The organism is Paenibacillus antri (assembly GCF_005765165.1).
GTDB lineage: Bacteria > Bacillota > Bacilli > Paenibacillales > YIM-B00363 > Paenibacillus_AE > Paenibacillus_AE antri.
In genome coordinates, this window is record NZ_VCIW01000020.1 from 57,672 (window position 1) to 114,693 (window position 57,022).

General features: G+C 62.2%; 55 protein-coding genes and 1 pseudogene (2 of these 56 only partly in view). 17 read left to right on the plus strand and 39 right to left on the minus strand.

The window, feature by feature from the left end; translation table 11 throughout:
• Positions 1 to 185, minus strand: partial view of a hypothetical protein gene (locus FE782_RS24510; RefSeq protein WP_138196999.1) — the 5' portion only. It extends 799 nt beyond the left edge of the window; 185 of the gene's 984 nt are visible here — the first part of the coding sequence; the start codon lies at positions 183 to 185; the stop codon falls past the left edge of the window.
• 181 nt (positions 186 to 366) lie between these two features.
• On the opposite strand from FE782_RS24510, the gene FE782_RS24515 reads away from it, so the two are divergent.
• Both FE782_RS24515 and FE782_RS24520 read left to right on the plus strand, forming a co-directional pair.
• On the plus strand, positions 367 to 1,008 hold the full coding sequence (locus FE782_RS24515; protein WP_138197000.1) for a YsnF/AvaK domain-containing protein: 642 nt from the start codon (positions 367 to 369) through the stop codon (positions 1,006 to 1,008).
• A 31-nt stretch (positions 1,009 to 1,039) separates the two neighbouring features.
• Positions 1,040 to 1,441: a YsnF/AvaK domain-containing protein gene (locus FE782_RS24520; RefSeq protein WP_138197001.1), complete on the plus strand. Its 402-nt coding sequence runs from the start codon at positions 1,040 to 1,042 to the stop codon at positions 1,439 to 1,441.
• Positions 1,442 to 1,486: 45 nt separating this feature from the next.
• Here FE782_RS24520 and FE782_RS24525 read toward each other — a convergent pair whose 3' ends face one another.
• The 4 genes from FE782_RS24525 to FE782_RS24540 form a co-directional block, all read right to left on the minus strand.
• Positions 1,487 to 3,646, minus strand: a complete 2,160-nt coding sequence (locus tag FE782_RS24525; protein ID WP_158299525.1) for a PAS domain-containing sensor histidine kinase — start codon at positions 3,644 to 3,646, stop codon at positions 1,487 to 1,489.
• 53 nt (positions 3,647 to 3,699) lie between these two features.
• Positions 3,700 to 4,572: a DMT family transporter gene (locus FE782_RS24530; protein WP_138197003.1), complete on the minus strand. Its 873-nt coding sequence runs from the start codon at positions 4,570 to 4,572 to the stop codon at positions 3,700 to 3,702.
• 3 nt (positions 4,573 to 4,575) lie between these two features.
• Positions 4,576 to 5,487: a DMT family transporter gene (locus FE782_RS24535; RefSeq protein WP_238392648.1), complete on the minus strand. Its 912-nt coding sequence runs from the start codon at positions 5,485 to 5,487 to the stop codon at positions 4,576 to 4,578.
• A 90-nt stretch (positions 5,488 to 5,577) separates the two neighbouring features.
• Entirely contained in the window at positions 5,578 to 6,450 is an 873-nt protein-coding gene (locus tag FE782_RS24540; protein ID WP_138197004.1) for an AraC family transcriptional regulator, read from the minus strand.
• Positions 6,451 to 6,580: 130 nt separating this feature from the next.
• Between FE782_RS24540 and FE782_RS24545 the strand changes: the two genes are divergently transcribed.
• The gene (locus tag FE782_RS24545) at positions 6,581 to 7,693 is read left to right on the plus strand and encodes a glycoside hydrolase family 88 protein (protein WP_138197078.1); all 1,113 of its coding nucleotides are present in this window, start codon (positions 6,581 to 6,583) and stop codon (positions 7,691 to 7,693) included.
• 56 nt (positions 7,694 to 7,749) lie between these two features.
• Here FE782_RS24545 and trhA read toward each other — a convergent pair whose 3' ends face one another.
• A complete protein-coding gene (gene trhA, locus FE782_RS24550; RefSeq protein ID WP_138197005.1) occupies positions 7,750 to 8,388 on the minus strand; it encodes a PAQR family membrane homeostasis protein TrhA in 639 nt (212 codons plus the stop codon).
• A gap of 156 nt (positions 8,389 to 8,544) precedes the next feature.
• Here trhA and FE782_RS24555 point away from each other — a divergent pair, with 156 nt between their 5' ends.
• From FE782_RS24555 to chrA, 4 genes are all read left to right on the plus strand, one after another.
• Positions 8,545 to 9,771 carry a SulP family inorganic anion transporter gene (locus FE782_RS24555; RefSeq protein ID WP_138197006.1) on the plus strand — a complete coding sequence of 409 codons (1,227 nt, stop codon included), beginning with the start codon at positions 8,545 to 8,547 and terminating at the stop codon, positions 9,769 to 9,771.
• A 101-nt stretch (positions 9,772 to 9,872) separates the two neighbouring features.
• Entirely contained in the window at positions 9,873 to 10,328 is a 456-nt protein-coding gene (chrS, locus tag FE782_RS24560; RefSeq protein WP_238392649.1) for a chromate efflux transcriptional regulator ChrS, read from the plus strand.
• 33 nt (positions 10,329 to 10,361) lie between these two features.
• Complete coding sequence (chrB, locus tag FE782_RS24565; RefSeq protein ID WP_138197008.1) at positions 10,362 to 10,943, plus strand: chromate efflux transporter ChrB; 582 nt, start codon at positions 10,362 to 10,364, stop codon at positions 10,941 to 10,943.
• Between the two features lie 3 nt (positions 10,944 to 10,946).
• Positions 10,947 to 11,480, plus strand: a complete 534-nt coding sequence (gene chrA, locus FE782_RS24570; protein ID WP_138197009.1) for a chromate efflux transporter ChrA — start codon at positions 10,947 to 10,949, stop codon at positions 11,478 to 11,480.
• 46 nt (positions 11,481 to 11,526) lie between these two features.
• Here the strand turns inward: chrA and FE782_RS24575 are convergent, their stop codons facing one another.
• On the minus strand, positions 11,527 to 12,147 hold the full coding sequence (locus FE782_RS24575) for a nitroreductase family protein (RefSeq protein ID WP_138197010.1): 621 nt from the start codon (positions 12,145 to 12,147) through the stop codon (positions 11,527 to 11,529).
• Positions 12,148 to 12,308: 161 nt separating this feature from the next.
• Here FE782_RS24575 and FE782_RS24580 point away from each other — a divergent pair, with 161 nt between their 5' ends.
• Positions 12,309 to 13,766, plus strand: a complete 1,458-nt coding sequence (locus FE782_RS24580; RefSeq protein ID WP_238392650.1) for an amidase family protein — start codon at positions 12,309 to 12,311, stop codon at positions 13,764 to 13,766.
• Positions 13,767 to 13,824: 58 nt separating this feature from the next.
• Here the strand turns inward: FE782_RS24580 and FE782_RS24585 are convergent, their stop codons facing one another.
• A complete protein-coding gene (locus FE782_RS24585; protein ID WP_138197012.1) occupies positions 13,825 to 14,553 on the minus strand; it encodes a phosphonate ABC transporter ATP-binding protein in 729 nt (242 codons plus the stop codon).
• A 150-nt stretch (positions 14,554 to 14,703) separates the two neighbouring features.
• Here FE782_RS24585 and FE782_RS24590 point away from each other — a divergent pair, with 150 nt between their 5' ends.
• Together FE782_RS24590 and FE782_RS24595 are read left to right on the plus strand one after the other, a co-directional pair.
• Complete coding sequence (locus FE782_RS24590; protein WP_138197013.1) at positions 14,704 to 14,988, plus strand: hypothetical protein; 285 nt, start codon at positions 14,704 to 14,706, stop codon at positions 14,986 to 14,988.
• Positions 14,989 to 15,080: 92 nt separating this feature from the next.
• Complete coding sequence (locus FE782_RS24595; RefSeq protein WP_138197014.1) at positions 15,081 to 15,467, plus strand: VOC family protein; 387 nt, start codon at positions 15,081 to 15,083, stop codon at positions 15,465 to 15,467.
• Positions 15,468 to 15,555: 88 nt separating this feature from the next.
• Here the strand turns inward: FE782_RS24595 and FE782_RS24600 are convergent, their stop codons facing one another.
• Entirely contained in the window at positions 15,556 to 16,098 is a 543-nt protein-coding gene (locus FE782_RS24600) for a GNAT family N-acetyltransferase (RefSeq protein WP_138197015.1), read from the minus strand.
• Between the two features lie 494 nt (positions 16,099 to 16,592).
• On the opposite strand from FE782_RS24600, the gene FE782_RS24605 reads away from it, so the two are divergent.
• On the plus strand, positions 16,593 to 18,083 hold the full coding sequence (locus FE782_RS24605; RefSeq protein ID WP_138197016.1) for a stalk domain-containing protein: 1,491 nt from the start codon (positions 16,593 to 16,595) through the stop codon (positions 18,081 to 18,083).
• 312 nt (positions 18,084 to 18,395) lie between these two features.
• Here FE782_RS24605 and FE782_RS24610 read toward each other — a convergent pair whose 3' ends face one another.
• From FE782_RS24610 to FE782_RS24650, 9 genes are all read right to left on the minus strand, one after another.
• Entirely contained in the window at positions 18,396 to 19,370 is a 975-nt protein-coding gene (locus FE782_RS24610; RefSeq protein WP_138197017.1) for a phosphotriesterase family protein, read from the minus strand.
• Positions 19,367 to 21,139: an L-fucose isomerase gene (locus FE782_RS24615; RefSeq protein ID WP_138197018.1), complete on the minus strand. Its 1,773-nt coding sequence runs from the start codon at positions 21,137 to 21,139 to the stop codon at positions 19,367 to 19,369. Before FE782_RS24615 ends, FE782_RS24610 begins: the two co-directional genes overlap by 4 nt.
• A gap of 18 nt (positions 21,140 to 21,157) precedes the next feature.
• Positions 21,158 to 22,006: a sugar phosphate isomerase/epimerase family protein gene (locus FE782_RS24620; RefSeq protein ID WP_138197019.1), complete on the minus strand. Its 849-nt coding sequence runs from the start codon at positions 22,004 to 22,006 to the stop codon at positions 21,158 to 21,160.
• Positions 22,003 to 22,956, minus strand: coding sequence for a phosphoglycerate dehydrogenase (locus tag FE782_RS24625; protein ID WP_138197020.1), 954 nt, complete (start codon positions 22,954 to 22,956; stop codon positions 22,003 to 22,005). Before FE782_RS24625 ends, FE782_RS24620 begins: the two co-directional genes overlap by 4 nt.
• An 8-nt stretch (positions 22,957 to 22,964) precedes the next feature.
• On the minus strand, positions 22,965 to 23,579 hold the full coding sequence (locus FE782_RS24630) for a glucose-6-phosphate isomerase (protein WP_138197021.1): 615 nt from the start codon (positions 23,577 to 23,579) through the stop codon (positions 22,965 to 22,967).
• A 24-nt stretch (positions 23,580 to 23,603) separates the two neighbouring features.
• On the minus strand, positions 23,604 to 24,545 hold the full coding sequence (locus tag FE782_RS24635; protein WP_138197022.1) for a shikimate dehydrogenase family protein: 942 nt from the start codon (positions 24,543 to 24,545) through the stop codon (positions 23,604 to 23,606).
• 130 nt (positions 24,546 to 24,675) lie between these two features.
• Entirely contained in the window at positions 24,676 to 26,214 is a 1,539-nt protein-coding gene (locus FE782_RS24640) for a xylulokinase (RefSeq protein ID WP_158299526.1), read from the minus strand.
• Between the two features lie 41 nt (positions 26,215 to 26,255).
• Positions 26,256 to 27,299 (minus strand): alcohol dehydrogenase catalytic domain-containing protein, encoded by a 1,044-nt coding sequence (locus tag FE782_RS24645; protein ID WP_138197024.1) that lies wholly within the window; start codon positions 27,297 to 27,299, stop codon positions 26,256 to 26,258.
• 32 nt (positions 27,300 to 27,331) lie between these two features.
• Complete coding sequence (locus FE782_RS24650) at positions 27,332 to 28,354, minus strand: Gfo/Idh/MocA family oxidoreductase (protein ID WP_138197025.1); 1,023 nt, start codon at positions 28,352 to 28,354, stop codon at positions 27,332 to 27,334.
• A gap of 207 nt (positions 28,355 to 28,561) precedes the next feature.
• Here FE782_RS24650 and FE782_RS24655 point away from each other — a divergent pair, with 207 nt between their 5' ends.
• Entirely contained in the window at positions 28,562 to 29,371 is an 810-nt protein-coding gene (locus FE782_RS24655) for a DeoR/GlpR family DNA-binding transcription regulator (protein ID WP_238392651.1), read from the plus strand.
• Between the two features lie 82 nt (positions 29,372 to 29,453).
• Here FE782_RS24655 and FE782_RS24660 read toward each other — a convergent pair whose 3' ends face one another.
• Together FE782_RS24660 and FE782_RS24665 are read right to left on the minus strand one after the other, a co-directional pair.
• Positions 29,454 to 30,062, minus strand: a complete 609-nt coding sequence (locus tag FE782_RS24660; protein WP_138197026.1) for a hypothetical protein — start codon at positions 30,060 to 30,062, stop codon at positions 29,454 to 29,456.
• Positions 30,063 to 30,182: 120 nt separating this feature from the next.
• Complete coding sequence (locus tag FE782_RS24665; protein ID WP_202914599.1) at positions 30,183 to 33,752, minus strand: family 10 glycosylhydrolase; 3,570 nt, start codon at positions 33,750 to 33,752, stop codon at positions 30,183 to 30,185.
• A 199-nt stretch (positions 33,753 to 33,951) separates the two neighbouring features.
• Between FE782_RS24665 and FE782_RS32410 the strand changes: the two genes are divergently transcribed.
• A complete protein-coding gene (locus FE782_RS32410; protein WP_158299527.1) occupies positions 33,952 to 34,368 on the plus strand; it encodes a hypothetical protein in 417 nt (138 codons plus the stop codon).
• Between the two features lie 14 nt (positions 34,369 to 34,382).
• Positions 34,383 to 35,213 carry a flagellin gene (locus tag FE782_RS24670; protein ID WP_158299528.1) on the plus strand — a complete coding sequence of 277 codons (831 nt, stop codon included), beginning with the start codon at positions 34,383 to 34,385 and terminating at the stop codon, positions 35,211 to 35,213.
• Positions 35,214 to 35,568: 355 nt separating this feature from the next.
• On the opposite strand, the gene FE782_RS24675 is transcribed toward FE782_RS24670, so the two are convergent.
• Positions 35,569 to 36,504: a cation diffusion facilitator family transporter gene (locus FE782_RS24675; RefSeq protein WP_138197028.1), complete on the minus strand. Its 936-nt coding sequence runs from the start codon at positions 36,502 to 36,504 to the stop codon at positions 35,569 to 35,571.
• Between the two features lie 95 nt (positions 36,505 to 36,599).
• Positions 36,600 to 37,589, minus strand: coding sequence for a ketopantoate reductase family protein (locus FE782_RS24680; protein WP_158299529.1), 990 nt, complete (start codon positions 37,587 to 37,589; stop codon positions 36,600 to 36,602).
• 73 nt (positions 37,590 to 37,662) lie between these two features.
• Here FE782_RS24680 and FE782_RS24685 point away from each other — a divergent pair, with 73 nt between their 5' ends.
• Entirely contained in the window at positions 37,663 to 38,190 is a 528-nt protein-coding gene (locus tag FE782_RS24685) for a hypothetical protein (RefSeq protein WP_158299530.1), read from the plus strand.
• On the opposite strand, the gene FE782_RS24690 is transcribed toward FE782_RS24685, so the two are convergent.
• Positions 38,187 to 39,083 (minus strand): arginase, encoded by an 897-nt coding sequence (locus tag FE782_RS24690; protein WP_238392652.1) that lies wholly within the window; start codon positions 39,081 to 39,083, stop codon positions 38,187 to 38,189. The two genes, FE782_RS24685 and FE782_RS24690, sit on opposite strands and share 4 nt — an antisense overlap.
• 57 nt (positions 39,084 to 39,140) lie before the next feature.
• Positions 39,141 to 39,914: a phytanoyl-CoA dioxygenase family protein gene (locus FE782_RS24695; protein WP_202914600.1), complete on the minus strand. Its 774-nt coding sequence runs from the start codon at positions 39,912 to 39,914 to the stop codon at positions 39,141 to 39,143.
• Between the two features lie 121 nt (positions 39,915 to 40,035).
• Here FE782_RS24695 and FE782_RS24700 point away from each other — a divergent pair, with 121 nt between their 5' ends.
• Both FE782_RS24700 and FE782_RS24705 read left to right on the plus strand, forming a co-directional pair.
• Positions 40,036 to 40,875: a helix-turn-helix transcriptional regulator gene (locus FE782_RS24700; protein ID WP_138197032.1), complete on the plus strand. Its 840-nt coding sequence runs from the start codon at positions 40,036 to 40,038 to the stop codon at positions 40,873 to 40,875.
• 30 nt (positions 40,876 to 40,905) lie between these two features.
• Complete coding sequence (locus FE782_RS24705) at positions 40,906 to 41,631, plus strand: DsbA family oxidoreductase (RefSeq protein ID WP_138197033.1); 726 nt, start codon at positions 40,906 to 40,908, stop codon at positions 41,629 to 41,631.
• Between the two features lie 524 nt (positions 41,632 to 42,155).
• Here the strand turns inward: FE782_RS24705 and FE782_RS24710 are convergent.
• The 15 genes and pseudogenes from FE782_RS24710 to rbsK all read right to left on the minus strand — a co-directional run.
• Complete coding sequence (locus FE782_RS24710; RefSeq protein WP_138197034.1) at positions 42,156 to 42,650, minus strand: hypothetical protein; 495 nt, start codon at positions 42,648 to 42,650, stop codon at positions 42,156 to 42,158.
• A gap of 86 nt (positions 42,651 to 42,736) precedes the next feature.
• Positions 42,737 to 43,537: an endonuclease/exonuclease/phosphatase family protein gene (locus FE782_RS24715; protein ID WP_238392653.1), complete on the minus strand. Its 801-nt coding sequence runs from the start codon at positions 43,535 to 43,537 to the stop codon at positions 42,737 to 42,739.
• 75 nt (positions 43,538 to 43,612) lie between these two features.
• On the minus strand, positions 43,613 to 43,747 hold the full coding sequence (locus FE782_RS33150) for a hypothetical protein (RefSeq protein ID WP_274388755.1): 135 nt from the start codon (positions 43,745 to 43,747) through the stop codon (positions 43,613 to 43,615).
• A 60-nt stretch (positions 43,748 to 43,807) separates the two neighbouring features.
• Positions 43,808 to 45,073, minus strand: coding sequence for a CehA/McbA family metallohydrolase (locus tag FE782_RS24720; RefSeq protein ID WP_238392654.1), 1,266 nt, complete (start codon positions 45,071 to 45,073; stop codon positions 43,808 to 43,810).
• A 186-nt stretch (positions 45,074 to 45,259) separates the two neighbouring features.
• Positions 45,260 to 46,276, minus strand: coding sequence for a LacI family DNA-binding transcriptional regulator (locus tag FE782_RS24725; protein WP_138197036.1), 1,017 nt, complete (start codon positions 46,274 to 46,276; stop codon positions 45,260 to 45,262).
• 72 nt (positions 46,277 to 46,348) lie between these two features.
• Complete coding sequence (locus FE782_RS24730) at positions 46,349 to 47,800, minus strand: CoA-acylating methylmalonate-semialdehyde dehydrogenase (RefSeq protein ID WP_138197037.1); 1,452 nt, start codon at positions 47,798 to 47,800, stop codon at positions 46,349 to 46,351.
• Positions 47,801 to 47,804: 4 nt separating this feature from the next.
• Positions 47,805 to 48,647: a class II fructose-bisphosphate aldolase gene (locus FE782_RS24735; protein ID WP_138197038.1), complete on the minus strand. Its 843-nt coding sequence runs from the start codon at positions 48,645 to 48,647 to the stop codon at positions 47,805 to 47,807.
• Positions 48,648 to 48,652: 5 nt separating this feature from the next.
• The gene (gene iolC, locus FE782_RS24740) at positions 48,653 to 49,654 is read right to left on the minus strand and encodes a 5-dehydro-2-deoxygluconokinase (protein WP_138197039.1); all 1,002 of its coding nucleotides are present in this window, start codon (positions 49,652 to 49,654) and stop codon (positions 48,653 to 48,655) included.
• A gap of 26 nt (positions 49,655 to 49,680) precedes the next feature.
• Complete coding sequence (iolB, locus tag FE782_RS24745; RefSeq protein ID WP_138197040.1) at positions 49,681 to 50,499, minus strand: 5-deoxy-glucuronate isomerase; 819 nt, start codon at positions 50,497 to 50,499, stop codon at positions 49,681 to 49,683.
• Positions 50,496 to 51,428: a myo-inosose-2 dehydratase gene (gene iolE, locus FE782_RS24750; protein WP_439116456.1), complete on the minus strand. Its 933-nt coding sequence runs from the start codon at positions 51,426 to 51,428 to the stop codon at positions 50,496 to 50,498. Before iolE ends, iolB begins: the two co-directional genes overlap by 4 nt.
• Positions 51,429 to 51,466: 38 nt before the next feature.
• Positions 51,467 to 53,335: a 3D-(3,5/4)-trihydroxycyclohexane-1,2-dione acylhydrolase (decyclizing) gene (gene iolD / locus FE782_RS24755; RefSeq protein WP_138197041.1), complete on the minus strand. Its 1,869-nt coding sequence runs from the start codon at positions 53,333 to 53,335 to the stop codon at positions 51,467 to 51,469.
• Between the two features lie 70 nt (positions 53,336 to 53,405).
• Positions 53,406 to 54,416, minus strand: a complete 1,011-nt coding sequence (gene iolG, locus FE782_RS24760) for an inositol 2-dehydrogenase (protein ID WP_138197042.1) — start codon at positions 54,414 to 54,416, stop codon at positions 53,406 to 53,408.
• Between the two features lie 880 nt (positions 54,417 to 55,296).
• Positions 55,297 to 55,545, minus strand: a pseudogene (locus FE782_RS24765) (CD3324 family protein); the annotation flags it as partial.
• Between the two features lie 268 nt (positions 55,546 to 55,813).
• Positions 55,814 to 56,143 carry a CHY zinc finger protein gene (locus FE782_RS24770; protein WP_138197044.1) on the minus strand — a complete coding sequence of 110 codons (330 nt, stop codon included), beginning with the start codon at positions 56,141 to 56,143 and terminating at the stop codon, positions 55,814 to 55,816.
• Positions 56,140 to 57,022, minus strand: partial view of a ribokinase gene (gene rbsK / locus FE782_RS24775; protein WP_138197045.1) — the 3' portion only. Its footprint extends 68 nt past the window's final position; only the last 883 of its 951 coding nucleotides appear in the window; its start codon lies off the right edge, out of view — the gene reads right to left on this strand; the stop codon is at positions 56,140 to 56,142. The genes FE782_RS24770 and rbsK overlap by 4 nt, the downstream gene beginning before the upstream one ends.

Below are 57,022 nucleotides of genomic sequence, written 5' to 3' on the forward strand. Positions count from 1 at the left end.
GCCCACCCCTTTTCAAAAAAATAACTTGCTTTTTGCATTAGATTTTCGCTAATGCCCGATAGAGACATGATTTCATTTACAATCTCCTGCGCTGCTAATAAATAACCGATGAAACCACGTTCTTTATAAATTAATGCGTATTCTTTTTCGATTCCGAACTCAAACCTGTTGGGAACAATCTTCATCGTTTCCTCCTTATCTTAACAAACTGACTCCCACTCCATGGAAATATTCTCGCCTCATTATACCAGAACCTACGTTCGTTAACGCACTCCGGATTTTTTAATCGCCCCGCGGATAGCTTCCCTTCCCGGGGGGATCATAACAGGGTAAGCATTCATCAATACTTTTCCGGGAGGAATCCTCTTGGCCTTTTTCAACTTATTCAGCGACGATGAAGAGGAAGAAAATAACGAACCGAAAGCGAAAAGAGGCAAGAACGACGTGAAGAGGGCCGAGGATCGGGACGCGGATGTCGAAATCGCCGAGGAGATCCGCCCTGTTTCATGCGGGGCGGAATGCGACGTAACGATGGAGGCGGCCGAAAACCTGGATACGGACATGCTGGACGATGCGGAATTCGGCGAGGAAACGGGAACGGCCGTTGCGGAAGTCCCGGCGAAAGCCGCAACGCTGCGGTTGAAAGCCGAGGAACTCGAAGTTACTAAAAACATGACGCAAGCGGGCGAAGTCATCCTGCATAAGGACATCGTCGAGGAACAAAAGACGGTCAGCGTCCCCGTCGTTCATGAGCAAGTCGTTATCGAGCGGAAGACGATTCATCGCGAACCGACCTCGGAAACGATCGGGAAGGAAGAGACGATTCATATCCCGGTGAACGAGGAGAAGGTCGACGTCCGTAAGCGCACCGTCGTCATCGGAGAAGTGTCGACTCGCAAGCGCGAAGTGACGGAAACCGAGAGCGTCAGCGAAAAGCTGCGCCGCGAAGAAGTCCGCGTGGATGTGAAGGGCGATACGACGGTCATCGACGATCAGGTGCAGGGGTAAAGGTGTCTTTTCTTAAAGGAGAGGGCATTTCATGAGTTCCGAGGAACGAAACGGAGGCTCCCTGCCGCGAACTTGGAAGCTTCGCGAAGAGGAACTGTCCATCGAAAAGACGAAGGTGACTGTTGGAGAGGTTATCGTTCGCAAGGAAATCGTAAAGGAAGTAAAAACCGTTACGGTACCCGTCGCTCGGGAAGAGCTTGTCATTGAAGAAACGCGTTATAACGAAAACGGGGAAAAAGGCGACCCTCGGATCAAACGAATTCCCATTTGGGAGGAACGCATCGAAATCGCGAAGAAACCGGTCATCGTCTCGGAGGTTTCGATTTATAAGCAGGTCGTATCGCAAACGGAAACGATCAGCGAACCGGTAAAGAAGGAAATCCTTCGCATCGAGGAAAACGGAGATCCAGATCTGTTGCGATTATTCGAGTAAAGAAAGTCCGCGCCTCGACATCAAAGGCACGGACTTTTCCTCGTGTCACGAAATCGCGAGAGGCAGCGCGATCGTGAACGACGTTCCTTCGCCGACGACGCTGGACACGGACACCGTCCCGCGATGCGCCTCGACGATTTTATAGCTGACGCTGAGGCCGAGCCCCGTGCCGTATTCCTTCGTCGTGAAGAACGGTCGTCCGACGAACGGAAGCTTCTCTTCCGGGATACCGCGGCCTTCGTCGACGAACCGGATAACCGCCCGTTCTCCCTCCGCTCGCGCTCGGATGACGATCGTCCCCCCGTCCGGCATCGCTTCGATCCCGTTCTTGATCAGGTTGATGAACACCTGCTTCAGCTGATTGTCGTCGCCGCGGACGAGCAGCGGTTCGGCCGGCAGATCGAGGAACAGCTCGATGCCGCGAAGGTTCGCCTGGGTCTCGAGCAAACTCGCGACGCTTCGAAGCAGAGCGGTCGTATCTCGATTCGCCATTACGGTGCTGGTGGGCTTGGCTAGGATAAGCAGCTCGCTCAGGATCGTCTCGACCCGCGACAGCTCGTCGTTCATGATACGGAAGTAATACGGCTTCTGCGCGGTCCCGGACTGCATCAGATGCAGGAACCCCTTCAACGAAGTCAACGGGTTGCGAATTTCGTGCGCGATGCCGGCGGCCAATTGTCCGGCGGCCGACAGCTTCTCGGATTGTTGAAGCAGCGCTTCCGTCTTCTTCCGCTCCGTCACGTCCCTAACGATCGTATGTACGGCTTCCTTATTGTTGTAGATCGTCGGGATCGATTTCACTTCCACATCGATCGTCTTCCCGTCCAAGCCGACGAAGACGGACTGCGCCAGCTCCGCGACGCGTTTGTCCTGCTCCACCATTCTCCGGCGCGCGGCCGAAGCGTCGCGGTACGCCGGATGGATCAACGTCATCGGGTCGATCTCGTACAGCTGCTCCTTATTTTTCGCGCCGAGGAGCGCGACCGCCGTGTCGTTCACGTACGCGAATCGGCCCCCGACTCCGACGAAGATCGCGTCCGGCGAATGCTCGACGAGCTCGCGGTACTGTTCTTCGGCTTCCCGCAGCCGCCGACGCTCGGCTTCACGCTCGCTCACGTCCCGCAGCACCGCGATATACTCCGTCGCTTTGCCCGTTTGTTTTCCCCGAATGCGCTTCGTCCGGCTCTCGATCCAGACGTAATCGCCATACTTCGTACGGCAGCGGAACGTGGACAGCCGTTCGTCCGCGAACGACTCGCGGAGCGGCTCGACGTCCTCCGGGTGCACCAACGACATCGCGTCGACGCCGACCAGCTCCTCCGGTAAGTACCCGAGCATCGACGCCGACGAAGGCGACACGTACGTGAGGATGCCGAACGGATTATAGCGGACGATGACGTCCAGCGAGTTTTCGGCGAGAAGGCGATATTTCCGCTCGCTCTCCTTCAGCTGCCGAATGAGCCGAGCCTGCGGCGTGACGTCCTTGGCGATGCCGTATACGCCCACCGCTTCTCCGTCCACGATGATCGGCGCATGGGTGACGCTGAGATGCACCTTGCTCCCGTCGGCATGCGGCACCTCCGTTTCGAACCGGAACGTATCGAGCGAGCCTTCGTGCGCATGTTCGAGCGCGTGCCGGATGCCATCCTCCAGCGGCTTCGGAAACGCGGAGCGCCATGCGTCCGGCGTATACCCCGTAATGCGCTCGACGGAATGGTTCAAGCTCGTGAGCTCGCCGTCCATACTAACGGCGTACACGAGATCCGGATGCTCGTCGAACAACGACTTGTATTGCTGCATATGCCGCTGAAGCAGATGCTCCGCCTTCTTGCGCGCCGAGATATCCTGCAGCTGCGACACGAACACCTGGGGCACGCCGTCCGCGTTCCGAACGACGGAGAGGGTATGCTGCACCCACACATGCACGCCGTCCTTGCGGATGTACCGCTTCTCGTTCTGATAATCGTCCATCGTACCTTCGATCAGCTTGGCGCGCATCCGCTCGCCTACGCCTGCATCGTCCGGGTGCGTAATATCGAGGTACGTCATGGTGAGCAGTTCGGCTTCCGAATAGCCGGTCAACTTGCAAATCGAAGGATTCACCTTCTGAAATCTTCCGTTCAACGCGACGACGGCCATGCCGATCTTGGCGTGAAAGAACGCGTGTTGGAACAGCGAATCGGTCTCCATCTGCGGAAGCGTCAAGGCGGTTCCCCCTCCGGGAAAAAAGGTTGTGGATTCTAGCGGCGCAATCGGAATCAGGAAGGTTCGACGGACGGCTTCGGCTTGCCCGGCCAGTTCAACATCGTCATGCCGGCGACGACCGTGAAGGCGCCGATCACGATGTACATTGTAATCGGCTCTCGCAGAAAGACGCCGGACCATAAGACCGTAAATAAAGCGGCCATATTCGAAACGATGACCGCGACGGAAAACTTCACCGTCCGAAGCGCTTTGGACAACATCAGGAAGCTGAAGCCGGTAATCAGGCCGAGTCCCGCGGCGCTGAGCCATGCGCCAGGCACGAACGACGGCTGCCAATCCGCCGCGAACGGCAGCGGGACCGCGGAGACGAACGACGCCCAGAAGAAGATGCTGTAGTTCATCGATACGTCGTTCATCGAATCGAGCAGCATCTTCTGACTGAGGAAGTGCAGCGCAGCGCCGATGCCCGAGAGCGCGAACAACGCCGTGATCCAGCCCTGCTCTGCGATCGCGTCCCCGAGCGAACGGCCGTTCAACGTGATCAGCAGGACGCCCCCCAAGACGACGGCCCCGGAGAGCCAGCTCTTCGCTGTCAGCCTTTCTTTGAAGAGGAATATGCCGGCGACGAGCAGCACGATCGTCTGAATCGGCTGAACGAGCATATTGCCGTACGCGTGACCGATCGTTATCGCGACGTTCTCGAATAAGTAATTGGCGCTCTTGCCGATCGCCCCGATCCAAATCCATTTATAAAACGTGGCGGGGCGAAGCGAATGACGCGAAAAATAAACGACTCCGGCCAACGCGACGACGCCGATCGAAAATCGGGCGAACGTAATCGTATAGGAATCGAATTGCAGGCCGGCGATCTTCACGAGGACGCCGACGATGCTCCACGACAACGAAGCGAGAACGAGATAAATCATCCGTTATACCGTCTTGACGGCCGGCGCGGACGGCTTCCGCTCGGAGCCGATCCAGACGAGCCCCAACGCCATGAATACGGCGCCGACGATTTGGAACGGCGAGATGCTCTCGTCGAACATCGCGTATCCCGCGACGACCGCCGCGGCGGGCACCGCGTATCGGAAGAAATTCGACCGGGTCGCGCCGACGCGGAACATGCTGGCGTTCCATGCGACGAACGCGATCACGGTGCAGAACAGCACGTTATACGCTAGGGCGGTCCACTCGACGGCGCCGAGCGTTGCCCACGCCACCTCGCCCCACGAGCCGAACGTGAACGGCGTCATGAGCAGCGCGCCGAAGAAAATCGTCCATGTGCTGACCCGGAGCGCAGAGTATTGCCTAAGCAGCGGCATCGTCGCGAGGTTATAACAAGCGCCGATGAAGCTGACGCCGAGCGCCATCGCGTTGCCGAGCATATGCTTCGAGGAAGGGTCGAAGCCGCCGCCGCCGAGGACGACGAGCGCGACGCCGATCATCGCGATGGCGCCGCCCGTCGCGAGACGCGACGTCATCCGCTCCTTCGTAACGAGAGGCGCCAGCAGCGCCGCGAAGATCGGCCAAGGCGCGACGTTCAACAGCGAGGCGTTCGCGAGCGTCGTGTATTGAATGGAATACATCACCAGTATCTCTAATAGCGTAACGCCGAATACGCCCAGGATGAACGTATGCAGCAGCGCGCGGAACGGAAGTCCGACCGAGCCCTCCTTCCACTTCAAGAGCAAGAAGAAGCACGGCACGGCGAGGCCGAACCGCAAAAACGTAAACAGCGCGGGGTCGAACGTCTCCATCGCGAATCGCGACACCCCGAAATTCGCCCCCCAAATGACGGCGACGGCAATCAATGCCGCATATGATCCCAACTTGTTCCCCACAGTCGCATTCTCTCCGATTCCGATCGTTATAGGTTCTCTGTATTAATTCTTAATATTACCTTCGATCTTGCGGGAGGAACAACTGTTATTTTAGAACTGCGCGTTAGATTGCGACCGCTTCCGGTACTGCAGCGGCGAGACGCCGACGACTCGCTTGAACAGATGGCAGAAGTACGACGCGTTCGGCAATCCGACTTCGATGCCGACCCGCTCTACCGGAACGTCGGACGATCGGAGCAGTCTGGAAGCCTCTTTGATTCGCCGGGCCGTCAAATAGTCCGTGATGCTGCTGCCGGTTTCCTGACGGAAGACCCGGGAGACGTAGTTCTTCGAGAGGTGCAGCGATTCCGACAACGCGTCCAAGGCGAAGTCGTTCGCGAAGTTGAGCTCGATCCATTGCATCACGCTTTCCGAATATCGCAGCGATCTCTCCTCGCCTTCGCCTTCGAGCGGCACGCGCCCGCCGAGCTCGCTGCGCAAGCAGGCGATGACCTGAAGCAGCAGCAGCATGTTCGACTGCTCGCTCCCCTCGTCCTTCTTCGGTTCGAAGGCGGAGAGAATCGTCTCGAGGAACGGGGTGCGCCCCGATACGTCGAATCGCTGTTCCGACAACCGCCGCTTCCATAACGATCGGAAGAACCGTTGAAGGTCCGGGAACGCCGCGGCGTACCGATCGACTTCGACCGGATCGAAGCTCATGACCGTGCGGACGTACGGCGTCGACGCGGCGGCGTCCGGGCGAACGGCATGAAGCTGGAACGGCTGAAACCAATATAAGCTTCCGGGTTCGATCTCGTACGTGCGTCGGTTGACGACGATCTTGCCGGTTCCTGCGCTGACGTACAGCAGCTCGCAGCCTTGATGGTAATGATAATATCCTTTGATCGGCGCGTCCGAACGGTGGCGGTTCATATGGAGCGCATGATCTCGATCGAACGGCACGAGATCGAATAAGGTGTCCATTGCGTCCCTTCAGTCTCCTCGAAAAGATAGATTAACGACATTTTCGCATAACTGACCTGCACTTTGGAAGCCGTTCAAGCCTTATGATCAATAAAAAGGAAGCTATCTTCGAAGGAGAGATAAGAATATGATGAATCGGGAGACGATCGCGGACGTTATGGGGCGCCTCGAACCGAAGGTCGATCATATGATCGACGCCATCGGCAAGAGGTCTCCGCACTTCGCCGACGCTTCGGGCGCGTACGACGATCGGAAGACGGACTGGTGGACGTCGGGGTTTTGGCCCGGCATCTTATGGCTGATGTACGACGTGACGGGGAAGGAGCATTATAAGGAAGCCGCTTGGCCCTGGGACGAGACGCTCGAATATTGGCTGTCGCACCCGACCGAGGATACGCACCACGACGTCGGATTTCAATACTTGCAGACGGCCGTCGTCAAATTTATGATCACCGGCGACTCGAACGCGAAGCGTATCGGCCTGAACGCGGCCAATTACCTCGCGGGCCGCTACAACCCGGCGGGACGGTTCATCCGGGCTTGGAACGGGGACAAGAACGGCTGGGCGATCATCGATTGTATGATGAACGTCTCTCTCTTGTTCTGGGCGTCCGAGACGACCGGCGATCCGCGGTATAAGCATATCGCGATGTCGCATGCCGATACCGCCGCCCGCGTCTTCATTCGCGAGGACGGATCGGCGAATCATATCGCCGTCTTCGACGCGGAGACCGGCGAATTCCGCGAAGCGCTCGGCGGACAAGGCTACGCGGCCGAATCCGCCTGGAGCCGCGGCGCGGCCTGGGCGCTGAACGGCTTCGCCAATACGTACCGCCGTACGGGCGAACGCCGATACTTGGACACCGCGAAGCGCGTCGCCCACTTCTTCTTATCCGCCCTGCCGGAAGATAAGGTGCCGTATTGGGACTTCCGCCTGCCGACGCTCGAAGGGGAGCCGCGGGATACGTCCGCCGCGGCGATCGCCGCGTCCGGGCTGCTCGAAATCGCGGACGCGGTTCCGGCGGGCGAGAGACGCCTCTACTTGCAGGGCGCTCACGACATCCTGCAATCGCTGACGGAGCGTTATGCGACATGGGATCGGCCGGAAGCGCAAGCCATTCTCACCGGCGCGACCGGCCATAAGCCGGCGGGTCAATACGTCGACGGCTCGCTCATCTACGGCGATTATTATTACATCGAAGCGATCGCCAAGCTGTACGGCTGGGAGCGACGCGTCTATTAACGCAGCGAAGCCGCGGGGAGCCCCGCGGCTTCTTCTTTTTTCGACGTCTCGATGTCTTATGGCAGCATGAACAGGATCGCCGCGAAATGGGTGACGGATCCGCCCAGCACGAACAGATGCCAAACCGCATGATGATGCGGGAACGCCCGCCAGACGTAAAACACGGATCCCAACGTATAACATAACCCGCCGATCACGAGCAGCCGAATGCTCTCCGGGCTGGCGGCCATGACGAGCGGCTTCCACATAAAGACGATCAACCATCCCATCGCGATATAGCCGAACGTCGAGAAAAACACGAACCGCTTCGTATAGAACGCCTTAAACACGACGCCGCCCACCGCCATCCCCCACACGACGCCGAACAGCGTCCAGCCGAGCGGGCTTCGAAGCAGCGTAAGCAAGATCGGGGTGTACGTTCCCGCGATAAACAAATAGATCGAGGAATGATCGAACGTCTCGAACAAATCCTTCAGCTTCCCCTCGGGGAACGCATGCACGAGCGTCGACGACGTATACAAAATCAGCATCGTCGCCCCATAGATCGAATAACTGACGATATGCCACGCCGTCCCCTTCAAGCTGGCGAAGACGACGAGCAGAACGAGGGCGACGAGGCTGAAGATCGCGCCGAGGCCGTGCGTGATCGCATTGACGAGCTCTTCCCTTCGCGAATAGACGTACGTATTGACCATCCCGCTCCACCTCCTAATATCCAAGTTCCCCTATTATACTATATCCCGTTCCATTTTCTCCCCTGCGGACGGAAATCATCCCCTCCCCGCCGGCTTGTCATGATTCGGACGAACCTTCGATATGAATAATTATCGGTCGAAGGAGGTTGTTGCACTGTGACCAAAGTATCGCCGCTTCGGACGTTCCTGCGGGACGCGACGGCCGGCGCGATCGTAGCCGTCCTGCTCGTGCCTCAGAGCATGGCGTATGCGATGCTCGCCGGCGCCCCGCCCGAGGCCGGATTATATGCGGCCGCCCTGCCGCTCCTGGTGTATGCCGCTCTCGGAACGTCCAAGCACTTATCGGTAGGTCCCGCTTCCATCGTGTCGCTCCTGGCGTTCGCCGGGGTCGGCGCGCTGACCGGCCCGGGTTCGCCCTCCCACGCCTCGCTGCTGACCGCGTTATCGCTGAGCGTCGGCGCCCTGCTGCTCCTGTTCGGCGTGCTCCGCGTCGGGCGCTGGGTCGATCGAGTCGACCGCTCCGTCATCCACGGCTTTATTTCCGCCGCCGGGATCGTCATCTGCATACAGCAGATCGGCCCGCTCGCCGGCGTGTCGATTCCCCGCGAGGAGCGGTTCATGTCGCTATTCCCGGCGATCGTTCGCTCGCTGGACGGCGCGCATCTCTTGACGGCCGCGGTCGGCCTGCTCTGTCTGGCGGCGTTATATGGGCTGCACAAGGCGCTTCCGATCGCGATCGGTCCGCTCGCCGCGCTTCTGGTCGCCGCCGCGGCGACGAAGCGGTTCGGTCTGCACGGCCTCGGCGTAGACATCGTCGGCGCCGTCCCTGCCGGCCTGCCCGACCTGCGCTTCGCTCTTCCTTCCGCCGGCACGGCGCTCGACCTGTTGCCCACGGCGCTCGCGATCTCGCTCATCGTCTGCTTCGAGTCGTACGCCGTGGCCGCGTCGATCGCCGCGAAAGCCGGCTATCCGCTGCGCGCGAATCGCGAGCTGATCGCGCTCGGCGCCGCGAACGTCGCGAGCTCCGTCGTCGGCTCGGTCCCGGTCGCCGGGGCGATGTCGCGCTCGGCCGTCAACTACGCGTCCGGCGCGCGAACGAAGCTGGCCGGCGCGATCTCGGCCGCGTTCGCGACGGCGGCGGTCCTCTATGCGACCGAGCTCCTCTACTTCATTCCGAAAGCCGCGATGGCGGCGGTGATCGTCTTCTCCGTCGCGCGCCTGATCGACGGCGCTTCGCTCGTATCGCGCGGCGAACGATCTCCCCGCGCGTATACGATCCTCTTGCTTACGTTCGCCGCGACGCTCGCCGTCGGCGTGTTCGAAGGGCTGTTGATCGGGATCGCCGCCTCTCTCGTGCCGACGGCCTTGCGAAAAAAACGTTGAAGATTCCCATAAATCGGAGTATATTCTTACGTAACGAAACAAAAACTATTGTTTTCATTACGTATCGAATGAATATTTCGAGAATGGAGATCGTTTCGAAAATGGACCCGACGATTGACGAGATCGATCGCAAGCTGATTTCCCTTCTTTCGCAGGATGGAAGGGCCTCCTACACCGACCTGGCGAAAGAGGTCGGACTGTCCCGCGTAGCGGTGCAAACCCGGTTGAACGCATTGACGGAGAACGGCGTCATCGAGCGCTTCGCCTGCATCCTCAACCCTGAACGCCTGGGCTTAACCGTCTCCGCCTTCTTCAACGTCGACGTCGAGCCGCGGCATCTGATGGCGATCGCGGATCGACTGGCCGAAGAACCGGAGGTAACGAGCCTGTACCATATGTCGGGGCCGAGCAAGCTGCACATGCACGGACTGTTCGCCTCGCATCGGGAGATGGAGACGTTCCTGCAGCGTAAGCTGTACCCGCTGGAAGGCGTCGTCAGCGTCGACTGCCAAGTGTTGATCAAGCGTTATAAGAGCCGCATGGGAATTCGTCTGTAAGACGACGCGCCGGCGGAAGAAGGAGAGGACATCATGGGCAACGCATACTTGCAGCTCGGCGCGGCGATGTGCCGAACGGGAATTTTGGGATACGGCGGCGGGCCTTCGATCGTGCCGTTGATCCGCTACGAAGCGGTGACGAGATACCGTTGGATGAGCGACGAGGAATTCGGGGAGGTGCTCGCGATCGCGAACGCGCTGCCGGGTCCGATCGCGACGAAGCTGGCCGCGTACTTGGGCTATCGGCAAAAAGGGGCGTTAGGCGCGCTCGTCGGGCTGCTGAGCCACATCGTGCCGACGTGCGTCGCGATGGTCGTCTTGTATGCCTTCATTACATTCTTCAGCACGTCGCCCGTCATACGGGGCATGATCGCCGCCGTCGTACCGGTCGTCGCCGTCATGCTCGGCGTCATGGCGTACGAATTCGGAGAGAAAGCGGTGAAAGGGCTCGGCCTCCCGCTCGGCATCGGGTCGTTCGTCTTGACGTTCGTCCTGCTGCAGCTCGTCGGGCTGCATCCGGCGATCGTCATCGCCCTCTTCCTCGGGTACGGCGCCTTCCATCATAAGCTAACGCAGCGCTGGAACGCTCGGCGTCTCCGGAAGGAGGAGGGCTGAGCGATGTCGGAATGGTGGGAGTTATTCCTCGCGTTTTTCCTGGCGAACGTGTTCGGTTACGGCGGCGGTCCGGCCTCCATCCCGCTCATGTATCAAGAGGTCGTGCCGAACCACGGCTGGCTGACGAGCGCCGAATTTACGAACGTGCTCGCGCTCGGCAACTCGCTGCCCGGTCCGATCGCCACGAAGATCGCATCGTACGTCGGGTACGACGTATCCGGCTGGGTCGGCGTCATCGTCGCGGTGACCGCGACCGTCCTGCCGTCCGCGGTCGCGCTCATCGTCCTGCTTCGCCTGCTTCAACGCTATAAGCAATCGCCGGCCGTGAAAGGCATGACGTTATTGGTTCAGCCGGTCATCGCCGTCATGATGCTGATCGTCACGTGGGAGAGCTCGGTCGAATCCGTCCTCGCCATCGGCCTGCTGCAATTCGCGGGCATCGCCGCGGTCGCCTTCTACTTGATGCAGCGGCGCAAGATTCACCCGGCGTTCGTCATCCTCGGCGCGTTCGTTTACGGCGGCGTGTTTCTATCGTAAATTGCGAAAACGCCCGGTCTCCAAGGGAGAAACCGGGCGTTTCTTTTCACTGATGCACCTTCATCCGCTTCTCCAGCGGCTCGAACGACTTGTCGCCCGGCTGCTGCGTCGGATTGCCGAACGGCATCTGCGCGATCAGCTTCCACTCCTTCGGCACGTTCCACGCGGACCGCACTTCGTCGTCGATCAACGGATTGTAATGCTGCAAGGAGCAGCCGAGCCCTTCCAGCTCGAGCGCCGTCCAGACGACGTATTGAAGCATCCCGTTCGATTGCAGCGACCACAGCGGAAAGTTGTCCTTATAGGTCGGGAACTTCTGCTGCAGCCCTTCGACGACCGATTCGTCCTCGAAGAACAGAATCGTGCCGTACCCCGCCGCGAAGCCGTTCATTCGCTGCTGCGTGGCATCGAACTGATCCGCCGGCACGATCTTGCGAAGCGTCTCCGTCGTGATGCTCCACAGCTTATCATGATGCTGTCCGAACAGTACCAAGACCCGGGCGCTCTGCGAGTTGAACGACGACGGCGTGTGCAGGACCGCCTCGCCGACGATCTCTTGAATCCGCTCCTCCGAGACGACTTTCTTGTTCCCGATCCCGTAATACGATCGTCTATGCTTGACGGCGGTCAAAAATTCGGAGCTTTGAATGGTCGTCGCTTGCGACATTACGGTTCCTCCTTCGAATGACAATCGAGTTTAGTTTGATTGTTCCAAGGGGGGACTATGTGTCGAAAGCTCCCGATTTCCAAGGAAATGACTGGGGAATACGGACGAACGGATTGCGGTACACTGAGAACCGACGAAGGCTTGGCAGAGGAGGAGATCCGTTGATCGATTTCGAGGAAACGACGATTCTCGAGATGCAGCGAGGAATGGAGAACGGATCGTTCCGAGCGAAGGAACTGACGCTGTATTACATGGAGAGAATCTCCGAGCTCGATAAGAACGGTCCGCGGCTCAACGCCGTGCTGGAATGGAATCCCGATGCGCTCGCGATCGCGGAAGCGATGGATCGGGAACGGGAGGTTCGCGGAGCCCGCGGCCCGCTGCATGGAATTCCGGTCCTGCTTAAGGACAATATCGAAACCGCGGACCGGCTGCACACGAGCGCCGGCGCGATGGCGCTCGCGGACTCGTACGCGGCGAAAGACGCCTTCGTCGTAAGGCGTCTGCGGCAAGCGGGCGCCATCGTGCTTGGCAAAGCAAATATGAGCGAGATGGCGAAGTTCGTATCGGAATCGATGCCGAACGCTTACAGCTCCCGAGGCGGCATCGTGCGCAATCCGTACGGACCGGGCGAGTTCGACGTCGGCGGGTCCAGCTGCGGATCGGCCGTCGCGGTAGCCGCCAACCTGACGACGGTGTCGCTCGGAACGGAGACGCTCGGCTCGATCATCAATCCCGCAGTGGAAAATTCGATCGTCGGCCTCGATCCCACGATCGGACTCGTCAGCCGGACCGGCTTGATTCCGCTCGCGCCGACCCACGATACGATCGGACCGATGACGAGAACCGTAGCCGACGCCGCGGTCGTGCTGAGCGCGATCGCCGGGTTCGACGAGGAGGACGTCTCCACGCGAATGGGCATGGGCCACGCGCTGGACGACTACCTGCCCTGCTTGGACGAAGGGGGACTGCGAGGGGCTCGCATCGGCATTCCCAAAGACGCCGACTACCCCGATCTCGAGCGGGAGGATCGCCGCCTGCTGGAGCGCGAGCTCGAGACGCTGCGGCGGCTCGGAGCGGACCTCGTGGAGATCGACGACCTGAACAAGCTGCAGCGGCAAAAATGGGATGTAACCGTCTTAATGTACGAATTCAAACCGGCGTTCAACCATTACCTCAGTCTGCTCGGCCCCCACGTTCCGATCCACTCCCTTAAGGACTTGATCGCGTACAACCGGCTCCATAATCCCGGCGTCGCGTTGTACGGTCAGCAGCTGCTGTTGGCCGCGGAGCGGACGAGCGGCACGCTGACGGAGGCGGAGTATATTCGGGCCAAGCTGCGCGACCTGCGCCTCTCTCAGCGCGAAGGGATCGACGCCTTCATCGACCGGTACCGGTTGGACGCGATTCTCTCCCCCGGTCATACGGGCGTCGCCGCTCCGGCGAAGGCGGGATATCCGTCCATCACCGTGCCCGCCGGATACCACGATTCCGGCAAGCCGTTCGGGCTGACGTGGACGAGCGGAGCGTTTACCGAACCGAAATTATTGTCGTTCGCATACGCTTACGAACAAGCGACGAAGCATCGGAAATCGCCGGCGTTCAATATCAAAGGATAGGTACAACGACGACAGGGGCGACTCCTCGACGAGGAGCGCCCCTGTGCCATTTTCCAAACTATAACAACTTATTGCGCTCCGCCGCCGTCAGCCGACGAGCCCGAATATCGAGCGCGACGCGCCCGTCCGCGATGCCGACGATGCGGGAGGCGTACTTCTCGGCCATCTCGATGTTCTGCAGCGCGCAGACGACGGTCACGGTCTCGCGGCGGTACAGCTCCTTGAAGCTCTCCATGATCTTCTCCGCGTTAATCGGATCGAGGCCTACGACGGGATCGTCCGCGACGATCAGCTTCGCCCCTTGCGACAGCGCCCGCGCGATCAACACGCGCTGCTTCTCCCCGCCGCTCAGCTTCTCAACCTTCTGGAGCGCCTTATCGAGCAGACCGACCTGCTCGAGATAGTCCATCGCGCGAACATGCTCCTCCTCGGACGGCTTGCCTCCGATCAGCTGCCGCCAAAAGGAAAACTGACGGAAGCGCCCCGTCACCACGTTGCGGAACGCCGTCCGGCGCCCGTTCAGCTGATCCGTCGAGCCGATCACCGACCAATCCTTGCTGGCTTCCCACCGCGTCCACCAGTTGCTCTGCGTCAGGTTGACCCCGTTCATCACGACGTCTCCCCCGTCCGGACGTTCCTTGCCGACCATGCACCGAAGAAGCGTGCTCTTCCCGCTGCCGCTGCCGCCGATGATCGCGACGAAATCGCCGCGGTTCACCTCCAGATCGACTCCCTTCAACACCGGCGTGTCGCCGTAGCTTTTGACCAAGTTGTTCACGATGAGCATAAGATGACTCCTTGTCCGTAATCGTAATGTCTCGTCGTTCGTAAGTAATGCGCTTTCTTAGATTATACCTCAATTCGGGACGAGCCGCGCACATAATTCCGGCCGGGGTCGAACATTTTATAGTAAGAATAGGAAGAGGAGGGAATTCGCATGTACGAAAAGGGCGACGAAACGCTCATCCAACGCTTGAAACGGTATTACGAAGACTACCGACTGTCGGAGGATCCCGACGCGAGCTTCCGCGACGCCTGCGCGGCGTTATCGCTGTCGGTCATCGACACCGTGGGCGAGCTCGCGGACCGCGACGACTGCTCCGCGATTCGCAACGTGCTGCGGGAATACCGGGAAATCCGGTCCTCGATCGGCGGCAGCAACGACTCCGTGAAGGAACGGCTCGAGCGGGAGCTGCGCGAGCGCGCCTCGCAGCCGGTATAAGGAGAGGACGGATACGGGCGTCCGGACGACCATTGACAGTTCGTGGAAGGTTGCCTATGATGGTATCATTTCTCATACCTCGGGAGGGTACTATGGCAAGCAATCGCATGGATCATGTCGGCATCATGGTAACGAATATGGACGCTTCGATTCGGTTTTACACGGAGGTCGTCGGTCTACGATTGAAGGACCGGTTGACGCATACGAACGGCGTCATCGAACTTGCCTTCCTCGGCTACGGCCGCGAGGGCGAAACCGAGCTCGAGCTCATTCAAGGCTACAACGACAAGCTGCCCGCCGAAGGCAAAGTGCATCACGCCGCGTTCGCCGTAGACGACGTCGAAGCGGAATTCGGCCGGCTTCAAGCGTCCGAGGTTCGGCTGATCGATACCGAAATCACGACGCTGCCGAACGGATACCGGTATTTCTTCTTCTACGGACCGGACGGCGAGTGGATCGAGTTTTTCCAACGCAGCTAAAACGTAAATTGAGGCGGAGAGGAGCGGGAATCGGTTTCCCGCTCCTTTCTTACCTGATTTCATTTGCTCAGGCGAACCTGTCGCTCGATTACCCCTTCTCTAACGCAAACCATTCCTTGGCTAAAATGGAATATTGATAAGAATCATGCCACTTCCCTTTTGCAAAGAGATGCTCGCGCAAATGCCCTTCATAGGTCATACCGATTTTTTTCATCACGCTTGCGGATCCTACATTTTCCGGCCTGCAGGTAGCATACATTCGGTGCAACCCCAAATCGGAAAAGCCGAAGCGCAATATTTCGCGCGCGGCTTCGCTCGCGAATCCCTTACGCCAATATTGCGGATTCAAACAATACCCTATCTCCCCCACCCCAACGGCCTCCACATGAAGACCCACTCCGCCGATCAGTTCTCCGCCGGAGGAAAGCGTAACGGCTAACTCGTAGTCTTTACGCGGGGTTTGATTTTGCATTTCGAACGTCCGTTCGATGAACGACTGCGTTTCGGCTTCCGTATTCGGCCCCCAGATCATATGGGTCGCGACCAATGAGCTAGAGGCATAGGCATGAACCTCCTTCCAGTCATCGAAAACAAAATCCCTAATCGTTAATCGTTCCGTTATCAGTTTCATTACCATGCCTCCCCCGCGAAGATCCGATTAATGCCGTTCGAATGATCTTACAGAACCCAGTTATTGGATTATACTCGATGTGTTTAACAATTCATAGGGTATTGCTTGATTGCTTCTGAGACAAACATACTTGCATAAGAGTCCCAGTCTGTTTCATCTGTGTTTATCTCTAGAGTCGGAATTTGCGATTGTGTTGCACATATGCGAAGGTTCTCCTGGTCCGCTAAGAACTTTTGACATGCCTCCGTTACCGTGGAGTGGCTTTTCGTCGCCTATGATTTCCAAGCTTCGACATGGCCATTTAATAGCCGAATATGCGAATCCTTATCCATCGCTCTTAAGACTAACCTTCCGATAGTTCCTCGTTAATCCAAGTGAAGTTTGTGTTTTCCCTCCATCTTTTCCTTCTAGATTTGAGCCACGGAAACTTTTAGACTTATTGCGCGTTTAGTAAATATCACCATAAATTGCTATTGGGCAGGAGGAGAAATGATTTGAAGCGGTGGATTGCAAGATTGTTATTCGCGGTTTTCCTAACAGTACCATTCGTCTGTACACCTGTTGCGGATGCATCCAACATCAGTTCATTCGGAACCTCTCATTTAATCAAACCGGACGGGTCCTATTGGATGTGGGGGGATCGCAGGACCGTACCTACGCAGCTCGTCGAACTATCTGACGTGAAGAAAGCCGTGCAGGATTATGTCGTCACTGAAGAAGGGAAAGTATACTTAGTTTCAAAGCAATTCTACTCCTTAGAGTATGAAGTGTACCCGGTCAAGGCATTGCATCACCTGGAAGAAGTGTATTACGGCTATGGCAGATCGCTGTTCCTGGATCGGGAAGGGAAGGTTTATGCGGCTCCGAAGGAGCCAGAGCAAGATCTCTCTATTCCCGATCGGTTAGACCGTATTCAGCCCATGGCCGCTATGGATGACGTCAAGGATATTGGCGGCTACGTTGTTGAGAGTCATCGGCACCCGTGGGTCTATCAACCGATGTGGCTGTTTCTAAAGAATGACGGGACCGTGTGGAGAGGACAGGCGGACGCAGATGCTTGGGAACGAGTCCCTCTACTAGATGGCACGGTTGACATCGATCGCAATCTTGCATTAAAGGAAGACGGGAGCGTCTGGACGCTGCCTACCGCTTGGTCGGAAGATGGCCCCGGCGAACCTGAACAGGTCGCAGCGTTGCAAGGGATCGAATCCATCCATACGAACGGGAGATCTAGCGTGGCTGTCGACAATCAAGGCCAGGTGTGGTTTTGGGGAGCGACCGTCACCGGGTTCTCGGACGGCACCACCCCTCACGATCATAAGACACCGATTTTGCTCGAACAGATCGATCTAGCGACCCATGCCTATGTCGTCGATCGCTCGCTTATCGTTCATACTCTTGACGACCGCGTCCTCGAGGCTTCGATCAACGTGGAGAAGTTGGACGGTTCTCTGAGCTTCCGTCTGCTTGCCTCTAACATCCAACATCTGGAGGCTGCATGGTCCCACATCATCATGCAGCAGGAGGATGGGACGTTATTCGGTTGGGGGGCAAACGACCGCGCTCAGCTCGGAACCGGGAATTATGAATCCGCCTTCGAAAGACCCGTTGCGTTACAACGACCGATCAGCTTACGCCTCAATGAGAAACCGGTACAATTAGCCAACGGCATTATGTTGCAAGGAGGTCAAGCCTTCATCCCGCTTCGTTCCGTCTTCGAACAGTTGGGTGCAACGATATCTTGGGACCATCCGACGCAGACGGTGACGATCCAACGAACCGGAATGGACCATCCGGACTTAATGATCGAAATTCATTATGCCAACGGGGAAGTATTGCTCAATGGCCAATTGGTTGAATTGGAAAACGAACCGTTCATTATTAACGGAAGCGCGTACTTGCCCCTTCGATTCATCAGCGAGACGCTCGGCGCACAGGTTGACTGGAACCAACCGGAGGAAAGCATTCATATCATTGCAGAGTAACCCGATAACACCGGCGGAGCGATGGACAAATCCCATGCTCCGCCCCCTTCAACGGGAAAAGGCTGTCGATCGGGGGTCTGTCCGGCTGCCGCAGCTCACTTCTGGCATTAAGGGACTGAGCTAACCGAGACGATAGTACCCTCGTCTTTCGTAAAACTTGTGAACATTCACTCGACTGGGGTGAGATAGCAGTTTCATTCCGAAATATCCATTGTTGCGGCCCCATTCTCCAGAAAACTTATCAACCAATTCCCTATGCCCTGATTTCTATGACTTTCCTTAACCACGACGACGGCGACCGGGCTGCGATGCTCATGGCTTGAACGCGAACGCCTCGGCGGGATTGTCGACCATCCATCGCCGAATCGCTTCGTCAGAGGCGCCGAACCGCGCAAGCAGCGGGAGAAACGTCTCGATCAAATACGTCCAGCCGATAGCTCCGCCGTAATGCTTCAGCCTGGCGCGCGTCGTGTCGAGACCGAGCAGGATGCGATTCTCCAGCCCCCACTCAAGCAGCTGCAAAAGCAAACGAGCTTCATCCTCGTCCGAGTGATACTTGAAACGGCCGATCGTGTCGTACTCGAGGTACACGCCGAGCTTCGCAAGCTCTCGATGCGTCTCCGGCCGCGCCGTCGTCCGGTCGAGATGGCATAACACGACGTTGTCCGGCCGCACGCCGCGCTCCAAATAATAATAGGCGAGCCAGATCGCTTCCTCGTGCGTCTCGGTGTGGCAGACGATCGGCGCGCCCGTCGCGATCGACGCGGCCGCGGCGGCTGCGAACCAACGCTTGTCCGGATCCGCCATCCGGTCGCGGTCGACCGCCGTCTTGATGACCCCGGCTCGCGCTTCCAGGAATGCCGCCGCAAGCTCGGCCGCGTCGGTCCCCTCGTACATCCCGACCGCGACCTCGTGGACGAAGACGTCCCGCAGCCGCTCCTCCGAATACGTCCGTACCCAATGAGCGTCCGGATAAAACGCGAGCTTATGAAACCCCGTCGACGCGACGAGATGCACATCCGTCTCCATTGACGCGGCGACGAGCGCTCGCTCCATCCGCCCGCAGCCGAGCGGCTGGCAGTCGATCATCGCCCGGCCGCCCGCCGCGCGAAAATCCCGCAGCTCGGCGACCGTCGCCGCGTAATCGTCGATGCGCAGCGCGGGGTTCAACGTCGCGGGATGACCGTCCGCTAAGAACGCGTGCTCATGGCTGTGGCAGAAGCCGAGCGCCGCCTTCGGAATGTCCCCCCGCACCGTCCGGACGAAGCCGCCTGCCCCGCCCGTCACTTGTACAGCGGACCGTACGCCGCGCAGGCGCGGTAGTCGGCGCCCTCCGGATCCTTCGTGCCGAACGCGCTCCAAGCGCTCGGACGGAGCACGCGCGACCGCGGCACGTTATGCATGTTGACCGGAATGCGGAGCATCGACGCGAGGGTGATCAGCTCGCCGCCGATATGTCCGTAGCTGATCGCGCAATGGTTGGAGCCCCAGTTTTCCATCACGTCGTAGACGTCGGAAAATACCGGATCGCCCGGCACGAGGTTCGGCGCGAACCACGTCGTCGGCCATGTCGGCGTCGTGCGCAAATCGAGCTTGTCGTGCACATGCGCCGGTAGCTCGACGGTGACGCCCTCGGCGATCTGCAGCACCGGGCCGAGCCCTTCGACGAGATTGATGCGGCTCATCGTGACCGGCATGCCGCCCTTCGTCAGGAAATCGGTCGAGTATCCGCCGCCGGCGAATTGATCCATATACGTCGGGCGCCAGGACGTCGCCTTCAGACACGCGTCGACCTCATCCGGCGTAATGTCCCAGAACGGCTTCATCGCCGGCCGGCCGTCGACCGTCTGCTCGCCGGTGCCGTCCAGCGCCGCCGGACCGGAATTGATCAGGTGCAGGATGCCGTTCGCGGCGTCTCCTTGCAGCGTCTCCCCGGTCACGCGCTTCACCGCTTCCGGGCTCCAATACGCGCGGACGTCGGCGAAAATTTGCGCCGTGTGCGAGATCAAGTGGTTGAACAGCATGGTGACCGCGTTCAGGTTGTCGTTTTCCGTAGCTACGATGTAGGGCGGCCGCGTGCCGTTCCAATCGAACGACGAGTTCAGAATCGCCTCGAGGAAGTCGGCGCTGGGGAAGTGATCCGTCCACTCGCGCTGGCCTTGGAAGCCCGCCGCGATCGCATGGTACCCGTACGCTTCTTCTTCGTAGCCCATCTCCGCCAGCTTCGGGTTGCCGACCATCAAGTCCCGTACGATCAGCGCCATCTTGACGACGGTTTCCCAATTCCGGTCTTTGGCGTCCCGCGCGATCTGCAGCTCCGCCGGATTCGGATCCTCGCCCTCGGCGCAGTTATCCTTCACCCACCGCAGCGCGCGCTCGTATTCCGCCGGATCGTAGATCCCGTTATCGATGCGCCGCGTCACCTCGGTCATGTCGACGTAAGCGTTCTTCATGCCGAGGTACCGCTGATAGAACGAATCGTCGACGATGCAGCCCGCGATGCCCATCGAGACGGAGCCGATCGACAAATACGCCTTATCGCGCAGCGTCGCGACGGCCAAACCCGCCTTCGCGAACTGCAGCAGCTTCGCGCGGACGTCCTCCGGAACGCTGTCGTCGTCCATGTCCTGCACTTCGCGGCCGTAAATTTTGAAGGCGGGCAAGCCTTTCTGGTTATGCGCGGCATGCAGCGCGGCGAGATAGACGGCGCCCGGCCGCTCCGTGCCGTTGAAGCCCCAGATCGCGTGAGGCCATTCCGCGTTCATCTCCATCGTCTCGAGCGGGTAACACCAGCCCGACGCGACCGTGACGACGAGGCCGACGCCCTCGCGGCGGAACTTCTCCGTCGCCCGCGCCGCCTCCGGCATACCGGAGATGCAATCGTCCGCAAGAACGCAGACGACCGGCTCTCCGTTCGGATAGCGCAGGTTCGCGCTCAGGAACGAAGCGACCTCGTTCGCGAGGCCCAGCGTCACGTGGCGGGTCGCCGCCTTGACGAGCTTGCGTCGGTCGATGATCGGGCGGATGCCGATTTTCGGATACGTCGTATGCGTCATGTGCTTCGTTCCCCTCTCTTATTCCAGGCCGTATTGAGCCATCTTGCCCTTGATGAACGCGACGCCTTCGCGAACGAGCGCGTCGCCGTTCGGCGCCAGCTGCCGCCATACCCACGTATTCATATTGTCGGTCACGTCGACGAACGATTCGAGCGCCGCATAGCCGTCATACTTCAATTCGCCGAGCGCCCGGAAGATGCCGTCCCAATCGACGAGGCCGGTGCCGGGGATGCCGCGGTCGTTTTCGCAAAGATGGTAATGAATGAGATCCTCGCCCGCGCGCTTCGTCGCCTCGTAGAAGCTCTTCTCCTCGATGTTCATATGGTACGTGTCGAGATGCACCCGGATGTTCGGCTCGCCGATCATCTCCTTGAGACGCAGCGCCTGCTCGCACGTGTTGACGAGATACGACTCGTACCGGTTTACCGGCTCGAGTCCGATCGTGACGCCGACGCGCTGCGCGTACCGCGCCGCTTCCCGCAGCGCCTCCGCCGCCCACGCCCACTCTTCCTCGGTCGGCCGCGACTTGGCCGCTTTCACATGCTGCGAGTAGACGACGCCCGAGAAGCTGGTCGCCCCGATGGCGTGCGTCGCGTCTACGCAATCCTTAAGGTACTGCAGCCCCTTCGCCCGGATGGCCGCGTCCCCGCTCGTAATGTCCGTGTCGCCGAGCAGAACGGTCGACGTGACCGCTTCGAGACCGACGGCGTCGAGCCGGGCCTTCACCGCCGCCGCATCGAACGTGTCGAGCGTCATGAGCGGAATTTCGATGAAATCGAGGCCGAGCCCCTTCACGCGGTCGATCAGGTCCAGCGTGTCGTTCGTCCATTGCGAGCACCAAGCGTACGCATGTATCCCAAGCTTCATTCGTTCGTTCCCCCTCGGAAAAAGTCGACCAACGATCTCGCGGCCATAACCCCCATATTGTCGATCGCTTGAAACGTGGAAGCGGCCGTGTGCGAGCCGATCACCAAATTATCCAGCTCGAGCAGCGCTCGGTTCGCCGGCGGCTCCTGTTCGAACACGTCTAGGCCCGCTCCCCAAATTTTGCCTTGTTTCAGCGCGTCGTACAAGGCGTCCTCGTCGATGAGGCCGCCGCGCGCCGTATTGACGAGGACGGCCGTCGGCTTCATAAGCGCGAGCAGCTCCGCTCCGAACAGCCGATGGGTCGCGGGCGTCAGCGGAAGGTGCAGGCTGACGAAGTCGGAGGCTGCGGCAAGCTCATGCAGGCTGTCGACGTACTCGACGCCGGTCTCGCGCGCGAACGCTTCGTCCCGCGCCAGATCGTACGCGAGAATGCGCATATCGAAGCCGCGCGCCCGCCGCGCCACGCCCTTGCCGATCTGCCCCATGCCGACGAGGCCGAGCGTGCGGCGGTGCAGATCGACGCCGGTCACCTTCCCCCACTCGAGGCGCCGGCAGCCCGCGTCGATCGGCACGATCCGACGCGCCGCCGCCAGCATGAGCGCGAGCGCGAAGTCGGCGACCGCCTCTGCGTTCGCGCCGGTCGTCACGGTGACGCGGATGCCGCGTTCGCGGCAATACTCCATGTCGATATTATCCGTGCCGACGCCGTACTTCGCAACCGCTTTCAGCTTCGGCGCCGCCTCCAGCACGCCGCGGTCGAGCGGATCGACGCCGACGACGATCGCGTCCGCGTCCCGCGCGGCGGCGCGCATCTCCTCGCGCGTCAGGATCCGCCCGTGCGGGTTGCGGGCGATCTCGAAGCCGGCCCGCTCCAGCAGGCGGTACGGCTCCGGGTCGTTTTTGCCGAATGATCGCGGCGTCACCAGCACTTTATAGGTTTGCGCGGTCATCGCTCGCATCACTTCCACTTCGGGTTATCGACGACGACCGGAGCGCCGTCCCGCTCCATGACGATCTTGCGGAAGCCCTTCGTCTCGATGCTGCCGTAGTCGTGGCCGGCGTCGGCCCGGAACACGTAGAACGTGATCAGCGGCTCCGGCCCGACGTTAATGCTGCGATGCGCGTACCGTCCGGGCACGTACACGGCGCGTCCGGGCGAAAATGCTTCGATCCGTACGTCGCCCTCTGGGTTTTCCATCAACATAAATCCCTTGCCGCCGATGCAGTAGTACACTTCCGAAGTATCTAGAATCGTATGAAAATGCCCCTTCGTCATGAAATACTCGTCCCCGACCTTGCCGGGATATACGATGCTCGTGCCGAACGCTAGGTTGCCCTCCGCCTCCGGCACGCCGAGGTCGTAAAATTCATAGAGCAGCGTGTCTTCCTTCTCCAACATCGCGCGGTAAGCGTCGTCGTCGGCGTACATGCCGGACATCTTGGAGAGGTGACGCTTCAAAGACGGCTTCGTATCGGACAATCCGTTATTGAGGCTAAAATAGACGCCGAACGGCGCCGGCGCCGCCGGCGTCCCGCCGGTCGTCGCGTCGTGCGCGCGCGTGTTCGCGGACATGGCGATTCCTCCTCGTTCTCGTCTTTATTTCCGTTGACTCATGGCGATCCGCTCGCAAGCGGCGAACCGCTCCGGCGTCATCTCGAGGTCGAACACTTCGGCGATGACCTGCGTCCAGCCGTGGAGGAAGTAAATCCAGCCGTCCTCGACGTGCAGGCCGCGGGCCGCCTTCTGCCGGTTCGCCTGATGCATGAAATCGAGCTCGCCGCGGTAGTTCAGCTCCCAGACGAGGCCGCCCTCCGGGAACGCGGCGGCGTCCGTCAGCGGCGAGCCCGGGCGGTCTTTGCCGAGCCCCGTCGCGTTCACGACGAGCGAGCCCGGGGCAAGCCGCGCGAGCACCGCATCGTTGTCCGCCGGCGCCGGGCACAGCTCGTATTCGAAGCGCACGGGCGTATCGATCCGGCCGAGCAGCTTCTCGGCCGACCGCAGCCGCGGCTCGCTTCGATTGCTGACGACGATCCTCGACGGGATGTCGCCGCCGCGCGCCGGGTCGGTTAGCCACGAGGCGATCGCGAGCGCGCTGCCGCCGGCGCCCATCAGGAACGCCTCGCCGCCCGCGGCCCAGTGCCCCTTCGGGATGAACGCTTCCATCGCGAGACCGCTCGTGATCGGATCCTTCGCGTGGCCGATCAAGCGGCCGCCGCGCTTCGAGATCGAGGACACCTCCTCGAACGATTCGGCGTACGGGTCGAACGCGTCGAAGACGTCCCGCGCCGCGTGGTACAGATCGATCTTATGCGTCGTGACGAGCGCGCCGAGCGACAGCGGATCCCGCTTAATGAACTCCACGCATTCGACGTACGTCGCCGGATCGGCGTGAATGGCGATATCGATTCCCTTGATGACGGCGTCGTTCAGGCCGAGCGCTTCCGCCCACGGCGGGAACAGCTTCATGATCGACGATTGGCCGGTCGTCACGCCGATAAAATACATCGTCGGCCGCTCGGCCGGTTCCGGTAGTTTCATGGTCTGCGTTCCTCCTCGATTCGTTCGTTGCCGCTGCGTGGGGTACATACGATTTCGCACATCGTAGATAAATTTCTACATTAGAAAAAAATCGACGATGCGGAATTTCGGATACACCGCCTCCTCGGCGTCATTCCATGCGTTCCTTGAGTAAGCTCTGCAGCTCGGCGATCTTCTCGAGTAGCGCCGGGTAGCGGCGCTTCGGCTCCAGGTACGCCCTGACCGCGTCCGCCTCGGGCTCGAACCGCTCCCGCACGGCGACCAGCCGATCGGCTTCGCCCGCGAAGTCGTCGTGCCACCCGAGCGCGTACCCGGCGATCAGCAGATTGCCGAGGTGGCCGGTGTCCGACTCGCGCAGCGTCGCGTACGGTACGCCGAGCACGTTCGCCTTGATCTTGTTGAACGTCGCCCCCTTCGCTCCGCCGCCGACGACCCGCACCTCGTCGAACCGGACGCCCGGAAGCGAATCGGCCAAGATGTCCAAGTAGATCTGATATTCGTAAGCGATCGATTCCAAGATCGACCGGTACATGGCGTATTTGTCGTGCCCCCAGTTGAGCCCCGCCCATGCGCCGCGCAGCAGCGCGTTGTTCGGGCATACCCGTCCGCCGAAGTGAGGGACGAAGTGCAGCCCGTCGCAGCCGGGCGCCCACGCCTCCGCGCCGCGGTTCAAGTCGTCGAACGCCGGTCCGCCGCCCGCTTCGCTCTTCAGCTGGTCCCGGAACCACGCGATGCATTGGCCGCCGCCGTTAATGTACGCGAGCGGCGCCCAGAGGCCCGGCACGACCGAGCGCGCGAACATCAACGTCTTATGTTCCGTGTCCGGTCGATACGCGTCGACGCAGCAGGCCAGCACGGACGCCGTGCCGGCGACGTCGAACAGCATGCCCGGGCGCACGATGCCGGCGCCGAGCGTCGAAGCGGCCGTGTCGCCGCAGCCGGCGAGCACGGGCGTCCCTTCGCGAAGCCCGCACGCGTCGGCCCACCGGGCCGTCAGGCCGCCGACGCGATCCCACGGGCTGACGACCCGCGGCAGCTTCGACGGCTCGACGTCCAGCTCGCGGAGCAGCGAGGCCGACCATCCGCCAGCCGCCGCATCGGCGAAGCCGGAGAAATGCAGATGCGTGTAGTCGATATACGCATCGTCCGCCTTCGCGTCCGTCAGCCGGCCGGCGACGTACGCCGTCGGCACGACGAACTTCGCGATCGCGCGGTACGCGTCCGGCCGCTCGCGCTTCCACCACAGCGTCTTCGGACCGTGCGCGTACGTAATCGGGCAGCCGGTTTCGGCGATGACCGCCGCTTCCCCGAGCGCCTTGATTCGATCGAATTGCGACTCGCAGCGCGTATCGAGCCAAGAATCGTACGGCGTCGCGGCTTCCCCGCGCGCGTCGATACCCATCACGCCGGCCATCTGTCCGCTCAGCGCGACCGCCTCGACCGCGGCGTCCGGCCGCTTGGCGGCGCAGGCTGCGACCGCTTCGACGAACTCCTGCAGCATGTCGTCCGGACGCTGCTCCACCTGCCCCCCGCTTCCTCGAATGAGCTTCGACGGCACGAACGCCGACGCCAAGATGTCGCCGCGCCGCGTCAGCAGCGCCGCCTTCGTGCCTTGCGTGCCGATGTCGACGCTCGCCACGCACGGGATGTTGCCGTTCCGCTCCGTCACGCTCCCACCTCGTCCTTCCGTAGCTTTCATTAGCCGGATCGTTAATCGAACGCGATGACCGTCTTCATCCCGCTGCCGTTCGAGGCGTTCTCGAGCGCTTCCTCGAATCGGCTCAGCGGATATCGCGCCGTGACCAGCCGGCTGACGTCGAGAAGGCCGGAGGAGATCATTTTCAACGTGCTTCGAAAATGTTCATTATTCGCCTTCGTCGAACCCGTCAGCAAAATCTGCTTATAGTGTACCGTATTCGTGTTGATCGGGACGATCTGTTTATCCTTCGGCAGCCCGCCGAAGAAGTTGATCTTGCCGTTCATCGCCGTCAACTCGACGGCCAGCTGCTGCGCCTCCGGCGACGGATTCGCCGTCACCGCGACGTCGACCCCTTCCCCGTCCGTCAGGTCGAGAATCGTCTCCCGCAGCCGCGAAGCCTCCACCGCGACGAAGCTGCCGTCGATCGACTTGGCCAGCTCGAGCCGGCCCTTGCTCCGGTTCGCGACGAAGACGCGCGCCGCGCCGGAGCGCTTCGCCATCATGGCGTACATGATGCCGATCGGGCCCGCGCCGATGATGAGCACGTCGTCGCCGACGGCGACCGGGCATTGCTTGAGCCCGTTATAGACGCAGGACAACGGCTCGTTGATCGCCGCCGCGTCGAAGCTCACATGGTCCGGCAGCGCGAAGACGTTGCCGGACCGCACCGCGGCGGCCGGCACCCGGACGTATTCGGCGAAGCCGCCGTCGATCTGAACGCCGAGCGCCGAATAGCTCGCGCATAGATGCTGATCGCCCCGTCCGCAATGGCGGCATACGCCGCAGCCCATATTCGGCGCGATCGCGACGCGTTGTCCTTCCTTGTATGCGGCGACGCGTCGTCCGACCTGCGCGATGACGCCGCTGATTTCATGGCCGAGCACCCGAGGATGCTCCTCGTCGATGCCCGGGAATCCGTTCCCGATCATTCGCAAATCCGTTCCGCATATTCCGACGCTCTTCACTTGGACCAGCAGCTCGTCGTCGCCGATCTCCGGCACGGGAATGTCCCGCACCTTCACCTTCCGAACCCCGGTCATCTGGGCGGCTAGCATAAGGCATGCTCCTTCCTTGGAAGTCGTAATGGTTAGGACAATCGAATGACGGCCGACTCCCGGATCGAGCGGTTGCCCGCTTCGACCACCTTCACCGCCATCATCCCGTCGCGGCCCGTCACCTTCGGGGACCGCTGCTCTAGAATGCTCTGCACGAAGTCGATGTCCTCCGCCAAATACGCGTCCTTATACAGATGTCTCCAACTGTTCATGAAGGGTCTCGTGATTTCCTTGTTCCGTCTCGCGGTGACGATCGTCTTCTCGTGCAGCTGCCCTATGAAAATGACGCCCTCCGTCCCGAGAATTTCCACTCTCGAATCGTAACCGTACTGGACCGACAGCGCGCCGTCGATCACCCCTTGCCGCCCGTCGTCGAATCGGGCCGTCAGCAGCACGTTATCGTAAAAGTCCGGGTATGTCTCCGCCGCCTCGGGACAACGGTAGTTGCCGGCGATCGCGTACACCTCCGCGAACTCCGCCCCGCTGAACCAGCGCAGCGTATCGATGTCGTGGCTGTTCACCTCTGCGAGCGGACCGTTGCTCTTCTTCAAGTCGTACATCCAAGGCTGCGGCGTGCTCGGCCCTCGGGTGAGCGACCGGATGAGCACCGGCTCGCCGATCTCCCCGGCGTCCAGCCGCGCCTTCGCCTCTTGGAAGCTGGCGTCGAACCGGCGCATGAACGCGATCTGCAGATTGACCTTCGCGTCCTTCGCCGCCTCGATCATCGCTTCGCACTCTTCCGCGTTCATCGCCATCGGCTTCTCGCACAGGACGTGCTTGCCGGCTCGCGCCGCGTCGACGACGATGTCCCGATGATAGATCGTCGGGGTCACGACGACGACCGCGTCGATCCCGTCGTCCCGAAGCGCTTCGCGGTAGTCGCCGTACCACGTCTCGACGCCGAGCTCCTTGGCCGCCCGCTCCGCCGCCGCCCGGTTCGGATCGACGACGGCCGCGAGTCTCGCGTACGGCACGCTCTTGCGGAAGTTATGCGCGTGGATGAGACCCGCGCGCCCCGCGCCGATGACCGCTACGTTAATGTCTTTGACGCCCATGGCCATTCCCCTTCTGTCCGGTTGAATTCGCCCTGCATTTATTGTTCTTTATTATTCTATGTTATTATATTTTATCATTTTGGTTATCGTCAATTACTTTTTGTCGATTTCGTTCTCGTTCTTTTTCGCATAATAACAGATAATAGTGAACGCTGACGATATATGCTATAATAGGAAGCATTCTTCGCTCAGAAAAGAGGAATGGACATGGAAGGCATGAATTCGAAGGAGCTCGCGAAGGACGTGCTGTTCGCCGAGGAGAGGAAAATGGAAATCGTGCAGCTCGTGCAGGAGCGCGGCAAGGTGCTCGTGCCCGATTTGATCGCGCATTTCCAAGTGTCGCCCGCGACGATCCGCAACGATCTTCGGGACCTGGAAGCGAACGGCCTGATCAAGCGGACGCACGGCGGCGCGATCCCGCCCGACACGCTCAAGGTCGGCTTCGAGCTGGACAACCATAACAAGACGATCAAAAACCATAAACAAAAGCAAGCCGTCGCCCGGAAAGCCGCGGAGCTGATCGAGGACGGCGACATCATTATACTGGACACGGGGACGACGACGTACGAGCTGGCGAAGCTGCTGCGGGATAAGCGGAACGTTACCGCCATCGTCAACGACATCGAGATCGCTAGATGCCTCGAGGATTTCGACGGCGTCCAGGTCGTCGTCATCGGCGGCACGCTGCGCAAGAAGTTCCACTGCACGATCGGCCCGTTCGCGGCCAACCTGCTGGCCGAGCTGAACGTGGACAAGGTGTTCCTCGGCACGAACGGCTTCAGCCTGCAGAAGGGCTGCACGACGCCGGACATCAACCAGGCCGAGATCAAGCGAATTATGGTGAAAATCTCGTCCCAGGTCATCGTGCTTTGCGACAGCTCGAAGATCGGCGTCAATTCGTTCGTGCAGTTCGCGAGCCCGGAGCATATCGACGCCTTCATCACCGACGACGGCATCAAGCCGAACCAAATCGACGAGTTCGCCGAGCAAGGGTTGGATTTGCGCATCGCGAAGTAGGGCCGACGGTAAAAGCTCCCGTCCGTCCTCGGCGGAATGTCCCGATTGACGGTTCGCCGCCGATGGACGGGAGGATTTCCGTTTAGCGTTTCGCCCTTTTGTATGAAAAGTAAATGATCCCCGATAAGATGCTAGAAGCGAATACAACCCATAACCAAGCAATGTTATTGTTATCGCTCCAAACCGGGGAGGAACGATCAGGCGACTGGATGGGATACCCGCTAATTCGCGCAAATTCCTGCAATCGATGTTGCAGCGAGTCCGTTTCTCCCCTAGGCAATCCGACGATCACCTGCCCGTTTTCGACGTTCGATGCAGTTCTATAGCTTGGGGAAAGAAGTCGAAGGTTCGGCGGGATGTCCCTTAAGAAGAAGATATATTCTTCGCCTGGCTCAAACTTCATCGAAAAGTCAGGGCAGCTATAGCCTGCGGGATATTGGTCCCGATCGTCGATCGTTTCCGGCATTCGGATGCGCGCAGGTGCATGGTTGGGACCAACATAAGAAATCACATCCACCGTTGCTTTTCTACCATCGTTTTCGGTCTCGATTACCTTGCCGTACACCATGGCTTTCGACTCGTAGGCATCCTCGAAAAACCAAGGAGCAGGCGAACAAGCATAAGCGGGAGCTTCGTTGGCGAAGAGCGCGTAACAAACGGCTAAGGCGACGAAAATCGGGATTTTTTTCATCGAATTCCCCCTTTCTTTCTACAACGGACGCCGTTATCCGTTTGTTGCCTTCCACACAAAAAGAGCCGCGCCTTTTCGGCAGAACCGTAGTTCTACCGAAAGGACGCGGCTTTCGTTCGTCTACAGCAGCTCGGCGACGGCAAGCAGCATCGCCGCCTGCTCCTCCGTCAGCCGCTTGCCGGTTAACGCGCGAACCTCGTTCGCGAACGCTTCGAGGTTGCCCAGCTCTACTTTCTTATGCAAGGAGTTCTCGATACCTTCCTCCCCCGGCCCCGAAACGTACGCCTCGATCAACCGGGCGAGGACGGCGGCGTCGGGCGCTTCGACGGCGAACGTCGCCGTGGCGGAGCCGACGTTGCCCGCCGCGTCGACGGCGCTGACGGTCGTCTCGTGCGTCCCGACGCCCAGCTCCAGCGCCGGCATCGACACGACCGCGCCGATGCATGGGTCGTATACGATGCCGGAGACGGTATCCGACGCGACGCAGCGCACGTCGACGAACTCGTCGATCGCATAGGCGCGCGCGCCTTCGAAGACGATCGTCGGCGCCGTCCGGTCGATGCGGACGGACAGCGTCTTCGCGGCTTCGACGTTCCCCGCGGCGTCCGCGCTTCTGTACGTGATCCGATGCGTGCCGTCTTCGTCGAGGACGATCGGACCTTCGTACGCCCGCCACGTCGCGCCGTCGTCGAAACTCGTCTCCGTCCGAAGCGCCCCCGCGTCGTTGTCCGCGGCGGACAGCGTCACCGTCACGCTCGAGACGTACCAGCCGTTCCGCTCCTCCCCGGACGCGACGGCGGTCGTCGTCGGCGCCTCGACGTCCGGCACGTTCCGCACCGTCGCCGGAGCGCTCGGGGCGCTCTCCCGATGAAGGCGGCTGACCGCCGTCACAACGTACGTGTACGTCGCTCCCGCCGCGGCCGACTCATCCGCGAAGCGTTGCACGGCCCCGCTTGCTGCGCGCGTCGTCCCGACGATGCTCTCCGGCCGGCTCGTATCGCCGGCGTCCGCGCCGTCGAACCGGTAGACGACGTAGTACGCCGCCTCGTCCCCGGCCGACGCGCCGCCGCCCCGCCACGTCAGCTCGACGCCGGCACCGCCATGCGCGGTCGCGGACGTCTCCGCCGGCGCCTGCGGCGCCGTCCCGCCGAGCCACGGCATGACGGGCACGAGCGCGGGCTCGCGGTACAGCTCGTTCTTCAGCCGGTCGGTAAAGCCGAGCGGATTGTCCCCGAACCACTTGGCGCTGAAGTACATGCTGCCTCGCACCTCGTCGTAATTGCGGTTATACGCGACTTGGTTCGGCATTTCGTCGGGGTTTTGCCATGCGGCGTCGGCCGAGCCGATCCGATATGCCGCCTGCCCGCTGTAGAGGTGCACGTTTTTCCCCTTAACGAGATCGCTCCACCACTCGACCAGCACGTCGTACGCCGCGGGCGAATACCCCATGTACCAATAAATTTGCGGCGTAATGTAATCGATCCACTCTTGTTCCACCCACGTCTTCGAATCGGCGTAGATGGCGTCGTAGCTGCTCAGCCCGTTCGTATCGGAGCCGGCCGGGTCTTGCGATTTGTTTTTCCAAATACCGAACGGACTGATGCCGAACTTCACGTGCGGCTTCTCGGCTTTAATCGCAGCGGCGACCTCCTGCACGAACGTATTTACGTTGTGGCGCCGCCAGTCCGCCTTGTTCGCGAAGCCCGCGCCGTACGTTTCGTACGTCTTCTGATCCGGGAAGTCGACACCGGCCACCGGATACGGATAGAAATAATCGTCGAAATGCACCGCGTCGATGTCATATTGCTCTACGACTTCCATAATGCCGTCGATAATGAACTGCTTCGCCTCCGGAATGCCCGGGTCGAAGTACAGCTTGCCGCCGTAGCTGACGACCCATTCCGGATGCAACCGCGCCGGATGATCGGGCACGAGCTTCGTTACGTCGTCCTGCAGGCTGATGCGGTACGGGTTGAACCACGCATGGAATTCCAGATTGCGCTTATGGGCTTCCTCGAGCGTGAACGCGAGCGGATTGTAGCCCGGGTCTTTGCCCTGCTGCCCGGTCAGCCATTCCGACCAAGGTCCGTATGCCGACGGATAGAACGCGTCCGCCGTCGGCTTGATCTGCATAATGACCGCGTTCATGCCCGCGGCCTTCAGCTCGTCGAGCAGCTCGACGTAGTCCCGCTGCTGCGTCGCCGCGTCCGTGACGCCCTTCCGCGGCCAGTCGACGTTGTCGACCGTCGCGATCCACGCCGCCCGCAGCTCCGCCTTCGGCGCCTCGTGCGGCTCGTTCACGACGAGATAATGCGACGCCGTCTTGCCGCCGAACGTCGCCGTGATGCGCGTCGTGCCGAAGGCGCGCGCGACCACCGCGCCGTCCGCGCCGACCGTCGCGACCGACGGGTCGCTGCTCGCGAACGCCGCGTCCGCCGTCACGTCGACCGGCGCCGGCAGCCAGGTGTATGTACCGAGCACCTTCGCCTGCTGCGTCGATCCGACGATCATCGCGCGAAGCCCCGCGACCTCGATCGACTGCAGCACCGGCACCGGCTCCGTCACTTCGAGCGCGAGCTCGGTCGACGCCCCGCGGTAGGTCGCCGTCAGCGTCGCGGTTCCTTTCGCGACGGCGGTTACTCGCCCCGTCGCGTCGATCGCGGCCACGCCGGGGTCGCTCGAGGCGAACGATACGCCGTCAAGCGCAGCGACCGGCTCCGCCAGCCCGGCGTACGCGGCGTACGCCCGCATCTCGCCGGTCGCCCCCGTCTCGAGCCGCGTCGGTCCCGACGCCTCGAGCCGCTCGGGCGCGACGCTCTCCGCCGCGACGGAGACGGCGTAGGACGCTTCCGGCGCGCCGGCGTACCGTGCCGTAATCGCGGCCGTACCGACGCCGACCGCCGTCACGACGCCGTTCGCGTCCACCGTCGCCACCGCCGGATCGCTGCTCGCGAACGACAGGCCGCTTGCGACCGGCGTCGGCGCGGAGGCGTTCGCGTACGTCGCGAAGGCGCGCGCCTGCGCCGTCTCGCCGACCGCAAGCGGCGGCACGCCGGCGAGGTCGAGGCCGTAGACGGAGAAGCTGCCGTAGAACGCCCTCAGCTGATCGAAGTAAATCGCTCCGGCGTTCTTATTGTCGGCCTTCGTCTCGGCGACGTAGATCTGGTTGAGTTTGATCGGCGCCGCCATCGCGGCCGGCACCGCCGCGGTGACGAACCTCCACCCTTCCCAATTGAGGCCCGAGCTCGTCGTGAAATCGACGGCCGTTCTCGTGCCGGCGGCGTCCTGAAGCTGCCCTCGCAGCCAATGATCGTTGCCGTCCCCGTACACCCAGACGCCGATTCGCGTCGGCTTGCCCGGCATCGTCCGGCCGGTCGTTCCCGAAGGGTCGCGGAAGTTGACGTACGCCGCCGACGTGCCGGTCGTCCCGGTGAAATCGTACGACAGCTTCACCGCGTGAAAGCCGTAATGGATCGTCTCCGGCCGGGAGACGAGATCGAGCCGAACGCCCCTTGCTTGCGCGGCGGACGCGAACAGACCGGTCGTCTGCTCGAACGACTCGACGACGACATCGCCCGACGCAACGCTTGCGGAGGCGACTTCGGCGCCCGCGCCGAACAGCAGCGCCTGCATGCCCAGCAGCGCGGCGACGGCGGCGGCGATCCCTTTTCGAGAGGTGCGATTGAACATAGCTTGTAAGTCCACTTCCTTTTCGAATGAGATGATGAATGCGCTTTCAAAGAAACGAATCCTTCCCCGCGGCCCCCCGCGTTCCTCCATCCCTCCTTCTCCCGACGGATTGCCAATGATTGCTAGGCTTCGAACTAAGCGTATAACATTACGTTTCGCGTTTCAATATATATTTTGAAATTTTATTTCACATGATTACATGTCATATCTTCCCTCTCTCTTCATAGAGATAGAGTACATAGAATTCGCGAGAGACGAGGAGGCGGCGGTTATCGATCAGACGGTTTACCGGGAGAAGCTCCGCGCATATCAGGAAGCGTACGCTTCGACGCTCGACGCCGGCGCGGCCGCGCTCAAGCTGCACGATGCCGCCGTCGCGGCGGTACGGCAAGCGGCGGAAGCCGCGGATCGACCTCTGCGACGCGCGGCGTTCGAGCACCGGGCGCTTCGCGCGTTGAACGCCTTGTCCGGTTGGATTCGCCGGAACCGCGAGCTTCCGGGGGCCGACGCCGCGACGTGCGACGCGCTCGTCATGACGTACGCGCGCGCCTCGCTTCACGTGCACGAGCGGGAATACGACGCCGCGGTCGAAGCGATTCGCGCCGCGATTCGATAGGGGGACGGTTGACAGTGACGGTTTCGTTCGGATCCATCCTGCAAGCAGTATACAACTATAGTCGGCTGCAATCCGCCAACGATCGCCTGACGGTGCAGCTCTCCACGGGGAAACGCATTACCTCGCCCAAAGACGATCCCTATCTCTATCGACGGATTCACGCCTTAGAAGTAGAAAGCGCCCGATACGAGACTTATTTGAATATGATCGACGAAGGGACGGCGGTCGTCTCCCATGTGCATGACGCGGTCGGACTGCAGCTCGAGACGCTCGAGAACATGAGGGACATCGCGAACAAGGTTTCCGCGGGAGGCCTCAGCCCGAGCGAGCGCAGCGCGCTGAACGAGCAATACGAGGAGCTGACGGAGCAGCTGACGAGAATCGCGGAGGGGACCGGCTTCGGCGGGAAGACGTATTTGGACGGTACGTATTCGGCCGCCGGATCCGGCTTCCGCATCGCCACGGGTCCGGGAGGGGAGTATTACGAGCTGACGCTGCCGAATACGACCGCGGGAGACGACGGGCTCGATCTCGCGGATACGTCCGTGTCGTCGACGGGCAACGCGAATGCGGCGGTCGGGAGGCTGGAGGACGCGATCGAGACGTTGACCGGGCTGCGGGAGCGGCTAGGGACCGGCGAGTTTATTTTGGAGTCGCGCGCCGGCTTGATGGAAAGCAAGCAACGGGAGCTCGACTTGCTGGTCGAGAAGTATCAGGCGGTCGACCCTTTGCGGCTCGCCGCGGAGCTTGACCGGAACAAGACGCTGCAGCAGTACACGCTCGCGGCGATCGGCGCGTCGCTCGATTCGCGGCAGCGTTTGGTGGATTACTTGTTCCCGAGATAACGGGGCAAATTTGCCGTTACTTCCGGCTCCTGGGATTCACCGGATGATACCGGTACTGGCCCGGCGGGGTTAACCGGATAGTTCCGTTTATAAGCGCGAATTCGCGCTTTGCCGACCGGTTTAAGCGGGTAGTTCCGCTTATAAGCGCGAATTCGCGCTTAGCCAACCGGTTTAAGCGGATAGTTCCGCTTATAAGCGCGAATTCGCGCTTAGCCGACCGGGTTAAGCGGATAATTCGCCAATAACCTCGAATTCGCGCTTAGTCGGCATGAGAGAAGCCCCCGGCGGCAACAACAAACACGGCCGCCCGAGCGAGGAGAAAAACCTCGATGGGCGGCCGTTGCGCGGCGCGAATTTACGAGACGACCTTCAAGTGCTGCTTGCCGAACTCACCGTGATCATGCAGCAGCGGATGCTCGATCTGGATCGTCGAGTGGGCGATGCCATGCTTCGCGGTCAGCATCTCGCTCACCGCGAGCGTGACGCACATCGGCTGAATGTCCTGCTGCACGAACACGTGGGCGGTCAGCGAATACTGATCCGTCGCGATCGTCCATACGTGCATGTCGTGCACGTTCCGGACGCCTTCGACCGCGAGAATGTCCTTGCGGATCGCCTCCAGATCGAGATGATCCGGCACCGTATCCATCAGAACGCGGTACGACTCCTTCACGATGCGCCAGCCGCCGGCCGCGATGATGCCGCCGATCGCCATGCTGACGAGCGGGTCGAACAACGTGACGCCGGTGAAGTAGATGAGCACGGCCGACACGATGACGCCGACGGAGCTGAGCAGGTCGCCGATGAAATGCCACAGCGCGCTCTGCACGTTCAAGTTCTTCTCTTCCTTCATGCTGCGGCTGAGCACGGTCGTCAGCACGATGTTGACGACGAGGCCGATGGAGGCGATGCCGAGCATCAAGCCGAGATCGATCGGCTCCGGACGAACGGCGCGCAGTACCCCCTGCACGAAAATGCCGCCGGCGATCACGACCAACGCCAGTCCGTTCAAGAACGACGCGATCGTCTCGAAGCGGACGTAGCCGAACGTGTACTTGCCGTTGGGCTTCCGCGTCGCCATATAGATCGCCGCCATGCTGAGGCCGAGCGCCGCCACGTCGGAAATCATATGCGCCGAATCGGAGAGCAGGGCGAGCGAATTGGAGAGAAGACCGCCGATCACCTCTACGATCGTAAACGCGAACGTCAGAATCAGCGTGATCCAGAGCGTCTTCTTCGTTTTCGTTTGCTCCTTGCGGTGGCTGATATGGTGGTAGTCCTTTTCGATCATGCCGATCCCTCCCGGTCCATAAATTATAATAATTCTAATTTAGAACTTATTATAATCATAATATGCCGAAAAGGGACCGTTGGCAAGTGAATCTTCTATGAATCCCGGGAGTGAGAATCAGCGTCAACCTTTGCCGAGGACAACCCGCGCACCATCGCGTACATCGCCGCATTCGTCGGCGCCGCGAGCCCCTTGGCGGCCGCCGACCGGAGCACCGCGCCCGTGATCGCTTCGATCTCGGTTTCCCGGCCGCCGAGCACGTCCTGCAGCATCGACGAGTGGTTGCCCGCCGTAAGCTCGCACACGCGAAGCACTTGACGCCACTCGGCCTCCGGGTCCGCCGCGTCCGCCGCAGTCGTAAGCGCCGCGTACGCCTCGTCGAACAGCGCCCGCATGACCGAGCGGTAATGCGGGGACGCCGCCAGCTCGCCGTTCGTCGCGCGAAGGACCGCGGTCAACGGATTGATGACGCTGTTCGTCAGCAGCTTCCGCCTGACGTACCGTTCGATGTCGGGTACGACGTCCGCGTCGAAGCCCGCCGCCCGGAGGACGTCGCGCGCCGGCAGCGCCTGCCCGGTCAAGTCCGCGGCCGCGGCCTCCGAAGCCGCCGCGCCTGCGCTTCCGATCGCCGTCGTCCCCGCGCCGGTGTGGGCGACCGCGTCCGCCGCCGTCTTCCTCGCGCCTTCGGTCGTCACCGCGACGAAGACGCTTTCCGGCGGCGCACCGGCCCCCGCGAGCCGCTCGGCGTGCCCGACGCCGTTCTGGAACAGCAGCAGCCGCGCCCCGGCCTTCGCCGCGCCCGCGGCATAAGCCAGCAGCGCCTCGCTCCAGTGCGTCTGCTTCGTCGCGAACCAGAGCCAGTCCGCTTCGACGGGCTCCGAGACCGCCGCGTCGAAGGAAGCGCACGATAGGCGCGACCGGCGCTCGACGCCGCTCGTCTCTAGCACGGATACGCCGTCCCGCGCGATGCCCTCGGCCTGCGCCGACGTCCGCGCGATCAGCCGGACCCTTACGCCCGCCACGCGCGCCGCTTTGCCCGCCAGCAGCAAGCCCAGCGAGCCGCCGCCGACGATATCGATGTTCATCGTTCGATCCCTCCTAGGGCGCGGAAACCTTCTCGCGCGACGATTCGTCTGGATAGTAATGGGGGTGTTCGTTATGAAAATGTTCCGCCCGCTCTTCCTCCTCGCCGCTGCGATCCAAATGCTAACAGCGTTCGCTGCGTCGCCGACGCCTGCATCCGCGCTAAGCTGCGCGAGAGTCATCCCGCTGGAGGAGGAGTTCGCGCGCGCGGCAGCCGTCTTCCGCGGCGAAGTCGACGAACGCCGCGACGACGGCACCGTCGCGCTGCGCGTCGACGCCGTATGGAAGGGCGCGGACGTCGGGCCGTCGGTCGTCGTGCAACCGAATATGTGGGTCGACTTCCGCGAAGACGGGGAATATGTCGTGTTCGCCGAACGCCATGACGACGCTTGGTCCCCGATCCTGTGCGGCAACAGCGGCACGGAGAGCGCGTTCGCGCGTCACGCGCTAGGCGAACCGATCGAGACGTTCCCGCCGCCCCCGGCGCAGCCGCCGGAGCCGGCGCTAACGGGAAAGACGGCCGCGTTCGCCGCGGCCGTCCTCGTCGTCGTCGCCTACGTATCGTTCGCGGCCGGCGCCCGATGGAGCCGGCGGCGCCGCTAAATAATGCGCTTGCCTAGCGCCGACATGACGAGCCCGACCGCGAGCCGCGCCGTACGGCGGTTGTCGTCCTGCGACGGGTTCACTTCGGCGACGTCCATCGACGTGATGCGGCCGGTTTCCGCCAGCAGCTCGCAGGCGAAATGCGCCTCCCGATACGACAATCCCCCGGGGATCGGGAAGCCGACGCCGGGCGCCTCGAGCGGGTCGAGGCTGTCGGCCGAGATGCTGAGATGGACGCCGTCCGTGCCGTCGCCCGCGATGTCCATCGCTTGGGCGATCACCTTTTCGATCCCGTGCTTGTCGATATCGTACATCGAGAAGAACGCGATGCCCTCGGAACGGATTATATCCCGCTCCTCCGGCTCGAGATGCCGAACGCTGATCAGCACGAGCTTGTCCTTGCTCAGAAGCTTGGCCCCTTCCGCGACGTCGGACAGCCGGAATCCCGCCTTGCCGAGTGCGATCGCGAGCGGCATGCCGTTCGCGTCGCCGGTCGGGGAGGAAGCTTCGGTAAGCAAGCCGCCGTACGCCGTAAAGCAGATCGCGCCCAGGTTCGCGTAGTGCCGCGTCAGTCCGGCGAAAGCGCCGATCGAGACGCTCTGGTCGCCGCCGAGAACGAGCGGGAAGCCGCCCCCTCGCGCGGCGTCCGTCACGAGATCCGCAACCCGGCTCGACATGCCGCGAACGGCCGCCTCATGCTTCATCTTCGACGTCGACGCCGCACCTGCCCCTGGCGTCTCGACGGTGAACTCGCCCGTCACGTCGTACCCGAGCGCTTTGATTTGCCGCAGAAGCCCGGCGACGCGCATGCTCTCCGGTCCGAGCTCCGTCCCCGACCGGCTCGAGCCGAGCCCGAACGGCGCGTGAATGACGCTTATTTTTTTCTGCTCCATATGTTCGACCCACTTTCGCATCGTTTACTATTGAGTCTACCATAGGAGCATTGGCGTTTACACGTTCAGGATATACCTCGCCGCGGGCGAAATTCTGTCGTACGTCTGCTTGCGGATGTATTCGGCTTGACGGAGCTGCTGCGGCAGCTCCCGGGCCGTGTAATACGAATGCATGGCGCGCCGCGTCCGATTCGTCCGGTTCGTCGTGCCGCCGTGCCATACGTGCGAATTGAACACGCACACCGTGCCCGCCGGCGCGACGAGCGCGACTTCGTCCGGATGGGGATCCCTCGGATCGGCCATATAATCGGAAGGCGAACCGCCGAGCTTATGCGTCCCGGGCACGATGCGCGTCGCGCCGTTGTCCGCCGTGAAGTCGTCGATAAGCCAGATGGAGTTGCACACATGGAACGGTTCGTCCGCCCGCCTCGGCCCCCAATCCGCGTGCAGCGCCTGCAGCCCTTCGCCGGGAACCGCGTCGCGCGCGTTCAGAGACGACAGCTGGAACGGACGGCCGATCACCCGACGCGCGGCGGCGAGCACTTTAGGATGCACGTACACCGTATCGAAGACGGACCCCTTGTTGACCAGATCCGCCAGTCGGCGCGTCCCCTGTTCCTGATGGACCTCCATGCCCGCGTTCGCGCCTTCCCGCTCCATCAATTCCTCGTACTTGTCTCTCAGCTTGGCCAGCGCCGCTTCCGACAGCACGCCCGGAAACACGACGAACCCCCGCTCGTCGATCGACGCCTTCTCCTCTTCGGTCAAGAGGTCGTCGAACGCGCCCAAAGCCGCCAGCGCCTCTTCAAACTTGCTATTCTCCTCATTCACCCGTACTCCCCCCGGACTCGAGATTCGCATTGAATTCATGCTCATTGTATGGTACATTCCGGGAAATGCGCCATCGGCATTCTTGCCGATAATCTGCTCGTTCTTGCGGTGATGATCCTACATGTCTACTTTGATCGCGGAAGCTCCTACTTGTCTTTATGCCGCCGAGGTTCGCAAACGGATCGGAGAACCGTCCGTTTACCCGCTGCACCGCCATGAAGATCACGGCGAGCTGCTCCTAATCATAGAAGGGGAGGCCCGCTACGTCGTCGATCGATCGCCCTTCGTCGCGAGGCAGGGCGATCTCGTCTTTTTCCCGCCCGGCGTATGGCATCAGGAAGCGTCCGAGCCCTCGGCGCCGTTCCGGTTTTATTACCTCGGGCATCAAGGACTGCGCGTCGCGGGGCTCGCGCCCGACCGGTTCGACGAGCCGGGGAAGCCGTGCCTACTCCCGACCCGGGACCGGTTCCCGGCGATGAAGGCCGCCTTCGAGCGGCTGATCGAAGAGTTCGGCGACGCCGCGCCCGAATACCAAGAAGCGGTCGACGCCTTGCTTCGGCTGCTCGTCGTGGACGTGCTGCGATTGCTCCGCTACCCAGACAGAGCCGCCGGACGTCCCGCCCCCGACCGGACGGCTCGCCTCGCGGCGCTGTTCATGAACGATCGCTACAGTCTGCCGCTGACGCTGGACGACATCGCGTCCGCCGTGCATCTGAGCCCGTTCCATCTGTCGCGGCTGTTTCGACGGGAGACGGGGCTGTCCCCGATCCAGTATTTGATCCGATGCCGCATCGAAGCGGCCAAGCGGCTGCTGCTCACGACCGACGACAGCGTCGACAAGATCGCCGCGTCGGTCGGCTACGAAAGTCCGACGGCGTTCCATCGCCAGTTCAAGCGGGCGACCGGGGCGAGTCCCGGGAAGTATCGGAAGGATTTACTTACTTTTAATAACCAAGTATAATTGAGAAAATCCAATGGAGGTGGCCGCGCGATGAAAGTGGAAATTTGGTCGGACTTCGTGTGTCCGTTTTGTTATATCGGCAAGCGGAGGTTCGAGGAAGCGCTCGCGTCGCTGCCGTTCCGGGACGACGTCGAAGTCGTCTACCGCAGCTTCGAGCTCGATCCGCGGATGGAGAAGGGCGTCGCATACAACGTACATGAGGCTTTGGCGAAAAAGTACGGCATGAGCCTCGAGCAAGCGAGGCAGTCGAACGCCGGCTTGGCCGCGCAAGCGAAGCAAGTGGGTCTCGACTACAACTATGACGAGTGGAAATTCACGAACACGTTCGACGCGCATCGGCTGGCGCACTTCGCCGCGTCGGAAGGCAAAGCCCACGAGATGACCGAGCGGCTGCTGCACGCATACTTCACCGAGGCGAAGCATCTCGGCGACCGGGAGACGCTGGCGGATCTCGCGGCGGACGTCGGGCTGAACCGCGAAGCGGCGCTTGAGGCGCTCGCGAGCGACGCGTTCGCGGACGCGGTGCGCGCCGACGAGAGCGACGGCTCCGCCCTCGGCATTCGCGGCGTGCCGTTCTTCGTCATCGACCGCAAGTACGGCATCTCCGGCGCCCAGCCGACGGCGACGTTCGTCGGCGCGCTGCAGCAGGCTTGGGACGAGAGCCGGCCGTCGCTCACCGTGCTCGGCGGCGATGCCGCGAACGGCGGCGAAGCGTGCGCCGACGGCGCATGCGCCGTGCCGAACGCGAAGGAGTAACGAACGGTTGGAGCCGCCCCGATACGTCGGGGCGGCTTTTTTCGTAAACCGCACAACTTGCTGTATCCGTCTCCTGCTGCCCGCCGTCGCACTGTTCCGTTTCCCGCCTCCGCTTCTTTCCATTGCCCTCCCGTCGCCTCTTCCGGCACGCCGCACGTCTCCCCGTCTGCATATTATTCAGCCCGTTTCCGCAAAGTCATCCGCTCCAAACCAGGAGCCTTCATTATCCCGAACGCCCCTTATCCTCGACTTCCCTTGACTCAGCAAAGAGCCGCTTTTCCCGGCAACTAAGTCAGATCCTTAGCTGGTATGTCGACGCAGCCCCTGGCCGAACAGCCATCCGCTCCTAGATGGTGCCTGCTTGCACTCGAACCGCCATTGTCCTCGGATCCCTTCGACTCGGCTCCGTACGCTTTCCATTTGGGATCTTCGGCTGAGCGAAGGGAAGACGAGGAGAAGGAACGCCGGGAGAGAGACCTCCTCCCCGCCCGAATCGCCTCAGCGGGCAGGGAACGGCTCTTTCGTTACGGCAGCGGCACGACGAGCACCACGAACGGCATGAACGAGCCGGAAGCGGCGCCGAGCTCCAGTTCGACGGACGGTTCCGTGCCGTTCGTGCGGCCGATCGCGTACACCTCGCCGACGTGCAGCGCATCCGTCTTCACGACGTCGCCGTCGAATTTGACCGCGCCCATGTACAGGCCGCGAAGCGGCACCAGCACGAACGCGGCCTTGCCCGGCGACTCGATCTTCAGCCGGTACGTGAATGCGAGTTTCGTCGTTCCGGAGAACCGCGTCGTAGCTCTTCGGATCGTATTCCGCCGTAAACCCGAGCGCTTCGGCGCGCGGCTGTTCACCAGCACGCTGCCCCGGTCGATGTCGAATACGACCTCCCGCGTCGTCGTCCGCGGAGCCGCGTCGTCCGCCGACGATGTATCCGGCCATGCGGCCGCGCCGCCGAAGAGCAGCGCGGCGGACAGCGACGCGGCGAGGCTTCTTTTTCCAAACCAACGCTTCATCCGATCAACGCCTCCCGTTCCATCTCTCCATAAAAATAGAGACGCCCTCGGGTACGCATTCGTTTCGGCGAACGAGCTTACAATTTCTACCGAATCCGAAGCGAAGCGACGATCGGGTAATGGTCCGACGGATACCCGCCGTCCACGACGTCGCGGACCACCTCGACAGACCTTACGACGCACTCCTCCGTTACGAAAATGTAGTCGATCGGCTCCCCTTCCGCCCCGCCTCGGAAGTCGTGCGCCGTCAAGCCGGCGCGTCCGTCGGGAAGCGCGCCGTAAGCATCGGCGAGTCGCGTCGCCATCCGCTCCTCGGCTTCTCCGCGCAAGTAACGCACCGGCTCATGCGACGGATGGCAGTTGAAGTCGCCCGTCAAGATCAGCGGCAGCTCCTCTTCCGCGCGCGCCTCGTCGATGCGCCTGCCGACGAGACGGCTGCCCTGAACGCGCGCCTCCCGCCCTCGATGATCGAGGTGCGTGTTGAAGAAATACAATTCCCGTCCCGTCGCGCGGTGGCGGAATCTGCCGCTCGTGCAGACGCGCGGCAGATCGGCGTCCCAACCGACCGAGGCGGGAACCTCCGGCGCGTCGGACAACCAGAATTGGCCGAAGTCGATTACGGCGAGCTCGCTTTTCTTGTAGAATATCGCGTTAAACTCGCCCTCCGTCCCGCCCAGCCGTCCCATCCCGAGGCGCCCGTATTCGGGCAGACGCTTGTCGAGGTCGGTCAGCATCCCGATCAGCCCTTCCTGCGTGCCGATCAGCAGCGGATCGTACCGGCGTATCGTGCGAACGACCTTCTCGATCCGGTGCGGCCAGGCGTTCGCCCCGTCCCCGGCGTTGTTGTAACGCAAATTGAAAGACATCACGCGCAGCTCGATCGTCATTCCAGATGTGCCCCCAAGCTTTGTAATATCGTTTGCATTTCTCTCCGTATGCGTACGGGTCGGCCGCGGCGGGATCTAGGCGCGGTCTCCTTCGTTGGCCCAGTCGACGGCCGAAATTCGGCCGGAGCGGACGAGCGACTCGGCCGCCTCGCGCACGGCCGGATCGACGTCGCCGGAACGCAGCGACTGCGCGAGCGGCCAAGCCGGCATCGTCCATACGAACCGCCGCCCCTCGCCGTTGCCCGACGTCGCCGCGCAAGCCGCCCTCCTCTACGAGATGTCCTCGAAATAAATCGCGTTCGTGACGGCCGCGAGCAGCGTCTCGTCGACCTCCGCGAAATGTCTCCATACTTCAGCGCGGTAGAACGTATCGCCCGCCGCCAAGCGGTGCGTCATTGCGAACGGTCCGTCGGCTTCGATCGTCAGCTCCGATACCGTTCCCTGATTGCCGATCAGCTTCAAGACGTCGCCCGCTCGCAAGGCCGCGGCCTCCAGTCGAACTTCGTCGGCCGCCCCGCGCGGCACGACGGCGCCGATACCGTATCTACCGGCTTGCAGCGCGACGAACGGGCCTTCCGGCGCATAGGTCAGCACGACGCCGCCCCGATCGATCCCGCTCAAGATGCCGGACACCGTCTTCGTGTCGCTGTACACCCACGTCGTCGGCCAGGCATGGCGGATGTACGGATGCGGACGGTGCGTATCGCTGCCGCCGACCGCGGTCAGGCGCCGACCGGAGACCAACTGTTCATGCCACCAGTTGAGCGTATCCAAATTCGCCGACCGCCACGGGCCGTTCCAAATTTCGACCCAGTCGAAGTCGACGTCGAAATCCCACAGCCACGGGCAATGGGTGCAGTGCGGATGGTTCAAGACGATCTTCGCGCCGCGCTCGCGGCCCGTACGGATGCGCCGGCGCACGTCGTCCATGCTCGATACGCGGAAGTCGTCGAGCGGATCCGGTACCCCTAAGAAGTTGCTGTGACCGAAGTTCGTCGTGAACTCCATGCCCGGGATCATGACGACGTCCGTCCGACGCGGATACGCGGCGTTCTGGCTCGTCGCGTTATGATCCGTCATCGCCAGGAAGTCGCAGCCCAGCTCTTCCATGATCCTCGCGTTATCCTCCAAAGTGTACGTGCCGTCGCTATGGTCGCTGTGCATGTGCAAGTCTCCCTTCAACCATCTCGGGGCCGCCAGATCGAATCGGATCGCGACCGTTACCGTGCAGCCCTGGGCCGGCACCTCGTACGCGTTGTGGAGCACCGCCCAGTCGCCCGCGTTCAGCTGCCCCGCGAGATAACCGGGGGTCGCCTTCTCCAATCCGACCGTAAACTGCTTGCGCGCGCCGCCGCTCCAGCCGCGAACTCGCGTCTCGTCCCGGAGCCCCAAGTCGATCGTCGCTTTACCTTCGCCCTCCGCCTTCACCGCGTAGCTTACTGTAACCGCCTCGACCCCCTCGGGCATCCGGAACGGGATTTCGATATAGGCGCTTTGCTCCTCGCGCGCGATATAACGCTCGAAGACTTGTTCCATCGACCGATTCCTCCTCATCTGTATAACAGCGCTTACATGAAACGAACCGGTCCGTGACGTCGTTGATTCCGGCGTACGACGTCGAGCGAATCGTTAAACCGATTTAATCGAAGCCCGCGTTACTTTGCCGCATCCATTCGCCGAGCGTCGAATTCGCCGCCCCTCTCCCTCGAGGAGGCCGCCCCTTCAGCGGGGCGCCTGCTCGGGCGCGGACGCGGTCGACCCTCTGCGAATCAATCGAGGGTCGAGCACGACCCGCTGCTTCGCTTGCTTCTCCCCGTGAATCTCCTGCGTGATCAGATCGACCACTTCTCTTCCCAACTCCGGGATCGGCTGCGCGATCGTCGTCAGCGGCGGTTCCGCGAGCGACGCGATCAAGGTGTTGTCGAAGCCGACGACCGACAGCCGCGCCGGCACCGCAAGTCCCATCGCCCGGCACACCTGCAGGATGCCGATCGCGAGCAGATCGTTGCACGCGAAGACGGCCGTCGGCGGCTCGGTCAGCTCAAGCAGCTGCCGGGCCGCCTCCTTCCCGCCCTCGATATCGAAGGAGCTGATGCGGATCAGCGCCTCGTCGACGGCCAATCCCGCTTCCTCCAACGCTTTCTTGTACCCTTCCACGCGCTCCCGGCTGCTGGACACGCTCAGATTTTCCGCGATGACCGCGATCCGGGTATGCCCGAGCTCGACGAGATGGGACGCCGCGAGGTAGCCCCCGCGGAAGTCGTCGACCCGCACCGTGTCGACGGACAGGCGCCGGCTTTCCCGCGCGATCAACGCGACGGGCAGCCTCGCGTCGAGCAGCGACTTCACCGACTTGTCGCTCTGCATGCCCGTGGCGAGAATAATGCCGTCCACCCGCTTCTGCCGAAGCCAGGCGAGGTATTTCTCCTCTTTGTCCGCGTCGTTGTCCGTGCTGCAAATAACGACGTTATATCCCTTCTCGTGAGCGCGATCCTCGACGCTGCGCGCCACCTCCGCGAAGAACAGGTTGCCGAGATCGGGCAGCAGGAGCCCGATCGTGTTCGTCCGCTTCTTCGTCAGCGCCGACGCCACCAAGCTCGGCTGGTAGTCGAGCCGCTTCATGACGCTCCGGACGTGCTGCCGCGTCTTGTCGCTGATTCTTCCCGTTTCGTTAATGACCTTGGACACCGTGGCGATCGATACGCCCGCTTCCTTCGCCACGTCATAAATCGTTGCCATCCGTTATCTACCTCGTCGTCGCCGTCGTTCCGGTCGATTTTCCTACTATTGTACCAGAAAAGCGGGCGCCGATTAGTACCTGGCGACGACCATTTTCTTGCGCGTGTAAAACTCTACCCCGTCCTTGCCGTTCGCGTGAAGGTCGCCATAGAACGATTTCTTGTAGCCGGAAAACGGGAAAAACGCCATCGGCGCCGGCACCCCGACGTTCACGCCGAGCATCCCCGCGTCGATCGACTCGCGGAACTGCCGAATCGCCCGCGCGTCGTTCGTGTACAAGCACGCCCCGTTCGCGAATTCCGATTCGTTCGCGAGCGCGACGGCGTCGTCCAGCGTCTCGACCCGGACGATCTGCAGGACGGGAGCGAAAATTTCGTCGTTCCAAATTGTCATCCCGGCGCGCGCATGGTCGAAGATCGTCGGGCCGAGGAAGTAGCCGGGCTCCGACGCCCTCGCATGCTCCCGCCCGTCGAGCGCCAGCGTCGCGCCTTCCTGTACGCCCGCCTCGATGTACTGCACCGTCCGCGCCTTATGCGCCTCGCGGATGACCGGCCCGAGGAAGACGCCGGGCTCCATCCCGTCGCCGACGGATAGGGCTCGCGCCGCCTCGACGAGCTTCTCGACCAAGGCGTCGCCGACGCCGCCGACCGCGACGACGACGGAAGCCGCCATGCAGCGCTCTCCGGCCGAGCCGAACGCGGCGCTCGTAATTTCTTTTACGGCAAGACTTAGGTCGGCGTCCGGCAGCACGATCGAATGGTTTTTCGCCCCGCCGAGCGCCTGAACCCGCTTGCCTGCCGCCGCCGCGGACGTATACACGTACTCGGCCACCGGCTGCGACCCGACGAACGAGATCGCCGACACGTCGGGGTGCTCCAGCAGGCCGTTCACGACGTCCCGCGCCCCGTGCACGACGTTGAACACGCCGGCCGGCAGCCCCGCCTCGGCGAACAGCTCCGCGAGCCGGTTCGCCGTGAGCGGCGTCCGCTCCGACGGCTTCAATACGAACGTATTGCCGCAAGCGATCGCGAGCGGAAACATCCAGCACGGCACCATCATCGGGAAGTTGAACGGCGTGATGCCCCCGACGACGCCGACCGGGTACCGGTACATCGCCGATTCGATGCCGGTCGCGATGTCGGGCAGATGGCTGCCCATCAGAAGCGTCGGCGCCCCGGCGGCGAATTCGACGCATTCGATGCCGCGCTGCACTTCGCCGTACGCTTCCGTGTAGCTTTTCCCGTTTTCGAGCGTTACGAGCTTCGCCAGCTCGTCCCAATGTTCGACCAATAGCTGTTGATATTTGAAAAGGATTCTAGCGCGACGCGGCACCGGCACCTTCTTCCAATCTTGGAACGCGTCCTTCGCCGCGCGCACGGCCGCGTCGAGCTCCGCCTTCGAAGACAGCGGCACCGTGGCGATCGTCTCGCCCGTCGCCGGATTCGGCACGTCGTCGCGAATCGTCGACGCCGACGGCGTCCATGCGCCGCCGATATAGTTCTGAATGTTCTGTATGGTCATCATCTCCCTACTCCTTCCCCCAACCGAGGATTTCGAATTTCCGGAGCGCTTCCGCCGTTACGGCCTCCATCGGCTTCGCGAACAGCTTGATGCGGTCGAACTCGGACGGACGCGCCTCCATCTCCTCCCGCAGCGTCCGCCCGAACGCCATGCGAAGCGCCGTGCCGATGTTGATTTTCCCGAATCTATGCCGGACGAGACGGCGCAGGTCTTCGTCCTTGACGCCGGTGGAGCCGTGCAGCACGAGCGGCGTCGCGCCGACGCGCGCCTCGATGGCGGCCAGCCGGTCGTAATCGATGCTCGCGCCTTGCGATTCCATCCGATGCACCGTGCCGATCGACACCGCCACCGCGTCCACGCCCGTCTCCGCGACGAACCTGCCGGCTTCGTCGGGGTCCGTGTATTCGTGCTTCAGCCCGAGCGACGGATCGCTGTAGCCGACCGAGCCGATCTCGGCTTCGAACGACACGCCCCGCGCCCGGGCGAGCGCCGCGATCCGCTTCGTCTCCGCGATGTTGTCCGCAAGCGGAAGCTGCGACCCGTCGAACATGACCGACGGATATCCGAACGCGATCGCCCGCTCGACGGTCGCGTAATCTTTGCCGTGGTCGAGGTGGACGCACACGGGCACGCTCGCCTCGCGCGCGATCGTCAGCAGCATCGGCGCCAACACCGCGAACGGCATGTGCGCGAGCGCGACGACGTTCGTCGACAGCATAACCGGCGCCCCGAGCCGTTCCGCGGCGCGCACGACCGCGATCGCGTCCTCGTAGCCGAAGACGTTGAACGCCGGCACCGCGCGCGGCCGCCCGGCCGCTTCCTCCACCATCTCCTTCATCGATGCGAGCATAGCGGTCAGATCCCCTCCGCCCGGAAGCGGTCGATGCGCGCCTGAATTTGCTCCGCGGTCGGCATCGCGTCCGAGCAGCTGTGGCTCGAGACGACGATCGACGCCGACGCGGCGCCGAACTCCTGGCAGCGCGGAATGTCCCAGCCGTTCATGATGCCGTAGATGAACGCGCCCGCGAACGAGTCGCCCGCCCCGAACGTCTTCACGACGTTCGCCGGGAACGTCGAGCCCTTGTACTCGCCGCCGTCCTTCGTATACGCCGTCGAGCCGTCGCCGCCGCGCTTGACGACGATAATGCTCGCGCCCTTGCCGAGCCAATGGTCCGCCGTCCATCTGTCGTCCTGCCGAAGCGGACCGACGGCCGTCTCCATCAGATCGAACTCGTCGCGGCCGCCGACGATGACGTCGCATTTCTCGGCGACGAGCCGACAATAGACGCCTGTCTCCGTCTTCGATTGCCACGTCCACGGACGGTAATCGATGTCGAACAATGTGACGACGTTATGCTTCTTCGCGTATTCGAGCGCGACGAACACCGCTTCCCGGGACGGGCTCTTCGCGAGCGCCGTCCCGGAGACGAGCATCGCCTTCGCGCTCGCGATATAGTCCTCGCTTACTTCCGACGGTTCCAGCTTCAGGTCCGCGACGTTGTCGCGGTACATTAAGATGCTGCATTCCGTCGGCGACTTGATTTCCGTGAACGCAAGGCCGGTGACGGCGCCGGTGCGGTCGACGTGGACATTTTCCGTATTGATGCCCGTGTCCTCTAAGTACTTCATAATGAACCGGCCGAACTGGTCGTTCGACACCTTGCCGATGAAGCCGGTGCGGAGCCCGAGCCTCGCGGACGCCACCGCGATGTTGGCGGGGGAGCCGCCGAGGTACTTCGTGAAGCTGAGCGTCTCCTCCATCGGCCGGTGAATTTCGTTCGCGTTCAGATCGACGCACAGCCGGCCGAGGCCGATCAGGTCGAGCGGACGGTTCGGTTCGAATGATAACAACGACATCGTACCCTTCCTCCTTCGCTTGCGATTTACTTCCGATTGCGGTCCGGGTTCATCAGCCACTCGTGGTCCGGATCGTTATGGAACTTCCACGTCCGCGTCGGACCGGCCATGACGTTCAAATAATAGACGTCGTAGCCCGGAGGCGCCGACACCGGATGATAGCCCTTAGGTACGAGCACGACGTCGCCGTCCTTCACTATAATCGTCTCGTCGAGCGACCGATCGTCCGTGTACACCCGCTGGATCGCGAAGCCGCGATCGGGGTCGATGCGGTGATAGTACGTCTCCTCGAGGAACGACTCCCGCGGCAGATCGTCTTGATCGTGCTTGTGCGGCGGATAGCTGGACCAATGCCCGTTCGGGGTGAACACCTCGACGACCAGCAGGCTGTCCGCTTCCTTCTGTTCGGGCAAAATGTTGTGAATGCGGCGCTCCATCTCCCCGTAGCCGCGCTGCTCGACGCCGACGTCGCCGGGCGCGATCAGCCGGGCCGGGAACGATCCCTTGCCGGGCGCCGTGCAGACGGCGAGCTCGAGCCGCGTCAGCGCGGTCGCTTCGAATCGATCTCCGGAAGGCACATAGACGGCATAGGGCGCCGTCCCCTCGAACACGGACATGCGCTCCCCGATGCCGGCGAACTCCGCTTCCTTCGTCCGCACGTCGGCTTGGCCGCTTACGAGCACGAGACACGCTTCCCGGTCGCCCGTGTCTCTGGTCAATCGCCCGCCGGCTTCCAGCGTAAATACCTCGAAGCCGACGTACGTCCAGCCCGCGCTTTCCGGCGATACGGCGACGACGCGGCCTTCCGCGTCCGGCGCGCCGCTCGGAACGGTCAGCTTCGTCATCCGGCGACGCCTCCTTGCTCCGCCTTGGACGCGATCCCGCTCAGGTACGCGATCGCCTTCTCCGCGTAAGCGTTCGGTTCGGCCACGGCGGGATCCTGCTCCGCTTCGATGATCATCCAGCTGTCGTAGCCGACGGCGAACAGCCGATCCAAAATCGGCGCGAAGTCGATCGCCCCGTCTCCCGGCACCGTGAACACTCCTTGAATGACCGCATCTTGAAAACGAATCCCCTCGCCCCGCACCCGCTCGAGCACGTCTTGCCGCACGTCTTTCAGGTGGACGTACGCGATCCGGTCCGCGTGCTTGTTCAGCACCGCGAGCGGATCCGCGCCGCCGTAAAAGGCGTGCCCCGTATCGAATAACAGGTGCACGAGCTCCGGATGCGTCGTCGCCATAAGCCGGTCGATTTCTTCGGGTTTCTCGACGATCGTTCCGATATGGTAGTGATAGACGAGCTTCATCCCGTATTCCCGGCAGATGCGGCCCGCTTCCTCCAGCCCTTCGACCATCGCGTTCCATTCCTCGTCGGTCGGCGGGATCACGTCCTTCACGCCGGCCGGCCGGCGCGGATCGCCGGTGATCGAGCCGCCGAGCTCGCACGTGACGACGACCTCGCTGCCCATCTCGCGCAGAAACTCGACGTGGCGTCGATACGCCGCCAGCTCCTCCTCGCGGCGCGAGCGGTCGGAGAACAGCACGCCCTTCCACTGCGACGTGAGCCGGATGTTCCGCTCGGCCAACCGCGCCTTGAGCTCCGCGGGATCCTTCGGGAACTTGCGGCAGTTTTCCGTGGCGCGAAAGCCGAGTCGTTCGAAGTCGTTCAGCAAATCCTCGAACGTGTAATGATCGCCGAGCGCCAGCACGTCCTCGTTCACCCAGTTGATCGGCGAGATTCCCAGTTTCCATTCCGAAAATGACGGCATCGCCATCGCGCGTTCCTCCTCTTTTTCCAATACGAGCCTTCCGCTTAGTACAACGTCCTCGCCGTCTTCATCCGCTCCGTCCACGCCTCCCGCGACGCCAGCACCTTCTCGTCCGTCGAAACCTCCGCCGCGTCGACGCGCCACCACGAGCCGTAGCCGTCGGTGTTCGTACCCGGCAGGACCGGGATATGGATGAGCGTCGAGACCGCGTCCCGCTTCGCGCTTTCGAGCGCCGCCTTCAGCTCGTCGACGGTCGTCGCCGTGTACGCCGAGACGCCCATGCTGCGGGCATGCGCGGCGAAGTCGATCGGCAGGTAATCGCCGGACAAGGCGCCGGTATCCGCGCTGCGATAACGGAACTCGTTGCCGAAGCCGTCGCTGCCGTTCGCGCGCTGCAAGTTGTGAATACACTGGAAGCCGTGATTGTCGAGCAGCAGCACGTTGATTTTCCGGCCTTCCTGAAGGCTTGTGATCAGCTCGCTGTGGAGCATCAGGTAGCTGCCGTCGCCGACGACCGCGTACACGTCCCGATCCGGCTCCGCAAGCTTAATGCCGAACGCGCCGGCCACCTCGTAGCCCATGCAGGAGAAGCCGTATTCCATGTGGTACGTCTTCGGCTTCGCGCTCCGCCAGAGACGGTGCAGATCGCCCGGCAGGCTGCCTGCCGCGCATACGATGACGGCGTCCTCGCCGATCGCTTCGTTGATTTCGCCGAGCACGCGGGTTTGGGAGAGCCCTTCCGGCAGCTCCGCGGCATAGAGCCGATCCACTTCCCGGTCCCATTCCCCCTTCAGCGTGCGCAAGGCATTCTCCTCATAGGAGGCCCGGTAGCCTCGCCCCGCAAGCGACGGAGTCAACGCCTCGAGCGCCGCCTTGACGTCGGCCAGAAGCGCGAGCGCGTCAAGCTTCACGGCGTCGAAGCCGGCCACGTTCACCGAGATGAAGGCCGCGTCCGAGCGGAAGGCGGTTTTCGAGGCAGTCGTGAAGTCGGCGAAGCGCGTGCCGAGGCCGATGACGACGTCCGCCGCCTTCGCCAGCGCGTTGGCCGCGGAAGAACCGGTGACGCCGATCGCGCCCATGTAGAGCGGGTGATTCCACGGAACGGCGCTCTTGCCCGCCTGCGTCTCGGCGATCGGGATGCCGAACGCCTCGGCGAACGCGAGCGTCTCCGCGGCGGCCAAAGAATAGTGGACGCCGCCGCCGACCACGAGCAGCGGCTTCGCGCTTGCGGCGATCCGCGCGACCGCCTCGGCGAGCGCCTCGCGCGACGGCTGCCGCCGTTCGATGCGGTGGACGCGTTTCCGGAAAAATTCCTCCGGATAATCGTACGCCTCCGCCTGCACGTCCTGCGGCAGCGCGAGCGTCACCGCTCCCGTCTCCGCCGGGTCCGTCAGCACGCGCATCGCGTGGATCGCCGACGACATGAGCTGCTCCGGCCGAGTGATGCGGTCCCAATATTTGCTGATCGGCTTAAAGCAATCGTTCGCCGACACCGTGTAATCCATCGGATGCTCGACTTGCTGCAGCACCGGGTCCGGCTGCCGCGTCGCGAAGATGTCGCCGGGCAGGAAGAACGCCGGAATGCGGTTGACCGTCGCCGTCGCCGCCGCCGTCACCATGTTGAGCGCGCCCGGTCCGATCGAAGAGGTGCAAGCGTAAATTTGCAGTCGGTTGCGCTGCTTCGCGAAGGCGACCGCCGCGTGCGCCATCCCTTGTTCGTTCTTCCCCTGGATGTAAGGCAGGCCGTTCTCGCTTCGCTCGAGCGCCTCGCCGATGCCGGTGACGTTGCCGTGTCCGAAGATGCCCATGACGCCGCAGACGAACTTATGCTCCTCGCCGTCGATCGACACGTATTGCCGATCCAGGAACCGGAGCAGCGCCTGCGCCATCGTAAGCCGTACCGTCGTTCCCATGTTCTTCACTCCTTCATTCGATTGTCGCGGTTGGTTTGGGGTAACCGCTTAACCTAACGTCAAAAAAACATCATTCGATCTCCGACAGCTTCACGGGCCGCCCTTCGAGCAGCGAACGCTTCGCGGCGCACGCGATGCGCTCCGCCTGCAGCGCGTCGTTGCCGTCGACCGGCGTCGGCTTCCCTTCGAGGACGCTTCGCACGAACGCTTCCGTCTCCGCCTTGTACGCCTGCTGATAGCGCTCCAAGAAGAAATGCTTCGGCTTATCGCCGAACACGCCTTCCGCGGTGCTCCATTCCGCCGAATGGTCGAAGTCGTTCTTCACCGTGACCATGCCCTTCGAGCCGAACACCTCTACCCGCTGATCGTACCCGTAGGCGGCCGAACGGCTGTTGTCGATCGTGCCGATCGCCCCGTTCGCGAATGTAAGCGTTGTCACCGCGGTGTCGATATCGCCCAATCGGCCGATCTCCGGATCGACCAGAACGGCGCCCTTCACGTACACCTCTTCCACTTCGCTGCCGGACAAAAACCTCGCCATGTCGAAGTCGTGAATCGCCATATCGAACAGCAATCCGCCCGACACGCGGATGTAATCGTACGGCGGCGGGCTCGGGTCCCTCGACGTAATGCGAACGACATGCGGTTCGCCAAGCGCGCCGCCGCTTACCAGCTCGCGCACCTTGCGGAAATTCGCGTCGAAGCGCCGGTTGAAGCCCGTCTGCAGCAGCACGCCGCATCGCCCCACGACGTCCATCACCCGCTTCGTCTCCTGGACGTCGAAGCTGACCGGCTTCTCGCAGAAAATATGCTTGCCCGCGAGCGCCGCCTTCTCGATCATCTCCACATGCGTATCGGTCGACGAGCAGATGAACACCGCTTCGACTTCCGGATCGTTCAGCACGTCTTCATACTTCTCCGTCGTCTTCGGTCCGCCGATGTCCCGGACCCATTGCTCTTGTCCGCGGATGAATAAATCGGACACGATATGGAGTCGCGCCGACTTCATCCCGGCCAAGTTTTCGGCGTGCAGCTTGCCGATGCGGCCCGCGCCGATCACGCCGATGTTCAACGTCTTCAATGGGAGCTCTCCTTTGCATAAATATGTGCCGCGCTCGGAATCATACATAACGCCTCGTATAGGGTAAGCGCTTAACTTACTTCATTTGGATTATAACACGGGATTCAAGGCGCGACTAGACGGAAAGTGGAAAATGTTGTCGCGCAGTCGGAGTTGCTCCGACGATTCCGCCTCCGCGCGGCCAGGCGCGAGCTGTAGTCGGAGTTGCTCCGACGATTCCGCCTCCGCGCGGCCAGGGCCGGGCTGTAGTCGGAGTTGCTCCGACTATTCCGCCTCCGCGCGGCCAGGCGCGAGCTGTAGTCGGAGTTGCTCCGACTATTCCGCCTCCGCGCGGCCAGGGCCGGGCTGTAGTCGGAGTTTTTCCGACTAATTCGCTTCCGCGGGGCCAGGGGCGAGCTGTAGTCGGAGTTGCTCCGACTAATTCGCTTCCCCGGGGCCAGGGCCGGGCTGTAGTCGGAGTTGCTCCGACTAATTCGCTTCCGCGGGGCCAGGGCCGGGCTGTAGTCGGAGTTGCTCCGACTAATTCGCTTCCGCGGGGCCAGGGGCGGGCTGTAGTCGGAGCTGCTCCGACTATTCCGCTTCCGCGGGGCCAGGGTCGAGCTGTAGTCGGAGTTGCTCCGACGATTCCGCCTCCGCGCGGCCCGCCGCGAGCTGTAGTCGGAGTTGCTCCGACTAATTCGCTTCCGCGCGGCCAGGGGCGAGCTGTAGTCGGAGTTGCTCCGACTATTCCGCCTCCGCGCGGCCCGCCGCGAGCTGTAGTGAGTTGCTCCGACGATTCCGAAACGGCACTCCTCCTCCACATAAGCGGGAGCTTTTCCCGTTCACGCAAAGAAGCCGCTCGATCCGTTCAACGCACGGACGGCGGCTTCTCATGTATGTTTCATTTCGTTTTCACTAAAATTTTCCGAATGCTGTCCCCCGAAAGATGATACTTCCGCTCGAGCTCCGAGACGGTCCATCCGCTCGCGTGCCGGCGGCTGATCTCCTCGTTGCGCTCGGCGATCTGACGCCTCGCGCCGCTCAGCTCGCCCCATCCGGCGCGCCGTTCGGCGTTCTTAGGAATGTACACCAATTCGCCTTGCACGAACTGCTGCAGCTCCCTCAAGAGACGCGGGGGAAGCACGTCCTTCGCGTTCTTGTATTGTACGGGGTTCGCCCTCCCTTAAGTAAAGCGAAAAAACCGTGGATGCTTAGCCTCCACAGGTACGGCGGTGCTCCAAGTTATATGGAAGGGAGGCCGAAGCCTCCCCCGTTATAAGGCGATCCTCGTCGTTAGACGAAGATCACCTCTGTTTGGTTTACCACACCGATCAACCCCTTTCCTTCTTTTTCGTCGGGCCCGACTTCTACATCATAACCCGAACGCCCGATTTCGAAAAGGGAAAGAATTCCTATACCTATTCCTTCCCGGCGAACGCGAAATACAGCGGATAATGCGCCTCGCACCTCGGGTTGAAGCCGACGCCGCAGCTCGGGCACGCGTATCCGCACGCGAGGTACGCGTCGATCGTCAACTCCTCGCCGCAGCCGCCGCACAGCACCGCCTTCGTCCGGCGGTCGCCGCTCTCCCATCGGAGCGGCGGATGGCCGGCCGCCTCCTCGTGACAATAATAACAGCCGTAATACTTGTCGCAGCACTTGAACTTGATCGCGATGACGTCCGTCGGCCCGCGGTAATGCTTGCACCGCGTCTCTCCGTCGACCGCGCCGATGGCGATCGGCCTCATGCGTCGGTCCCCCGCGGCGCCTCAGGGAACGCGGCTTCGACTTCCGCGCGCGTCGGCATGCCGGCCTGCGCGCCGAAGCGCGTGACGGACAGCGACGCCGCCCGTACGGCGAACGCGAGCGCGTCCTCGGCCGGCTGGCCGGAGGCGATGCCGAAGGCGAACGCCGCGTTCAGGCAGTCGCCCGCCCCCGTCGTGTCGACGGGGGTGACGCGCGGCGCCGGCGCGACGACGAGCCGCCCGTCCAAGGCGGTCGCGGCACCGCGGCTCCCGAGCGTCACGACGAGGCGGTTGCCGTACCGCGCCTCCCAGCGCTCGATCGCCGCGGCCAGCGACGCGTCGTCTTGGACGGCGCCCGCATCGGATTCGCCGACGAGCGCGGCGAACTCCGTCTCGTTCGGCGTCACCCAGTCGGCGAGCGCGATCAGTTCGTCCGGCAGCGCCTTCGCCGGGGCGGGGTTCAAGATCGCCGCGACGCCGGCGGCGCGGGCGATCGCGAGCGCGCGCTCGACGGCGGGCAGCGGATTTTCGAGCTGCACGAGCAGCAGGTCGGCCGCCTCGATGATCGCGCGCGACCGTTCGATCGCGTCCGGCGACACGTGCGCGTTCGCGCCCGGGACGATGACGATGCAGTTATCTTCGGGCGTGTGCAGGATCGTGGCGGTGCCGGTCGGCACGCCGGGCAGCCTGGCGACCGCGTCCGTCTTGACGCCGGCTTGGCCCAGCCCGTCGATCAGCTGCGAGCCGAAGGCGTCGTCGCCGACCGCGCCGATCATCGCGACGTTCGCGCCGAGCTTGCCGCAGCCGACCGCCTGGTTCGCCCCCTTGCCGCCGGGGATGTAGTGGATCGCTTCGCCTTCGATCGTCTCTCCGACGCGAGGC

Excerpts from the sequence above, each read along its gene's own strand:
- iolE (WP_439116456.1), bottom strand. The coding sequence starts at position 51,428 with ATGGCGATGCCGTCATTTTCGGAATGGAAACTGGGAATCTCGCCGATC.
- FE782_RS32410 (WP_158299527.1), top strand. The coding sequence starts at position 33,952 with ATGTCATATCTTCCCTCTCTCTTCATAGAGATAGAGTACATAGAATTC.
- FE782_RS24720 (WP_238392654.1), bottom strand. The coding sequence starts at position 45,073 with ATGGAACAAGTCTTCGAGCGTTATATCGCGCGCGAGGAGCAAAGCGCC.
- FE782_RS24685 (WP_158299530.1), top strand. The coding sequence starts at position 37,663 with ATGAAAATGTTCCGCCCGCTCTTCCTCCTCGCCGCTGCGATCCAAATG.
- trhA (WP_138197005.1), bottom strand. The coding sequence starts at position 8,388 with ATGGTCAATACGTACGTCTATTCGCGAAGGGAAGAGCTCGTCAATGCG.
- FE782_RS24595 (WP_138197014.1), top strand. The coding sequence starts at position 15,081 with ATGGCAAGCAATCGCATGGATCATGTCGGCATCATGGTAACGAATATG.
- FE782_RS24545 (WP_138197078.1), top strand. The coding sequence starts at position 6,581 with ATGAATCGGGAGACGATCGCGGACGTTATGGGGCGCCTCGAACCGAAG.
- FE782_RS24600 (WP_138197015.1), bottom strand. The coding sequence starts at position 16,098 with ATGAAACTGATAACGGAACGATTAACGATTAGGGATTTTGTTTTCGAT.
- FE782_RS24635 (WP_138197022.1), bottom strand. The coding sequence starts at position 24,545 with ATGAAACTACCGGAACCGGCCGAGCGGCCGACGATGTATTTTATCGGC.
- FE782_RS24650 (WP_138197025.1), bottom strand. The coding sequence starts at position 28,354 with ATGGGCGTCAAAGACATTAACGTAGCGGTCATCGGCGCGGGGCGCGCG.
- FE782_RS24700 (WP_138197032.1), top strand. The coding sequence starts at position 40,036 with ATGTCTACTTTGATCGCGGAAGCTCCTACTTGTCTTTATGCCGCCGAG.
- iolC (WP_138197039.1), bottom strand. The coding sequence starts at position 49,654 with ATGTCGTTGTTATCATTCGAACCGAACCGTCCGCTCGACCTGATCGGC.
- FE782_RS24705 (WP_138197033.1), top strand. The coding sequence starts at position 40,906 with ATGAAAGTGGAAATTTGGTCGGACTTCGTGTGTCCGTTTTGTTATATC.
- chrA (WP_138197009.1), top strand. The coding sequence starts at position 10,947 with ATGTCGGAATGGTGGGAGTTATTCCTCGCGTTTTTCCTGGCGAACGTG.
- FE782_RS24680 (WP_158299529.1), bottom strand. The coding sequence starts at position 37,589 with ATGAACATCGATATCGTCGGCGGCGGCTCGCTGGGCTTGCTGCTGGCG.
- FE782_RS24645 (WP_138197024.1), bottom strand. The coding sequence starts at position 27,299 with ATGCTAGCCGCCCAGATGACCGGGGTTCGGAAGGTGAAGGTGCGGGAC.
- FE782_RS24690 (WP_238392652.1), bottom strand. The coding sequence starts at position 39,083 with ATGGAGCAGAAAAAAATAAGCGTCATTCACGCGCCGTTCGGGCTCGGC.
- FE782_RS24590 (WP_138197013.1), top strand. The coding sequence starts at position 14,704 with ATGTACGAAAAGGGCGACGAAACGCTCATCCAACGCTTGAAACGGTAT.
- chrB (WP_138197008.1), top strand. The coding sequence starts at position 10,362 with ATGGGCAACGCATACTTGCAGCTCGGCGCGGCGATGTGCCGAACGGGA.
- FE782_RS24620 (WP_138197019.1), bottom strand. The coding sequence starts at position 22,006 with ATGAAGCTTGGGATACATGCGTACGCTTGGTGCTCGCAATGGACGAAC.
- FE782_RS24730 (WP_138197037.1), bottom strand. The coding sequence starts at position 47,800 with ATGATGACCATACAGAACATTCAGAACTATATCGGCGGCGCATGGACG.
- FE782_RS24655 (WP_238392651.1), top strand. The coding sequence starts at position 28,562 with ATGGAAGGCATGAATTCGAAGGAGCTCGCGAAGGACGTGCTGTTCGCC.
- FE782_RS24665 (WP_202914599.1), bottom strand. The coding sequence starts at position 33,752 with ATGTTCAATCGCACCTCTCGAAAAGGGATCGCCGCCGCCGTCGCCGCG.
- FE782_RS24735 (WP_138197038.1), bottom strand. The coding sequence starts at position 48,647 with ATGCTCGCATCGATGAAGGAGATGGTGGAGGAAGCGGCCGGGCGGCCG.
- FE782_RS24715 (WP_238392653.1), bottom strand. The coding sequence starts at position 43,537 with ATGACGATCGAGCTGCGCGTGATGTCTTTCAATTTGCGTTACAACAAC.
- FE782_RS24710 (WP_138197034.1), bottom strand. The coding sequence starts at position 42,650 with ATGAAGCGTTGGTTTGGAAAAAGAAGCCTCGCCGCGTCGCTGTCCGCC.
- FE782_RS24660 (WP_138197026.1), bottom strand. The coding sequence starts at position 30,062 with ATGAAAAAAATCCCGATTTTCGTCGCCTTAGCCGTTTGTTACGCGCTC.
- FE782_RS24585 (WP_138197012.1), bottom strand. The coding sequence starts at position 14,553 with ATGCTCATCGTGAACAACTTGGTCAAAAGCTACGGCGACACGCCGGTG.
- FE782_RS24630 (WP_138197021.1), bottom strand. The coding sequence starts at position 23,579 with ATGTCCGCGAACACGCGCGCGCACGACGCGACGACCGGCGGGACGCCG.
- iolD (WP_138197041.1), bottom strand. The coding sequence starts at position 53,335 with ATGGGAACGACGGTACGGCTTACGATGGCGCAGGCGCTGCTCCGGTTC.
- FE782_RS24615 (WP_138197018.1), bottom strand. The coding sequence starts at position 21,139 with ATGACGCATACGACGTATCCGAAAATCGGCATCCGCCCGATCATCGAC.
- FE782_RS24575 (WP_138197010.1), bottom strand. The coding sequence starts at position 12,147 with ATGTCGCAAGCGACGACCATTCAAAGCTCCGAATTTTTGACCGCCGTC.
- iolB (WP_138197040.1), bottom strand. The coding sequence starts at position 50,499 with ATGACGAAGCTGACCGTTCCGAGCGGCGCGCCGGACGCGGAAGGCCGC.
- chrS (WP_238392649.1), top strand. The coding sequence starts at position 9,873 with ATGGACCCGACGATTGACGAGATCGATCGCAAGCTGATTTCCCTTCTT.
- FE782_RS24530 (WP_138197003.1), bottom strand. The coding sequence starts at position 4,572 with ATGATTTATCTCGTTCTCGCTTCGTTGTCGTGGAGCATCGTCGGCGTC.
- FE782_RS24675 (WP_138197028.1), bottom strand. The coding sequence starts at position 36,504 with ATGATCGAAAAGGACTACCACCATATCAGCCACCGCAAGGAGCAAACG.
- FE782_RS33150 (WP_274388755.1), bottom strand. The coding sequence starts at position 43,747 with ATGCCGGCTTGGCCGCTCGCGCAGTCGCTGCGTTCCGGCGACGTCGAT.
- FE782_RS24520 (WP_138197001.1), top strand. The coding sequence starts at position 1,040 with ATGAGTTCCGAGGAACGAAACGGAGGCTCCCTGCCGCGAACTTGGAAG.
- FE782_RS24625 (WP_138197020.1), bottom strand. The coding sequence starts at position 22,956 with ATGACCGCGCAAACCTATAAAGTGCTGGTGACGCCGCGATCATTCGGC.
- FE782_RS24725 (WP_138197036.1), bottom strand. The coding sequence starts at position 46,276 with ATGGCAACGATTTATGACGTGGCGAAGGAAGCGGGCGTATCGATCGCC.
- FE782_RS24540 (WP_138197004.1), bottom strand. The coding sequence starts at position 6,450 with ATGGACACCTTATTCGATCTCGTGCCGTTCGATCGAGATCATGCGCTC.
- FE782_RS24770 (WP_138197044.1), bottom strand. The coding sequence starts at position 56,143 with ATGAGGCCGATCGCCATCGGCGCGGTCGACGGAGAGACGCGGTGCAAG.